The following is a 47,754-nucleotide window of genomic DNA, read 5'->3' as shown; positions in this document are numbered from 1 at the left end:
CGTCGCGCCCGCGGAAGGTAACCGGTTCTCGCCGGGGCGGCGGCGGGCCGGGTCGGGCCGGGGCGGCGGCGGGCCGGGTCTGGCCGGGGCTTCGCAGGCGCGTCGGTGCCGCCGAGTAGCGGCGCAGGGCCGCCGGGCGCGGGTGGCGTGTGGCGTCACGCCGGCGGAAGCGGACGGGATGCGAATGGCGGGCCGGTCAGGCCGGCGGGACGAGCAGGGTGTGGAGCGCCGCCGGGTCGGCGACCTCGGGCAGGTCGCGGGCGGCGAGCCAGGCGGCCGCGGCGGCGCCGTCGCCGGCGCTGTGCAGCGGGGCGTCCGGCCACCGGCGGGCGAGTTCCGCGCGGACCGCGGCGGCGAGCGGGGTGTCCCCGGTGAGCAGGCCGCCGCCGAGCACCACCGGGTCGGTCGCGCCGGCCGGCCGGATCCGGGAGACGCTCTCGGCCAGCAGTGCCGCCGCCTCCGCGACCAGGGCCACGCCGGTCGGCTCGCCGTCCCGGGCGGCCGTCACGACCAGCGGCGCGAGCCGGGCCAGTTCCACCGGCGGGCGGCGGGTCACCGCCTGCACGACGGCCTCCGCGGTGGCGCGGGGGCGGGCGGCCACCTCGATGGCGCCGGTCAGGTCGGCGAGCACCTGGCGGGCCAGGTCGCTCGGCGCGTCGCCCCGGTCGAGGTCGGCTAGCAGGCGGCGGACCGCCTCCCGGCCCAGCCAGAACCCGGAGCCGGCGTCGCCGAGCAGCCAGCCGTGGCCGTCGGCGGTGCGGTCGAGGCGCAGGTCGCGGACCTGGGCGGCGATCGCGCCGGTGCCGGCGATGAGCACGCTGCCGTCGGGGGCTGCCGTGCCGGAGGCGTAGGCGACCAGGGCGTCGCCGTGCACCGCGTAGGGGCAGCGCAGGCCGGCGTCGGCCCAGGCCCGGTCGAAGGCGTCCCGGCCCCGCGGGTCGGCGAGGAGCCGGCCGGCTCCGGCGAGCCCGATGACGCCGGCGCGGACCCGGGTGGGGTCGACGTCGGCGAGGGCGGCGCGCAGCGCGGCGAGGAGTTCGGCGGCGGCCCGTTCGGCGCCGTGGCTGGTCGGGTTGCCCCCGCCGGCACGGCCGGCGCCGAGGCGTACGCCGTCGAGGCTGAGGGCGACGGCGCGGGTGGACGTACCCCCGACGTCGAGGCCGACCACGGCGGTGTCCGACATCCCTTCATGCTGGTCGGCCACGCTCCGGGGCGCAAGATCCGGGCTGTGCGCCAGGTAACAGTTTGAAAACTTCGCCCACGGCCTTGACACGGAGGGGCCTTCAGTAAGAACTTTTACCACTAACAGTTAACAGTCTTTTCCGAAAGGCGTCCCATGGTTGATCACGAGGTGGACACCGCCGCGGGGACCGCGGTGGTCGACGCCGACGCGGTCGACCGGCGGGGTGCGGTGGCCGTCTCCTCCGACGGCGTGCTGGCCAGGGTCCGGGCCGGGGCGGGGGAGCTGACGGGGGCGTTGCGCCGGGTCGCCGAGCATGTGCTCAGCGATCCGGAGGCGGCGGCCCGGGCCACCATCGTCGAGTTGGCCGAGCGCAGCGGCACCTCGCCGGCGACCATCACCCGGTTCTGCCGGGCCATGGGCTTCGAGGGCTACGCCGACCTGCGGCTCGGCATCGCCGCGGAAACCGGCCGGGCCCGCTCGGCGGGCTGGACGGTCGACATCGGCCGGGAGATCCAGCCCAGCGACCCGCTGTCCCGGGTGCTCGACCAGATCATGGCCGCCGACACCCGGGCCATGCACGACACCGCCGCCCTGCTCGACCTGAGCGAGGTGGAGCGTGCCGCGGTGGCCATCGCCGGGGCCAGCCGGGTGAACATCTTCGGCGCCAGCGGCAGCGCCCTGGTCGGCGAGGAGATGCAGTTCAGCCTGCACCGCATCGGGGTGGCCGCCTGGGCCTGGAGCGACGTGCACGAGGGGCTGGCCAGCGCCGCGCTGCTCGGCATCGGCGACGTCGCGCTCGGCATCTCGCACACGGGGCAGACCCGGGAGACCATCGAGATGCTCGCCGAGGCGGGCAGCCGGGGGGCCACCACGGTCGCGCTGACCGGGTTCCCCCGCTCACCGCTGGCCGAGCTGGCCGACATCGTGCTGGTCACCGCCAGCCAGGCCACCACCTTCCGGCCCGACGCGCTCTCCGCCCGGCACCCCCAGCTCGTCGTGCTCGACCTGCTCTACATCGCGGTGGCGCAGCGCACCCACGACCGCGCCCACGCGGCCTTCCGGCGTACCGCCCAGGCCGTCGACGGGCACAAGGCCGAGAAGGGGGCCACCTCATGATCAGTGCCCAGCGGTACGCGGACGCGGTCCGCCCGGTGCTCGACCGGCTGGTCGACACCCAGGCGGAGGCGGTCGACCGGGCGGCCGACGTGATCGCCGGCGGGCTGCGTGCCGGCGGGGTGCTCCAGGCGTTCGGCGCCGGCCACTCCGAGGCGTTCGCCGCCGAGCTGGTGGCCCGGGCCGGCGGCCTCGTCCCGACCAACCGACTCTCCCTGCACGACCTCGTGCTGCACGGCGACGCGCCCCGCGACATGCTCGCCGACCCCAAGCTGGAACGCGACCCGGCCGTGGCGCACCAGCTCTACGCCCTGGCGGCGCCGCAGCCGGAGGACGTGTTCGTGGTCGCCTCCCAGTCCGGCATCAACGGCTCGGTGGTCGAGCTGGCGACGCTGGTCCGGGAGCACGGCCACCCGTTGATCGCGGTCACCTCGGCCGAGCACACCGCACGGGTCGCCCCGCGGCACCCGTCCGGCCACCGGCTCGCCGACCTCGCCGACGTCGTGCTGGACAACGGCGCGCCGTACGGTGACGCACTGCTGCCGCTCGAGGGCGGCGGCGCGGTCTGTGCGGTCTCGTCGGTCACCGCGGCGCTGCTGGCGCAGCTGCTGACCGCCGAGGTCGTACGACGGTTCCACCAGGCCGGGGAGGTACCCCCTATCTACCTCTCCGCCAACGTCCCCGGTGGGGACGAGCACAACCTCGCCCTCGAGTCGCGGTACGCCGGGCGCCTCCGGCGGACCGCCTGACCCGACACCACAAGGAGAGACAAAGATGTCGGTTACCCCCGAGAACCTCGGCGACCTCAGCCGCCGGACCCTGCTCCAGCGGGCCGCCGCGGCCGGCCTCCTCGCCACCCCGGCGATGGGCCTGCTCAGCGCCTGCGCCGGCAGCGAGCCGGAGAAGTCCGACAACGGCGGCGGGGCCAAGAGCAAGGACAACCCGTTCGGTGTCAAGGACGGCAGCGCCGTCAAGGTGGTCATCTTCAACGGCGGCCTGGGCGACCAGTGGGCCAAGGAAGACAAGGTCATCTTCAGCGCCAAGCACCCGAACGTCACGGTCAACATGTCTTCCACCCAGAAGATCAAGACCGAAGAGCAGCCGAAGATGGCGACGCAGCCGAGCGACCTGATCATGAACTCGGGCGCCGACATCATGGACCGCGCCACGCTGATCAACGAGGGCGCCATCGAGCCGCTCGACGACCTGCTCACCGCGCCCGCCTGGGACAGCGAGGGCACGGTCGCCGACTCGCTGCTGCCGGGCACCGTCTCCGACGGCACGCAGAACGGCAAGTTCTACGTGGTGAACGTCGCCTTCACCGTCTGGGGCAACTGGTACAACGCGGCCCTGTTCAAGAAGGAGGGTTGGCAGGCGCCGACCACCTGGGACGAGTTCTTCGCCCTGGCCCCGAAGATCAAGGCCAAGGGCATGGCGCCGTACGTGCACGACGCGGTGCACGGCTACTACCCCCGCTGGGCGCTCCTGGCCAGCATCTGGAAGGCCGCCGGCAAGCAGGCCGCCATCGACATCGACAACCTCAAGGAGAACGCCTGGAAGGCCGACGGCATCCTCAAGGCGCTCGAGCCGTGGGAGAAGCTGGTCAAGGACAAGCTGCTCCTGCCGGGCAAGCTCGACCACACCCAGTCGCAGCAGGCCTGGCTCGACGGCAAGGCGGCGTTCATCCAGGTCGGCACCTGGCTGAAGAACGAGATGGCCTCCACCATCCCGCCGGGCTTCGAGCTGACCCTGTCGGACTACTGGAGCCACGCCGACGACAAGGCGGCCAAGGACGTCTTCGCCTCCTCGGGTGAGGGCTTCGTGGTGCCGAGCAAGGCCCCGAACAAGGAGGCCGCGAAGGAGCTCCTGCGGGCGATCCTGTCCAAGGCGGGCTCGGCGAAGTTCGCCGAGCTGACCAAGTCCCTGGCCTCCACCAAGGGCTCCGGCGACAACGTGCAGGACTCCGCGCTCTCCAGCGCGAACGCCCTGATGAAGGGCGGGACCTCGGACCTCATCTCGTTCCGGTTCCCGGACTTCTACGCCGACCTGGCCAAGGAGAGCGAGAACCTGTCCGAGGAGCTGATGGCCGGACGGCTCACCGCGCAGCAGTTCATCGACAAGATGCAGGCGGCCGCGGACAAGGTCGCCAAGGACTCGTCGATCAAGAAGCAGACCCGCACCGCCTGATCCGACGGAGAGAGTGAGTCCAATGCGGCACGGAGTCGCGCGTTTCGTCACGGGCTTCCTGGCCCTGCCCGTCGCGCTGTACCTGTTCTACGTGGTGTGGCCGTTCGCGCAGGCGGCGGGATACTCGCTGACCGACTGGGGTGGGTATTCGGACACCCAGAACTTCGTCGGGCTGGACAACTACGTCCGGCTGCTCTCCGACGAGCTGATCCGGAAGGCGTTCTGGCACAACGTTTTCTTCCTGGTCACCGTGCCGCTGTTCACCATCGCGCTGGCCCTGTTCCTCGCGTTCCTGCTCAACGTGGGCGGACGCGAGGACAGGGCCGGCATCCGCGGGGTGTTCGGCTCCGCCCTCTACAAGGTCATCTTCTTCTTCCCGCAGGTGCTGTCGCTGGTGGTCATCGCCGTCATGTGGCAGCAGATCTACCGGACCGACCAGCAGGGCCTGATCAACGGCCTGCTCATCAAGATCGGGCTGGTCGACGCGGACAACCCGATTGCCTTCACCGCCGACCCGGAGCCGTTCCTCGGCATCCCCGCGGTGCTCTGGTGGCTGCTGCTCATCGCGGTGTGGAGCGGCGCCGGCTTCTACATGGTGCTGTTCTCCGCGGCCATGCAGTCGATCCCGAAGGACATCTACGAGGCGGCAATCCTCGACGGAGCGGGCCGGTTCCACACGTTCTTCCGGGTCACCCTGCCGCTGCTCCGGGACACCATCTCGGTCGCCTGGGTCTACCTCGGCTTCATCGCCCTGGACATGTACGCCCTGGTCTTCGTTATGACCCCGAGCCAGGGCGGCCCGAACCACGCCAGCGAGATCTTCGCCTCGGTGATCCAGTTCAACGCGTTCCAGAAGGGCCAGTTCGGCTACGCCTGCGCCATCGCCGTGGCGCTGGCCATCTTCACCATCCTGCTGGCCGCCGTCCAGCTGAGGATCACCCGTCGTGACCGGATCGAGTTCTGAGGAGGCCTGGACGATGAGCACGGTGACCCACACCTCCGACCAGAGACGACCCGATTCGGCGCCGGCCGGTCCCGCGGCGGGCCGACGGGCGGGAGCCGCCAACAGCATGGGCGGCCGGATCTTCAACGGCTTCTCACACCTGTTCCTCGCGGTCTGGGCGATCATGGTGGTCTACCCGCTGCTCTGGGTGGTGATGTCCGCACTCAAGACCGACTCCGAGGTGATCCGCGAGCCGCTCTCGCTGATCCCGAAGTCGCTGCAGTGGGACAACTTCGCCCGGGCCTGGACGGCCGGGATCGACAGCTTCTTCCTGAACACGCTGCTCGTGCTCGTCTTCAGCGTGACCCTGACGATGCTGCTGGGCTCGATGGCGGCGTACGCGCTGGCCCGCTACGAGTTCCGGGGCAACCGGCTCATCTACTGGATGTTCCTGTCGGGGCTGACTCTGCCCGTCTACCTCGCCGCGGTGCCACTGTTCAAGGGCGTCTACAACATGAACGTGGTGTTCCCGCTGCTCGGCCCGAACAAGCACGTCACGCTGATTCTGGTCTATGTGGCCTGGTCGCTGTCGTTCACCGTCTTCTTCATGCACTCGTTCTTCCGGACGCTGCCCGACACGATCGCCGAGGCGGCCCAGGTCGACGGGGCCTCGCACACCCGGACCTTCTTCAGCGTCATGCTGCCGATGGCCAAGCCCGGCCTGATCAGCATCGGCATCTTCAACGTGCTCGGCCAGTGGAACCAGTGGTACCTGCCGACCCTGCTCATGCAGTCGGTGGCCGGTGAGCCGAAGCACCAGGTGATCGCCCAGGGGCTGATCGAGCTGTCGGTCAACCAGGGCTACAAGTCCGACTGGTCCGGCCTCTTCGCCGGGGTCACCATGGCGATGCTGCCGGTGCTGATCGTGTACATCGTGTTCCAGCGGCAGGTGCAGTCCGGCCTCACGGCCGGCGTCGGCAAGTAACTCCCGCGACCCGCTGCCCGGTCCCTGCGACATGTGTCGGAGGGGCCGGGCAGAATCGCGTCCGTGCTGGTGGCGGTGGAGTCGGACGAGCGGGGCGGGGGAGTGCTGCAACCGCTCGACGACGGTGGGCGCCCGGCCGGCCCGGCCGAGCCGGTGGCCGACCTGGCCGCCGCGGTGGCCGCCCGGGAGGCCGCCGACCGGCCCCGCTGGGTCTGGGCCGGCGGCGCCACCCTCTACCCGGCGCTGCTGCGCGCCGGCGTCCGGCTCGACCGGTGCCACGACGTCGAGTTGACCGAGGCGCTGCTGCTCGGCCACGCCGGCCGCTGGGGCGAGCCGCGCTCGCTCGCCGCGGCCTGGGCCCGGCTCACCGGGTCGCCGGTTCCGCCGGACCCGGCGCCCCGCCAGCCGGAGCCGCCCGGCCACGGCCAGGGTGCGCTCTTCGACCCGCCGTCCGGCCCGCCCGGTCCGGGCATCAGGGCGTTGACCAGGGTGTACGCCGACCAGCTCGCCCGGATCGCGAGGACCGAACACCCCGGCCGGTTCCGGCTGCTGGTGGCCGCCGAGTCGGCCGGCGCGCTGATCGCCGCCGAGATGGGCGCGGCCGGCCTGCCCTGGCGCGCCGACGTGCACGACGCGATCCTGGCCGACCTGCTCGGCGAGGCGTCCCCGGTCGGCGGGCCGCCCCGCCGGCTGGCCGAGCTGGCCGCCCGGATCGCCGAGGCGTTCGGCGTCCGCCAGCTGCACGCGGACTCCCCGGCCGAGCTGCTCAAGGCGTTCGCCCGGGCCGGCGTGGAGCTGCCGAACACCCGGGCCTGGGTGCTGCGCGGGGTGGAGCACCCGGCCGTGCCGCTGGTGCTGGAATACAAGGAGCTCTACCGGATCTGGACGGCGCACGGCTGGGCCTGGCGGGACGCCTGGGTCTCCGGCGGCCGCTTCCACCCGGAGTACGTGCCCGGCGGCGTGGTCTCCGGCCGGTGGGCCACCCGGGGCGGCGGGGCGTTGCAGATCCCCAAGGTGATCCGGCGGGCCGTGGTGGCCGACCCGGGCTGGACCTTCGTGGTGGCCGACGCGGGCCAGCTCGAACCGCGGGTGCTCGCCGCGGTCTCCGGCGACGAGCGGCTGGCCGCCGCCGGTGGCGCCGGTGACCTCTACGCCGCGCTGGCCCGGGACGCCTTCGCCGGTGACCGGGCCCGGGCCAAGGTGGCCCTGCTCGGCGCCATGTACGGGCAGACCGGCGGCGCGGCGGTGCCGGCCCTGGCGGTGCTCAGGAAGAACTACCCGACCGCGTTCGGCCACGTCGAGGCGGCGGCCCGCACCGGCGAGGCGGGCGGGCTGGTCCGGTCCTGGCTGGGGCGCACCTGCCCGCCCGGGTCGGCCGGCTTCGGCGACGCCGACGAGGCGGTGGTCGACGCCGAAGCGGACCCGCAGAGCCCGCGCGCCCGGGCGGCCCGCTCGCGCGGGCGGTTCACCCGCAACTTCGTCATCCAGGCGACCGCCGCCGAGTGGGCCTCCACGCTGCTGGCCACGCTCCGCACCGAGCTGGCCGGCACCCGGTCCGAGCTGGTCTTCTTCCAGCACGACGAGGTGATCGTGCACTGCCCGGCCGAGGCGGCCGAGGCGGTCGCCGCGGCGGTCACCGGGGCCGGGGAGCGGGCCACCCGGCTGCTCTTCGGCGAGACGCCGGTCCGCTTCCCGCTCGACCTGTCCGTCGTGGACTGCTACGCCGACGCGGCATAGCCACGCAATTTTCCCTTTTGCCCCGCTACCCGCTCCCGGGCACGCTCGTTGGGCCCGGTGTGCGTACGACGGGACGGACCGGGCGCGGCTGCCTCCGGTCCGTCCCCCAGGTCGAGGGGGCACCGCTGAACCGGATCGCAGGAATGATCATCGCCGCCGGTGGGGGCCGCCGGATCGGCGGACCCGAGGCGCTGCTGCACCAGGGGAAGAAGGCCCTGGTGCGCCAGATGATCGACACGCTGGCCGAGGCGGGTTGCGTGGAGGTCGTGGTCGTGCTGGGCGCGGCGGCGGACCAGGTGCGGCAGACCACCGACCTGACCGCGGCCACCGTGGTGGTCAACCGGGCCTGGGGGACCGGGGTCGGCTCCTCGATCCGGGCCGGGCTGGCCGCGCTGACCGACGAGACCATCGAGGCCGTGGTCGTGGTGCCGGTGGACATGCCCGGGCTCACCGCCACGGCGGTCCGCCGGGTCGCCGCCCTGCCGTACCCGGACGTGCTGGTCTGCGCCACCTACGACGGGCTGCGCGGCTACCCGATGCTCTTCGGCCGCCGGCACTGGTCCGGCATCGCCACCCTGGCCAGCGCCGACGTCGGCGCCCGGCCCTACCTGCTGGCGCACAAGGACCAGATCGTCGACATCGCCTGCGACACGGTGGCCGACGGCAGCCGGATCGACAGCCCGGAACTGATGGCGCTCTACGGCCTGAGCATCCCGGAGCAGCGGGTCGGCGTCTGAGGTGGACTGAGTACCCGTACGGATGCGGCGGGCCGGTGGCGCGGCCAGACTCGCAGCCATGCGTCGACTCGCCCTCGCCCTGCTGTGCCTGGCCGCGCTCCTGAGCTGCGCCACACCCGGCCGCGTGCCCGCGCCGGGCGACGGACCCGCGCCGAGCGACGGACGCGCGCCGGGCGACTCCACCGAGGGCACCACCTGGGGCACCTACCAGGCCGACGTGACGGCGGTACGCCTCAGCGACGACCCGCGCTCGCTGGTGCTGACCGTGGCGCTGCTCGCCGACGCCGACGGATGCTCGCGGAATCCGCGGATCACCTACTTCGTCGAGGAGAACAACCGCATCTTCGCCAACGTGGTGCAGGACTCGCGCCTGTCGGGGGTGGTCGGGGCCTGCCCGACCCACACGCCGGGCGAGGTGAGGCTGACCGCGCCGGGGCCGATCGCCGGCCGCCTCGTCGTGCTCAACCAGGAGCCGTGGAAGCGCGAGGGCGCGGAGTACCACCGCTGCGATCCGACGTTCGGCTGTGACCCGATGCCCGCGGACCACTGCGACCCGGCCTGGATCAGCGTCACCGTCCGGGGCATGGACGTGTCCCGCCACTCCGTCGGCTCGCCCGAGGGCTGCGACGGCACCTGGCTGGTCATGACGGTGCCGTTCGATCCGGTGCCGTGCGGCGCCGAGGCGAGGCCGGGCTGCGAGCCGTCGGTCAACGTGCGCCGCTATTTCCTGCGCTGGGCCGGCGAGCGCGGCTGGGCCACGATCGCCAGTTCGACGGAGGCCGGCTGCGGACGGGTCCACACCGTGGAGCCGGCCTTCCCGAGGAAGCTGTGCGCCGACCTGCCCAAGCCGTGACCGTCGGCGAAGCCGCTCGTCGCCGCTGCTTCGCGCTGTCGTAGCGCCGGGTGCCAGGATGCGGGTATGGCGTATGACGAGGACCTCGCGGACCGGGTCCGGGAACTGGTCGGGCACGAGCTCGGCCTGCGCGCACGATGCCGATCTCGCCCGGTGGGTCGACCGCGGCGTCGGCTACGCCGGGCCCTGCCGGCGAAGTAGGGCGGTGCCCAGGGCCCGCCCGGCGGATCCCGCCGGACAGGCCCTGGTCCCGACGAGGGATCAGCGCTTGAGCGTGAAGGTGAAGTCGCCGGAGAGCCGGCCGGTCAGCCGGACCGCCGAAACGACCTTCCCCTCCGCGATCAGCCTCTCGACCTCCGCCCGCGAAAGCCCGCAACCTTCGGCGATCAGTCGCACCGGCCGGACGGGAATCCGCGCCGCGAAGCGGACCGCGACGTCGATCACCTCGGCGTCCAGGTGATCCCCTCCGCGGGTGTCGAGGCGCCAGGCGCCGTCCCAGTCGAGGGCGATGCGGTTACGGCGCTGCACGACCGGATCCTGGAGCAGTTCGGCTGTCAGGCCCGGGTCGTTGTCATGGAGCCGGTCCAGCAGCTCGGGGCGTATGGAGCGGACATTCGTGCGCTCCAGGAGCGTGAGCTTCGCCGTGTCCCCGCACCCGGTGCAGAGTGCGAGGAGCCAGGCGTCGAGGAGCTTGTGGTTGGCGTTGACGCGGAATTTGCCGCTCGCCCGGAAGCGGTCGGACGCGCACGCGTGGCAACGGCGGATGACGAGCGGCAGGCAGGTGGGTACGACCACCCAATTGATGAGCACAGAAATACACCGATTTCAGTGAGAAGTCCGCAGCAAAAGGAAGCGCGGCGCAACTGCGCGACGCGCGACGAATCAGCGCTCGGGAGGTCTCACAGGGTGTACAACGGCACATCCTTTGCCTGGACGATCTGGCTCGGCAGCACGGTAACGGCGCACAACGGCGCTGTTCCACCGGTTTTCCGGCGCCTCACCGCGAGGCTGCGTCCAGAAAGGACCTAGGGTCGGCCGCCGGGCGGCCGTTCGAGACCGAGCCGGTCGGCCAGCTCGCCCACCATCGCCGCCAGTGCCGGGGGAGCCGGCCGCCGGGTGACCAGGAAGAGGGTGAAGCGGCCCGGCACCGGCGCCGTCGAGACCTCCTCGTCCGGGCCGGCGTAGACGCGCGCGAGCCCGCCCGGCAGGACGACCGGGCAGCGCAGGAGCCGGCCCGTGCGTACCGCGGTCTCGGCGGTGGCCACCCGCTTCGGGCGGCCGCCGAGTTCGGAGAGCCGCCGGTGGAGGGCCTCGGCGGACACGTCGTAGGTGTGCGTGACGACGTCGAGGCCGGCGAAGGGTCGGCGTCCGCCACCGAGTCGTACCCCGGGCGGGGTGAGCACGGCCAGCTGGTCGCCGGCCACCGGCGCCGCGGTGACCGTGGCAGGCAGCCGCATCTGGTTGGCGATCGTGACGAAGGCGGCGTCCAACGAGCCCTCGCCCACCCACTCGACCAAGCGGTCGCCGTGGTCGAGGACCTGGTGCACGGTGGCGTCCCGGAGCAGCTCCGCGAGCGCGGGGAACAGCCACGCGGCCAGGCTCGGGAAGGTGCCCACGCTGAGGACCCGGCCGCGCGCGGCCGCGCGGGTCCGGTCGAAGATGCCCTCCAGGTGGTCCAGCACATGGGCCGCCTCGGCGGCCAGCGCCCGGCCGGCGGGGGTGGGGCGGGCGCCGGTGGTGTCGCGGTCGAACAGCCGCTCGCCGATCCGCCGCTCCAGCGCCGCCAGCCGGTTGCTGGCGGCGGGCTGGCTGATCCGCAGTTCCCGGCCGGCCGCGCCGAGGGAACCATGGCGCAGCAGCGCCTCGACGAGGCGCAGGTCCTCGACCGAGGGCAGGGAGCTCATAGGCACAGATTATGAGCTCCGATGGTGATCCGCCGGCTACCCGCGGCCCCGGCCGGCGCACATGATCGGTCCGTGACCATCCGCCGGGACCTCGCCGCCATGCTGACCACCACCTTCGTGAGCTGGCTCGGGCAGCGCACGACCGCCGTCGCGCTGCCCCTGGTCGCGCTCGCCGAGACCGGGTCCGCCTGGACCACCGGACTGGTCGGCGGCGCGGTCGGGCTGCCCATGCTCACCTCCGCCTGGTGGGCGCGCGGCCTGCGGCAGCGGCTGACCACCGGGCGGGCCCTCGCCGGCGTGCTCGCGATCCAGGTGCTCGGCCTGCTCGTCATCCCGGTCGGGGCGGCGGTCGGCACCGTCGGCCCCCTCCACCTCACCGCCACCGGGCTGGTCACCGGCGTCGCCACCACGCTCGGCGGACCGGGACAGCGGGCCCTGCTGGCCGACCTCTGCGACGGCGTCGCCACCGGTCTCGCCACCCGGATGCTGGCCTGGCAGGACTTCGCGCACCGCAGCACCATGGTCCTGGCGCCCCCGCTGGCCGGCTGGGCGGTCACCGCCGGTGGACCGTTCCGGCTGCTCTGGGCGGAGGCGGCCGGCGTCGCCCTCGGCGCCGCCCTGCTGCTGACCGTACGCGGCGCCGCCGCGCCCCGGGCCGGCGAACGTGCCGCCGGCGCCCCCGCGATCCGGCACGTGCTGGCCCGGCACCCCGAGGTACGCCGCGCGCTGGCCATGACCGGCGTCGGCGGCCTCACCTGGTTCGCCTTCACCCTCGGACTGGCCATCCTCGGCGCCGAGACGGGCCGGCCCGGGCTGCTCGTCTCGGCCGGCATGACCGGCTACGGCGCCGGCTCGCTCGGCGGTGCGCTGCTCGCCCCGGTGCTCGTACCCCGGCTGCCGCCGCTGGCCACCATGGCGACCGGCTGGATCCTCCTCGGCGCGACCTTCGCCGCGCTGCCCGCCGTCACCGCGTCGCTCCCGCTCATCGCGGTCCTGGCCGCGGTCGGTGGCTTCGCCATGCCGCTCGGAATCGGCGCGCTCAACCGGCTGATCACCACCTGCACCGAGGGCCCGGACCGGCGGGCCGCCTTCGCCGCGGAGAGCCTGGTGCACGACGGCGCCGTCTCGATCGGCCTGCTCGCCGGCGGTGCGGTCATCGGCCTCGCGGGCGCCGGTCCGACGCTGGTCGTCGCGGGCGCCGCCCAGGTCGCCGTCGGGTTCCTCGCCGGCCCCTGGCTGCTGCGACTTCCGGTGACGGCACCCGCCCAGCTCCACACCCGATCCCTCGATCCGGTCTGCAACACAAGGTAGGCCGGCGAAGCGGAACGTCATGGCAGCCGATTCCCTGGACCGCGCGGGGTCCGCCCGAGAGCGGCCCCGGCCGGTAGGCTGCGCGCGATGACCCGCCCTCCGCTCGACCTCGTCTCCGCCGACGTGCCGGCGGACGCGCTGACCCACAACCCGCTCAACGGGGTGACCGGCGGCATCTGGCGGACCCGCCGGGACGGACGGCCGGCGGTGCTCAAGCTGATCACGCCGCCCGGCGGCGACGCCGGCCCGGCGCACTGGGCGGCGAGCGCCGAACCGGGACACTGGAACTACTGGCGGCGCGAGGTCGAGGCGTACCGCAGCGGGCTGGCCACCACCGCCTGGGCGAGCGCCGGCCTGGCCGGGCCGGCCGTGCTCGCGGTCGAGGAACGGCCGGACGGCCCGGTCGCGCTGTGGCTGGCCGAAGCGGACGGACAGCCCGGGACCGACGGCACGGTGGGCGACTTCGCCGAGTTGGCCCGCCGGCTTGGCGTCGCGCACGCCGACTGGCTGGGCCGGACCGGCGAGCTGTCCCGCTACGACTGGCTGGCCCGGGACTGGCTGCGCGACTACACGTTGAGCCGGCCGGTGACCGAGCCGGTGGCCTGGGACCATCCCGCCGCCGTGGCGGCCTGGCCCACACCGCTCCGGGCCGCGCTGCGCCGGCTCTGGGAGCGGCGGCGGGAGCTGCTGGCGGCCACGGACCGGCTTCCCCGTACCCTCTGCCACCACGACGTCTGGCCGACGAACCTGGTGCTGAGCGACGGCGGTCCGGTCCTGCTGGACTGGTCCTTCGTCGGGCCGGGGCCGATCGGTGAGGACGCCGCGAACCTCGTACTGGAACCTTCTTCGACGGTCTGGTCGACGTCGCGCTCCTGCCCGAGGTCGCCGACGCGGTGCTCGCCGGCTACGTCGAGGGGCTGCGCGGCGCGGTCGATCCGGTGCTGGTGGCCCGTGCGGTCCGGCTCACCGGCGCGGCCAAGTACTTCTGGCTCGCGCCCATGATGCTCAACCGGGCCGGCGGCGCCACCGGCCAGACCTACGACCGGCGCGACGAGGCGGCCATGTTCGCCGGCCGTCGCCCGGTCCTGGAACTCCTCGCCCGGTGGGCGGCCACCCCGGTCGACTGACCGGTCGCTCAGGTCAGGTCGAACAGCGCGGCGGCGTTGCCCCAGCAGACCGCCCGCAGCCAGTCGTCGCCCAGGTCGAGCCGGGCCAGCCCGTCGAGCTGCTCGGCGTACGGGTAGGGGATGTTCGGGAAGTCGCTGCCGAGCAGCACCTTGCCGGCCAGTCCCAGCTCCCGCAGCCGCGGCAGCTCCGCCGTGGGGAACGGCATGAACCGGTCGAAGAACGAGGTGAACGCCATCGTCGTGTCCAGCCGCACGTGCCGGTGGCGCTCGGCCAGGTCGAGGAAGGCCGCGTAGTCGGGCGCACCCAGGTGCGCCACCACCGCGGTCAGCCCGGGGTGCCGGGCGAGCAGCGCGGCGAACGACTCCGGTCCGGTGTGCGCGGTGCCGACCGGCGCGTGCCCGGCGTGCACCACCACCGGCACGCCGGCCTCGGCCAGCAGCCCCCACACGGCGTCCAGCGCCGGGTCGGTCGGCGCGAAGCCGCCCACCTGGACGTGCACCTTGAACACCCGGGCGCCGGCCGCGAGGGCGTCCGCCACGTAGCGCACGGCCGCCGGCTCGGGGAAGAAGGTCGCCGAGGGCAGGCAACCGGGGGTACGCGCGGCGAAGTCCAGCGTCCACCCGTTCAGCGACTCGGCCATGCCGGGCCGGTGCGGGTACGCCAGCGCGGTGAACGCCCGCACGCCGAGCCGGCGCAGGTGCGCCACCCGGGCCTCGTCGTCCCACCGGTACCGGATCGGCCACTCGGTGCCGACCAGCGGCCCGGCCGCGTCGAAGTACGCCCACACCTTGCGCAGCATGCGGGGCGGCAGGAAGTGGGTGTGCACGTCGGCGAGCCCGGGCAACCCCAGCCGTCGCCAGAACTCCGGCACCGCCGCGTCCTCGGCCGGCGGCCGGGTGTGGTCCGCCGGCCCCTCGCCGCCCTCGATCAGGTCCGTCACACCTCAATGTTGAAGCGGTGCAGCACCGAGGGCGCGACCAGCCCCACGGCGGCGAGCACGGCGAGCACGGTGAGCGCCGCGCGCAGCACGATCGTCTCGGCCTTGCTCCCGGTGCGCAGCGCGATGCCGTTGGGCAGCCCGACCATCGTCCACATCCGCCGCCTGATCGGGATGGGCCAGAGGATCGGCACCCCAGCCTTGGTGATCATGTCGCCCAGGATGTGCACGAAGCAGCCCACCCCGACGGCCAGGCCGATCATCGGGTAACCACGGTCGCCGGGCAGGTTGGCGAAGGTGAACCAGGCCGCCGCCGCCGACAACAGGGTGACGACCACCCAGCCGGCCCGCTCGGCCCACTCGTCGAAGAGCCCGCGCAGCGCCAGACCGATCATGAAGAAGAGGATGCTGACCACCGCCCACTTGCCGTACGCGGCGCAGAGCGCGGTGGTGCCCCAGCCGACCAGCAGGGTGAACGGGAGGGTGTGGGTCAGCGTCCGGTGCCCGTTGTTGCGGCGCGGGTCCTTGCTGAGCTTGGTCGCGTAGTAGACGCCCAGCGAGATCTTCTCCATCACCTCGGCGATGAAGAGGCTGAACACGCCGAAGGTCCGGGCCACGGTGGCGCCGCCCTGGTTGCGGGTCACCTTGCCGGAGAGGTCGAGGTCGGGGAAGAGGGCCCCGCCCGCGCAGACCGCGGTGCCGACCGCCAGCGCCAGCGGCGTCTGGTGGTAGTCGGCGAACTGGTCCAGCGCCCAGGAGCCGGTCAGCCACACCGCCGCGCCGGACAGCGCGTGGGACGGTCCCATCATCTCGGCTCGCCCTCCCCAGAGATCTTGATCGACAAAACTACGCCACTGTAGTTAGCCATCGGGTCGCGGGGCATCACCCGGACGGTCCACTGGGGAAGGGGCATGTCGGTCCGGCCGCCCGGCCGACATCTGTTGCGCGTCAGCGCGGCTCAGCTCGCGGCGCCGGCCAGTAGATTTCCGTCCGGGATGGCGATGGCGGATCGGCCGCCGGCCAGCAGCCCGGTCGACCGGCGGGCCTGGAACGCGCCGTGCTCGCGGCGGGCCGTGGCGTAGCTGCCGGCGGTGCGGGCGGCGATGGCCGACCAGGCGTAGCGCTCGGCGACCATGCTGCGGGCCCGGCGTGCCACCCGGCGGGCGAAGACCTCGTCGCCGAGCAGCCGGTCGACCGCGCCGGCCAGCGCGTCCGGGTCGCCGTGCGGGAAGGTCACCCCGGTCACCCCCGCCTCGACGATCTCGGCCAGGCCGCCGGTCCGCGCCACCGCGAGGGGCGCCCCGGCCGCGGCCGCCTCCAGGGCGATCATGCCGAACGGCTCGTAGAGGCTGGGGATCACCGTCGCGTCGGTGGCGGCGAGGACGGCCGGGAGCTGGGTGGCGTCCAGGAAGCCGGCGAACCGGACGGTGTCGCCGAGGTGCAACCGGTGCACCTGGTCGACCAGCTCGTCCCGGTACGGGCCGTCGCCGGCGATCACCACACGCAGGCCCGGGTGCCGGTCCCGCAGGTACGGCACGGCGTGCACCAGGTGCTGCACGCCCTTCTCGTAGACCAGGCGGCCGGCGTACCCGACCAGCGGGCCGGCCCCGGCGAAGCGGGCCCGGGCGGCGGAGACCGCGCGGGGGCGGGCGTGCCAGGCCCGGTCGTCCACCCCGTTGGGCACCACGTCGATCCGCGCGGCCGGCACGTCGAACAGCCGCGCCACCTGGTCGCGCATGTATCCCGAGCAGGCGATCACCCGGGCCGAGGCGTTGCTCAACCAGTGCTCGACGCCGTGGATGGTGCGGTTCATCTCCGCCGGCAGCCAGCCCTGGTGCCGGCCCGCCTCGGTGGCGTGGATGGTGGTGACCAGGGGCAGGTCCAGGTGCTCGGCCAGGGTGACCGCCGTGTGCGCGACCAGCCAGTCGTGCGCGTGGACGACGTCGTACGCGCCGGACTCGGCGGCGCGCAGCGCGGTCCGGGTGAGGGTGTGGTTGAAGGCCATGGTCCAGGCCAGCAGCGAGTCGGTGGCGAGCGGGAACCGGACCGGGTCCTCGGCGGCCCGCAGGATGCGCACGCCCTCGGCGTACTCCTCCAGGGGAGCGCCCTCGGCGTGCCGGGTGACGACGGTGACCTCGTGGCCGGCGGCGGCCAGCGCGACGGAGAGCGCGTGCACGTGGCGGCCGAGGCCACCGACGAGCACGGGTGGGTACTCCCAGGACAGGATGAGCACCCGCTGGTGCCGGGCGGGCTGGATGTCGATCACTTCGGCGTCAGCGGACATGCGGCCCCCTTTGAGTTGTGGTTCCCGCACCGCCCGACGGCACCGCGGCGGGCGCGTCGTGGGGTCGCACCCCATCCTGCCCAGCGGTCGATAACCAGCGGAGACGCGCCGGTTGCCGGTCTGTAACGGGTTACCCGCGCGGCCGCCGGACGCGCAGCAGCTCGGCCACCGACCACGCCTGGAACGGGCAGCCGGTGGCGGCGTGCGGGGCGAGCCCGTCGGCCGTCTCGCTCACCGAGCCCAGGCCGTACTCGCTCAGGTGCCCCTCCAGCCCCACCAGCAGGTCGTCGGTGGGCAGGCCGGCCCGGCGGTACGCGTCGACGAACGGCCCGATCAGCCACGGCCAGACCGTGCCCTGGTGGTAGCCGGAGTCCCGCTCGGCCGGGCCGCCCCGGTGCCGGCCGACGAAGCCGGGGGAGTCGGGGGAGAGGCTGCGCGGCCCCAACGGGGTGAACAGCCCCTCGGTGACCCGGCGCAGGGTGGCCTCGTCCGGTTCGAGCGGCGCGTACGGCAGCGACCAGGCGAGCAGCTGGTTGGGGCGGAGCAGGTCGTCGTCGTGGTGCGGCGCCCCGCCGAGCGGGTACGCGGGCGCCGGCCCGTCCACCACGTCGTGCAGCCAGCCGGCCGGCGTGGGGAAGCGCTCCCGGAACGCGGCGGCGGCCCCCGCGTGCCGGCCCCGGAGCTCGGTGGCGTCCTGCCCGGCCAGCTCGGTCAGCTCGGCGAGCCCGGCCAGCCCGTTCACCCAGAGCGCGTTGACCTCGACCGGCTTGCCGGTGCGCGGGGTGACCGGCACCCCGTAGACCCGGGCGTCCATCCAGGTGAGCGCGACGTCCGGCGGGCCGCCCTGGGTGAGCAGCCCGTCCGCCGGGTCGACGCCGATGCCGTAGCGGGTGCCCGCGACGTGCGCCGCCACCACGCCGTGCAGCGCGGGCAGCAGCTCCGCGCCGAGGTCGGTGTCGCCGGTGACGGTGACGTGCCGGCTCACCGCGTGCAGGAACCACAGCGTCGCGTCGACCGTGTTGTGCTCCACCCGCCCGGTGTCGGCGGTGTTGGCGAGCATCCCCTCGGACAGCGTGGCCGCGTACGCCCGCAGCAGCTCCCGCCCCTCCTCGCCCCGGCCGGTGCGGAGGAAGAGCCCCTCGTAGGAGGTCATGGTGTCCCGCGACCAGGCCCCGAACCAGGGGTAGCCGGCCACCACGTCCGGGCCGGTGGCGGTGCGCACCACGAACGCGTCGGCGGCCAGCGCGAGGGTCCCGTCGACGTCGTCGTCCGGCTTCGCCGCGGCCACCACCGCCCGGTGGCGCCGGCGGGCCGCCTCGACCAGCGCGGTCGCCGGCGGCGGCTCCTCGGCCAGGTCGTCCGCCCAGGCCAGCACGGACACCTCGGCGCCCGGCTCGTCGAGGGCGCCGGAGAACCGGCCCGCGTACCAGAGGTCCTCGTCGGGGTGCAGCCCGCGTGCGGCCTCCTCCCGGTGGTGCGCGCCGAGCCACCACCGCCCCTCCGGGGTCCAGTCCGGCCCGGCCAGCCGGAACGCGCCCTCCACCACCGCGCCGCCGGCCACCTGCTCCAGCCGCGGGGTCGGGCCGTCCGCCCGCCGCTCGCCGTGCGCGTCCCGCCACGTGCAGGCCGCGGCCAGGTCCAGCCGGACCGGGCCACCGGAGATCAACCGGTGCACCACCGCCACGCAGGACCGGCCGTACGCCATGGCGATCTCCCGCTCGATCACCACGTCGCCGACCCGCCAGCGCCAGCGGGGCACCCCGTCGGTGAGGTCGAAGCGCTCCAGCAGCTCGAAGCCGCGCGGGTCGACCACTCCCGAGGACCACTCGTGGGCGCCGAGCCGGGCCTGCTGCCCGGACGGCAGGGTCACCGCGGGGTCGAGGCTGACCAGCCCCACCTTGCGGACGGCGGGCCGCTCGCCGGCCACCACGAGCAGCCCGTGGTAGCGCCGGGTGCGCAGCCCGGCGACCGTGCCCATGGCGTAGCCGCCGCGCCCGTCGGTGACCAGCCACTCCCGGGTCGACGAGGCGGAGAGGTCCCCGCAGACCTGCGGACCGAAGCGAATGTCGATCAACTTTCCTCCACCACCGGCGAGATGACGAATGCCACGACGACAATGGCCCCTGTGGTGGAGTACCCCGGGGGCGTCGAAGATGTGCAGGTGATCACCGACCGCCCGATTTCCGCGACCCCCGACCCCGAGCGGCACCGGCTCGCCCAGGCCGACGCCGGGGAGCAGGACTGGCGCGCATGGGGTCCCTATCTGTCCGAGCGGGCGTGGGGGACGGTACGGGAGGACTACAGCGAACACGGCACGGCGTGGGACTACTTCCCCCACGATCACGCGCGGTCCCGAGCCTACCGGTGGAACGAGGACGGCATGGCGGGCGTCTGCGACGACCGGCAGACGTTCTGCTTCGCCCTCGCCCTGTGGAACGGGCGGGACCCGATCCTCAAGGAGCGGATGTTCGGCCTCGGCGGCGACGGCGGCAACCACGGGGAGGACGTGAAGGAGTACTGGTGGTACGAGGACTCCACGCCCACCCACTCGTGGATGCGCTGGCGCTACCACTACCCGCAGGCCGCCTTCCCCTACGACGAGCTGGTCGCGGTGAACGCGCTGCGCGGCCGGGACGACACGGAATACGAGCTGGTCGACACGGGGATCTTCGACGACGACCGCTACTGGGCGGTCACGGTCGACTACGCCAAGGCGTCCCCGACCGACCTGTGCGTCCTGATCACGGTGGCCAACCGGGGGGACACCGACGAGACCCTGCACGTGCTGCCCACCCTCTGGTTCCGCAACACCTGGGCGTGGGGGCTGCCCGGCGGCGACCGGGTGCCCCGGCTCGTGGGCGACGGCGCCCGGCTGGTCGGCGAGCACCGGGTGCTCGGCCAGCTCCTGCTGGAGGGCGACGGCGCGCCCACGCCGCTGCTCTGCGACAACGACACCAACGCCGAGCGGCTCTGGGGGCTGCCGGGGCGGTCGGCGTATCCGAAGGACGGGATCAACGACCACGTGGTGGCCGGGGCGGACACCGTCAACCCGGACCGGGAGGGGACCAAGGGCGCGCTGCACTACGTGCTCGACGTGCCGGCCGGCGGGCAGCGGCAGATCCGGCTGCGGCTGACCCGCACCGCCCCGCCCCCGGCCAGCATCCCGCCGCCCCCGGCCGACCTCGGCGACGGGTTCGACACGGTGCTCTGGGCCCGGCGCGCCGAGGCGAACCGGTTCTTCGACAGCGTCATCCCGGCCGCCGCCACCACGGACGAGGCGCTGGTGGCCCGGCAGGCCATCGCCGGGCTGATGTGGGGCAAGCAGTTCTACCACTTCGACGTCCAGCGCTGGCTGGACGGCGATCCCGGCTCCACGCCGCCGCCGGCCGGCCGCCGGCACGGGCGCAACAGCGCCTGGTGGCACATGAACAGCTTCGACGTCATCTCCATGCCGGACCCCTGGGAGTACCCCTGGTACGCGGCCTGGGACCTGGCCTTCCACTGCGTCACCATCGCCCGGGTCGACCCCGGCTTCGCCAAGGAGCAGCTGCTGCTCCTGCTCCGCGAGTGGTACCTGCACCCGAACGGGCAGATCCCGGCGTACGAGTGGGCGTTCGGCGACGTAAACCCGCCGGTGCACGCCTGGGCGGCGCTCAAGGTGTTCGAGATCGACGGCTCCCGGGACCACGAGTTCCTCGCCCGGGTGATGCACAAGCTGCTGCTCAACTTCACCTGGTGGGTCAACCGGAAGGACACCGGCGGCAACAACGTGTTCGAGGGCGGTTTCCTCGGGCTGGACAACGTCGGCCCGTTCGACCGCTCGGCCGCGCTGCCGGTGGCCGGGGTGCTGGAGCAGTCCGACGGCACCGGCTGGATGGCCATGTATGCGCTCAACCTGCTCGACATGGCCATCGTGCTGGCCGAGCACGACCGGGCGTACGTGGACACCGCGACGAAGTTCTTCGAGCACTTCGCGTACATCGCCGCGGCCGCGTACGACCAGGGGCTCTGGGACGACGAGGACGCGTTCTTCTACGACGTGCTGCGGCAGGCCGACGGCACGAAGGTGCCGCTGAAGGTCCGCTCGGTGGTCGGGCTGCTGCCGCTCGCGGCGGTCACCCGGCTCACCGCGCGCACGCTGCACCGGCTGCCCGAGCTGGGCGCCCGGCTGCGCTGGTTCCTCACCAACCGCCCCGAGTACGCCGAGGTGATCGGCGCCCGCCGGCTCGGCCCGGACGGCCGGCAGCAGCGGCTGCTCTCCATGGTCGGCCCGGACCAGGTGGTGCGCCTGCTCGCCCGGATGCTCGACACCGACGAGTTCCTCTCCGAGTACGGGCTGCGCACGCTCTCCCGCGCCCACCTGGACAAGCCGTTCACGGTCACCCTCGGCGGCCAGGAGTTCAGCGTCGGCTACGAGCCGGCCGAGTCGACCAGCGGCCTGTTCGGCGGCAACTCCAACTGGCGCGGCCCGATCTGGATGCCGACCAACTTCCTGCTGATCAGCGCGCTGCGCGACTACGCCGCCTTCTTCGGCGACGACCTCCAGGTGGAATATCCGACCCGGTCCGGGGTGAAGCGCACCCTCGACGAGATCGCCGACGACCTGTCGGCCCGGCTGATCTCGCTGTTCACCCGGGACGGCTGGGGCCGCCGGCCGATCTACGGTGCGGCCCAGCTCTTCCAGACCCACCCGGACTGGCGGGACCTGATCTGCTTCCCCGAGTACTTCCACGGCGACAACGGCGCCGGCCTCGGCGCCTGGCACCAGACCGGCTGGACGGCCCTGGTCGCCGACCTGATCCTCACGCTGCGCCGCTGACGGTGGGGCGCGACGGTACCGCCGCGCCCCACCGCACTCAGGGTGCCGTTGTTCGCGACTGCGGGGCTCGCAAACCCGGCTCGCTCCTCGCGCTCACGGCAGCGGGAGGAACGCCACCCGGGCGTGGTACTCGCCGGCCACCGTGACGGTGTCGCTGCCGACCCAGAGACCCCGGTCGGTGGCGTACAGCTCGGCGGTGCCGACGCCCCGGTCCTTGGTCGGGTTCCAGGCCAGCGCCTTGCCGGTGGTCGGGTGGATCGCCCCGATCCCCGGCCGGGACACCGCGCCCGCCCCGGCCGAGTTGCGCCCGTACGGGTTGTCCAGCCAGCGCTGGTGGCCGCCGACGTAGACCGCCGTCCCCGTGATCGCCACCGAGAGCAGGGTGTCGCCGCCGGTGTAGTTCGCCCAGGTCGGCTGCTTGCCGGCGGTCTCCGTGCCGAACTCGAAGCGGGAGGCCGTGTCGCAGAGCGTGCCCGGGAACGCGGCGCCGGTGGTGACCGCCACGAACCAGGTGCCGTCCGGGGAGATGTCCACCCCGCGCAGGTAGGTGGGCATGGACGCGGCGCACTGCGGCTGGTAGCGCAGCGTCGACCAGCCGGAGAGCGCCGCACCGGCGTCGCTCAGGTTCGCCACCGCGAGCTGGTGGCGCGCCACGCCGGCGACCGAGCTGAAGTTGCCCACGAAGACCAGCCGCCGGCCGTCGGCGGAGACGTCCAGCGCCTCGATCTTCACCGGGGCGGTGGCGCCGCTGCTGGTCTTCCGGGGCCCCTCGATCCGCAGGTTCACCGAGGCGTCGGCAGCGCCGGTGGTGGCGTTCAACGCGGCCAGGGCGCGACGGGTCACCCCGCCGACGGTCTGGAACGCCCCGCCGACGATCAGCCGGTTGCCGACCAGCCGCATGTCGTTGACCTGGTTGTTGAGCGCGGGCGGGGCGAACCCGGCGACCCGGGCGCCGGTGGCCGCGTCGACCCGGGCCACCCGCGGCGCGGCCACGCCGTTGACCGTGGTGAACGCGCCGCCGATATAGAGCGAGCGGCCGTCCGGCGCGGCGGCGAGCGCCTTCACCGTGCCGTTGACCACCGGCCGGAAGGTGGTGTCGATCCGGCCGGTGGTGGCGTCGAGGGCCACCAGCCGCGGCATCGCCAGCTGGGCGGTCTGCCCGGCGTTGCGGACCTTGGTGAACGAGCCGGCCAGGTACACCCGGTTGCCGATCTGGAGGATCCGGTACACGGTGCCGTCGAGCGCGTGCGGCGTCCAGTCCACCGGGTTGGTGCCGACCACCGTGGTGTGCGTGGCGTTGACCGCGAGGGCCGGCGAGGGGGGAAGCGCGCCGCCGGCGGCGGCGAGCGCGGCCACCACTGCGGTGGCCGCCCTCCGGCGACGCCGGCGCCGGGCCGGTGTCGCGCGTGGATGATCGCGTGAGGTCGTCATCGCCGAAGCATCCCGCCCGACCCGGGTACGCGCAGTCGGGTTCCCGCCGCCCGTCGCACGGCGTTCGGCCAGTCCGGACGGTCCGTCCGTCCGCCTCCGATGATCTTGTCGGCCGGTCCTGGCCGGCGTGCCCGAAACCGGGCTGCCGGGAGCGGCCGCGGGCAGTACCGTGTCCCGGTCCGGCACACGGGAGGAGTTTGCGATGCCACAGCGCCGGGAGGCCGCGGTGCTGGTCTTCGACGCCGACGACACGCTCTGGGAGAACAACGTCCTCTTCGAGCGGGTGATCGACGACTTCCTCACCTGGCTGGATCATCCGACGCTTGACCGGGTCGAGATTCGGGCGGTGCTCGACGACATCGAGCGGGCCAACGCGGTCGCGCACGGCTACGGCAGCAAGGTCTTCCTGCGCAGCCTGGGGGAGTGCCTGGAGAAGCTGCGGGCGCGCCCGGCCACCGACCGGGAGCGCGCCGAGATCGACGACCTGGCGGCGGCGCTGGTCGGCCACCAGGTCGAGCTGATGCCCGGCGTGGCGGAGACCCTCGACGACCTGGCCACCCGGCACGAGCTCCTGCTGCTCACCAAGGGGGAGCGCGAGGAGCAGCAGCGCAAGCTCGACGCCTGCGGGCTGCTGCACCACTTCCGCGCCGCGCACATCGTGCCGGAGAAGGACGTCGACACCTACCGCTGGCTGGCCCGGGAGCACGCCTTCGACCCGACCACCGCCTGGATGGTCGGCAACTCCCCGCGCTCGGACATCCTGCCGGCCCGGGCCGCCGGCCTGAACGCGGTCTTCATCCCGAACGAGAACACCTGGGTGCTGGAGCACGACGAGCTGGACCCGTCCGACCCGGGGGTGATCCGGCTGGCCGCCTTTCCCGACCTGGTCCGGCACTTCTGATCCGACCGGTAACGTCCCAGGCGTGCCGCTGACCTTCCCGTCGCACCTGGCGCCGGTGCTGCCACTGAAGCTCTGGCGGCCGCACTGGTTCGACGGCGTGGCGCTGGCCACCGGCGCGGTCGCGCCGGACGTGGGCTACCTGTTCACCGGCACCGGGCTCGCCCCGGGGCTGCGCACGCACACCCTCGGCGGGCTGCTCTGGTGGTGCCTGCCGGTCGCCCTCGGCTACGCCTGGATCGTCCGCCGGGTGATCGCCGGGATCGCCGTGCACCTGCCGGGCCAGCGGCTGTTCGGCTGGCCCGACCACGCCGCCCTGGCCGGGGTCCGCCACCCCTGGCAGGTCACCGTCTGTTCGGCGCTGATCGGCGCGTTCAGTCATGTGGCCTGGGACCGGATCACCCACAGCGACCGGTGGCCGCGCCTGCTCGGCATCGCCGACTTCCACGCCCTGACCGGGCTCTACTGGTGGCAGGTGGCCGACGTGACGGGCACCCTGGGCGGCGGGTTGCTGGTGGCCATGCTGGCGGTGCGCGCCGCCCACCGGCGTGAGATCTTCGACGGTGTCCGGCCGCCGGCGCCGCCGGCCCGTCCGGGCGTGTTCTGGGCGGTGGCCCTGGCGGTCACCGGGCTCGGGGCGCTGCTCCTGCCGGGCCTGCCGGCGGCCACCGTCCCGGCGCCGGCCGGGGTGCGCCTGCTGCACCTCGCGGCGGTCGCGCTGATCGCCGGGGCGACCGCCGCCGGGGCCCTGACCCCGCCCCTGCGGGAGGCCGGGCGCAGTCGTCGCCTCGAACACAAACAGCGCTGGTCCGCCTGACCCTGTTACGCCGACATGCCGTATTTCAACGTTGGTATCAATCACATTCTCCCGGGGCCGCCGAACCTTGTCCGACCTGCGAGAAGCTGCCTAACCTGAGCCCGCGCCCACGACTCTTCGGGGTGAGTCGGGGGCGCGCCGAAGTCCGGTAGTTGGGCACCGTGGAGCTGAGTGCAGGCGGGCCGGCTCGCCGTGTTGAGCCCGGCGTTGGCGGCGTGCCACGCCTGCCGCGCTCGCGACGGCGGAGACCGCTACCACGCCGGACGGCTGGGGGTCAGGACCGGGGAGTTGCGGACCCGGTCCTGACCCGTCCGGCCACCTCCCGTCAGGCGCCCGCCCCGTGCGAGGATCCTCCGCGTGAAGCCGACGAGGGCCGCCCGGTTGACCACCCTGCCCGCGCCTACGGCGCAGGTCGTCGTCGTCACCGGGGAGGGCTGGCGCACCACCCACGCCACCCTCGAGACGTACGAGCGCGTCGGCGACGACTGGCGGTCGGCCCTGCCCCCGCTGCCGGCCCGGATCGGCGCCGACGGCTTCAGCGACCGGCACGTCGAGGGCGTCCCCACCACCCCGACCGGCGTCTACGCCATCGGCCCCACCGTCTACGGCATCGCCGCGGACCCGGGCGTGCGCCACCCCTACCACCGGTTGGCCGTCGACGACTGGTGGAACGCCGAGCCGGAGTCCCCGCGCTACAACAGCTTCCAGCGCTCCGCCGAGCCGCTGGGCGGCCAGAGCGAGGCGCTGTGGCGGGAGGATCCGGCGTACACCCACTTCGCGGTGATCACCTACAACATGCCGCCGACCGTCCCGGCCCCGGTGCCGCACGCCGGCAGCGGCATCTTCCTGCACGAGTTCAGCCGTGCCGGGGGCAACCCCACGGCCGGCTGCGTGAGCCTGTCCCACGAGCACCTGGTCGCCGTGCTCACCTGGCTCGACCCCGAGGCGGCGCCGCACATCGTGCTCAGCCCCGCCGAGCGGCTCGACCGCTACTGACCCCCCTGCCCCCACGAGCCAGCCAGGACCGCATCCCCATGGACACGATCAGCACCGGCCAGCCGCCCGCCGACAACGCCGCCAGCACCTGCTACCGGCACCCCAAGCGGGAGACGCTGCTGCGCTGCACCCGCTGCGACCGCCACATCTGCCCCGACTGCATGCGCGAGGCGCCGGTCGGCCACCGCTGCCCGGAGTGCGTCCGGTCGGACAACCGGACCATCCGTCAGGCCCGCACGGTCTTCGGCGGCCGGCTGGTGGCCCGCCCGCTGGTGACGTACGCGCTGGTCGCCCTCATCGTGCTGGCCTACCTGGTCGAGCTGGTCCACCCGGCCGTCCTCGACCAGTTCGACAGCCTCGGCACCGGGCTGGTCGACGACGCCGGCCAGCGCTACGTCGACGACGGTGTCGCCCGCCCCGGGTACGAGCCGATCGGGGTCGCGCACGGCGAGTGGTACCGCCTGATCACCTCGTCGTTCCTGCACCTGCTGCCCACCCAGGGCGCCCTCGGCTTCCTGCACATCGCGTTCAACCTGTGGTGGCTCTGGGAGCTCGGCCGGGTGATCGAGGAGCGGCTGGGGCACGCCCGGTACCTCGCCGTCTACCTGCTCTCCGCGCTGGGCGGCGGGGTCCTGGGCTTCCTGATCTCCCCGCACCAGGCGGCGGTCGGCGCCTCCGGCGCGGTCTACGGCCTGGCCGGCTGCTACGTCGTGCTCACCCGGCGACTGCACCACCACCCGATCGACCCGCAGCGGGTGCTCATCCCGTTCGTGATCTGGATGGTGCTCTCCGCCGGCTGGACCTCGTGGGAGGGGCACCTGGGCGGCCTGCTGGTCGGCGGCCTGGTCGGGGTCGGGCTCGCGTACGCCCCGGCCCGGCGGCGGACCGCCGTGCAGGTGGCGGTCACCGTGGCCGTCGCCGTGCTGCTCGTCGCGCTGGTCGTGGTGAAGTCGCTCGCCCTCGCCGGCTGAACCGCCGCGCAGCGGCGCCAGGGCGGACGAACGGCTCTGGTGGAGGGCGACCGGCCGGCGCGACACTGGGCCATGACACCTCAGCGCGTACCACTGCTCGCCAGCCTGGTCGTGCTGCTCGCGGCGGCCTGCACGACGACCGACCACGACGGCGCGGCCGCCCCGACCGCGACGGCGCCGGCACCCGTCGCGACCGCCGCCGCGACCACGCCCGCCGCCACCCCGACCGCACCCAGCAGCGGGACGCCCGCCGAGGGCGCCTGGCGGGTGACCTACGGCTGGGCGGTGCCCGCCACGCCGGCCCGGGTGACCCACCAGGTCCGGGTGCCGGTCATCCCGGCGCCGGGGGAGCCGCTGCCCGTCCTCGTCGAAGTGCGGGTCGGGGACCACCCGGCCGAGGGGTTCAGCCGGATCACCTTCGCCTTCCGCGGCCCGACCCCGTCCTATCAGGTCGGCTACGTTCCGCAGGTGTGGACCGAGGGTCGCGGCGCGCCCGTCGAGCTGCCCGGCACGGCCTACCTGTCGGTCCGGTTCGATCCGGCACAGGCGCACGACGCGCGCGGGGCCGGCACGGCCGACGTGCCGCCGTCGCGGATCGGCTACCCCACCCTGCGCGGCTGGGCGGCGGCCGGCGACTTCGAGGGGCACCTCAGCTTCGGCCTCGGGCTCCGGCCGCCGGCCGGGGGGACGCTGCCGGTGCGGCTGGGCGAGGCCATCCGCCCCGACGGCACCCACGTCGTCGCGGTCGACGTGCGACGCGGCTGACCGGCACGCGCCTCGACCGCGCCGACCGGACGGCCGGCGCGGTCGGGCGCGGGTGCGTCAGGAGACCTCGCCGCGGACGATGGCCACCGCGACGCGGCAGAACTCGTCCATGTCCGGGTTGAAGCCGGCGGCGATGTCCGGGTGCAACCCGGCGCGGGTCTCGTCGAGCAGCCGACGGCAGACCTCCTCCACGGGCTCACCCGCGTAGCTGGCGCGGACCCGGTCGGCGGCCGCCTGCAGGGCCGAGGTCAGCTGATCCTCCAGCGGGCCGCGCAGCTTCTGCTGCACAGGGTCGAGCCCGCTCGGATCGAGCGTGACATGTGGCTCCGACATCGGCGCTCCCTTCGTCGGCGACCGCGGTACCCCACCGCGGTCGTCGGTCAAACCATCCTCGGTACGGCCGCCACCCGGACCTGGTACGAGAAGTCCTCCGCGGGCTCCTCGACGTAGGACAACCGGCGGATCTGCCGGTCGTCGGACCAGAGGGCGACGTCGACCAGCACCCCGAGGTGGGCCAGGCCGATGTTCGCCACCCGCTTCTTGTCCTGGAGCACCGCGCAGACCCCGCCCACCAGCGTGCTGGCGTCGGAGGTGCGGTGCCCCGGCGGGCAGCGCAAGGTCACGTCCACCTCGATCGGACCGGTGAGCGGAGTCCACCCCGTGCGCTGGGCCGCCGTGCAGGCGGCCTGGAGCAGGGCGCGGACCCTCGTCGCCTGCCGGTGCCCGGCGGCGAAGATGGACAGGGCCTCGGTCTTGACCGGGGGCAGGCCGCTCACCTCGAACGTCAGGGCGAGAGCGCGGGTGTCCTGCACGACGGCACCTCCTCGTGGGAATCCTGCCCAACCGGTGGGACCGCAGAAGGAGGTTCGCGCGAGAACCAACCGATCGGACGGGCTGGGGTCGGCCGGAGGCGTATCGACTTCGACGGCGACGCGCTGGCTGCGGAGCTAGGCAAACGCTAGTCGACCGGGCGCACGCTGGGTAGTCTCGCCGTTCACTGAGTGGGACGGGGGCCGGCCGGTCCCGGCACTCGCGTCGAGCGCCGGCGCGTCCCGCTCCCGCGCCGGGGCGCGGCCCGGTGATCCGCCGCACGGCGGCTGTCGTATCCGTCTCGTGACCGTCAGGTTTCGCAGCGTCGCAGCCAGGGCACTGTCTGCCGCACGAAACGTCCCGGGGCCGCGGGCGACCGGCCGGCGTCCCGACCGTCTCGCCGTGCGCCGGGGCACGGGTGATCTCCCCGGCTCTTCGCCGAAGAGAGGGGGAGGGCGATGACGACAGACCCCGAGACGGCCGCGCGGCGGCGGCCAGCCCGGCGTGCGGCGGCGGCAGCCGCCGCACTCGCGTTGGTGGCCCCGCTGGCCGCCTGCGGATCCGGCGGCGAGGGCGGGCCGCCCACCATCAACCTGTACTACCCGCCCGAGCAGAACCTGCAGAAGGTGGTCGACGACTGCAACGCGCAGGCCCAGGGGCGTTACCGGATCGTCTACCGGGTGCTGCCGCGGCAGGCCGACGACCAGCGGGTGCAGTTGGTGCGGCGGCTCGCGGCGCAGGACAGCGGGATGGACGTGCTCGGCCTCGACGTCACCTGGACGCAGGAGTTCGCCAGCGCCGAGTGGATCCGGGAGTGGACCGGCCAGGACAAGGCCGAGGCGGAGCAGGGCACGCTCGCCGGCCCGCTGGACACCGCCCGCTACGAGGACAGGCTCTACGCGGCGCCGAAGAACACCAACGTGCAGCTTCTGTGGTACCGCAGCGACCTGGTCCAGGAGCCGCCGAAGAGCTGGGACGAGATGATCTCCGCCGCCCAGCAGCTCAAGCAGCAGGGGAAGCCGTACCAGGTGCTCACCATGGGCGCCCAGTACGAGGGCCTGGTCGTCCTGTACAACACCCTGGCCGAGAGCGCCGGCGGAAAGATCCTCAGCGACGACGGCAAGCAGGCCGTGATGGACGCCGGCACCGTGCGGGCGCTCGACCAGCTCAAGAAGTTCGCCACCTCGGGCGTGACCTCGCCGTCGTTCAGCAACGCCACCGAGGACCCGGTCCGGCTGGAGTTCCAGTCCGGCGGCGGCGCCTTCGAGGTCAACTGGCCCTTCGTCTACCCGGCGATGCAGGAGGCGGCCCCGGACCTGGCGAAGAAGGTCAAGTGGGCGCGGATGCCGGGCATCGACGCGAACACCCCGAGCAAGGTCACCATCGGCGGGGTCAACATGGCGGTCAGCACGTACTCGAAGCACCCGACGGAGTCCTTCGAGGCGGCGAAGTGCATCCGCAGCGTCGAGCACCAGAAGTTCTCGGCGGTCAACGACGGGGTGCCGCCCACCATCGAGTCGGTCTACGCCGACCCGGAGATGGACAAGGCGTACCCGATGAAGGAGGCCATCCTGGAGGAGCTGAAGGCGCCGGCGGTCCGGCCGCTCACCCCGGCGTACCAGAGCATCTCCACGGTCATGTCGGCGATCCTGTCGCCGCCGTCGGCCATCCGGCCCGAGCAGACCGCGAACGAGCTGCGCGACGCCATCGCCGACGCCCTGGAGTCGAAGGGGGTCCTGCCGTGAGCGCGAGGAGTGAGCCGATCCTGCGAGCCCCGCAGTCGCGAAAGAAGGTGGCACCGTGAGTGTGAACGCCACTCCCGCCGGCGCGGACGTCGCCGCCGACGAGACCGCCGCCCGGGGAGGCCGGCACGCGGCCGTCCCGACCCAGCGGGCCAACCGCCGGTCCCGCGCCCCGCTGAGTGAGAACAAGCGCGCCGAGCGGCGCCTCGGCTGGCTGCTGTGCGCACCGGCCGCGCTGGTCATGGTGCTGGTCACCGCCTACCCGATCCTCTACTCGGTCTGGCTGTCGCTGCAGCGCTTCGACCTGCGCTTCCCCGACCAGCGCGAGTTCATCGGGCTGGAGAACTACGCGACCGTGCTGACCAACCAGTTCTGGTGGACGGCGTTCGGGGTGACCGCGCTGATCACCGTGGTCACCGTCGCGGTCGAGCTGGTGCTCGGCATGGGCCTGGCGCTGATCATGCACCGGACGCTGGTCGGCCGGGGCATCGTCCGCACCGCGGCACTGATCCCGTACGGCATCGTCACGGTGGTCGCCGCCTTCTCCTGGCGGTACGCCTGGACGCCCGGCACCGGCTACCTGGCCAATCTGTTCGACGGCAGCGCCCCGTTGACCGAGCGCGCCAGCTCCCTGGCGATCATCATGCTGGCCGAGATCTGGAAGACCACCCCGTTCATGGCGCTGCTGCTGATGGCCGGGCTGGCACTGGTGCCGGAGGACCTGCTCAAGGCCGCCTCCACCGACGGCGCGACGGCCTGGCAGCGGTTCACCAAGGTGATGCTGCCGGTGATGAAGCCGGCCATCCTGGTCGCCCTGCTGTTCCGCACCCTGGACGCGTTCCGGGTGTTCGACAACATCTTCGTGCTCACGGCCGGCGGCAACGAGACATCGTCGGTGTCGATGCTCGCCTACAACAACCTCATCCGGGGGTTGAACCTCGGCATCGGCTCCACCATGTCGGTGCTGATCTTCCTCGCCGTGGCGATCATCGCGTTCGTGTTCGTGAAGCTGTTCGGCACCGCTGCCCCCGGCAGCGACGACGGGGAGAGGCGCTGAGATGGCCACCGAAACCACCCCGCGAGCGAAGCTGCGCTGGGGCCTGCTGGACGTCATCGTCGTGGTCTTCGCGCTGGTCCCGGTGCTCTGGATCGCCTCGCTGTCGTTCAAGACCCCGGCCACCCTCACCGACGGCAAGTTCTGGCCCCGGGAGTGGACGCTGGACAACTACCGGACGATCTTCGACACCGACCAGTTCGTCCGGGCCCTGGTCAACTCGATCGGCATCGCGTTGATCGCCACCCTGATCGCCGTGGTGCTGGGCGCGATGGCCGCGTACGCGATCTCCCGGCTGGACTTCCCCGGCAAGAAGCTGCTGGTCGGGGTGTCCCTGCTGATCGCCATGTTCCCGCAGGTGTCGCTGGTGTCGCCGCTGTTCGAGATCGAGCGGCAGCTCGGCCTCTTCGACACCTGGCCGGGGCTGATCCTGCCGTACATCACCTTCGCCCTGCCGCTGGCGATCTACACGCTCTCGGCGTTCTTCAAGCAGATCCCCTGGGACCTGGAGAAGGCGGCGAAGATGGACGGCGCCACCCAGGGCCAGGCGTTCCGGCGGGTGATCGCCCCGCTGGCCGCGCCGGGGCTGTTCACCACGGCGATCCTGGTCTTCATCTTCTGCTGGAACGACTTCCTCTTCGCCATCACGCTCACCTCGACCGAGCGGGCCCGCACGGTCCCGGTGGCGCTGTCGTTCTTCACCGGCGAGTCGCAGTTCGAGGACCCCACCGGGGCGATCTGCGCCGCCGCCGTGGTGATCACCATTCCGATCATCCTGTTCGTGCTCTTCTTCCAGCGCCGCATCGTCTCCGGCCTGACCTCCGGCGCAGTCAAGGGATAGGTGGTGTTGTCATGGCTGACATCGTGCTGGACAAGGTGAGCAAGCGGTTCCCGGACGGGACCACCGCGGTGCGGGACGTCGACCTGGAGATCGCCGACGGCGAGTTCGTGATCCTGGTCGGCCCCTCCGGCTGCGGGAAGTCCACCACCCTGAACATGATCGCCGGGCTGGAGGACATCAGCTCCGGGGAACTGCGCATCGCCGGGGAGCGGGTCAACGACCGGGCGCCCCGGGACCGCGACATCGCCATGGTGTTCCAGTCCTACGCGCTCTACCCGAACATGACCGTGCGGGAGAACATGGCCTTCCCGCTCCGCCTGGCGAAGCTGGACAAGGAGACCATCCACCAGAAGGTGGAGGAGGCGGCGAAGGTCCTGGAGCTGACCCCGCTGCTGGACCGCAAGCCGGCCAACCTCTCCGGCGGGCAGCGGCAGCGGGTGGCCATGGGGCGGGCGATCGTCCGCCAGCCCAAGGCGTTCCTCATGGACGAGCCGCTGTCCAACCTGGACGCGAAGCTGCGGGTGCAGATGCGCACGGTGGTGTCCCGGCTGCAGAAGCAACTCGGCACCACCACGGTCTACGTGACCCACGACCAGACCGAGGCGATGACCCTCGGCGACCGCGTGGTGATCATGCGGGGCGGCGCGGTGCAGCAGGTCGGCCCGCCCCAGGAGCTCTACGACCACCCGCGCAACCTCTTCGTGGCCGGCTTCATCGGCTCACCGTCGATGAACTTCCTGCACGCCGCCGTCGAGGACGGTCACCTGCGCACCGCGCTGGGGGACGTGCCGATCGGGGACCGGGTACGCCGGCAGCTCGACGGCGCCGACGCCCCGCGCGAGCTGATCCTCGGCATCCGCCCCGAGCACTTCGAGGACGCCGCGCTGATCGACGACGACACCCGCCGCCGGGGCCTGGAGTTCGACGCGCCGGTCGACATCGTCGAGTCGATGGGCTCGGACAAGTACGTCTACTTCACCGTCGAGGGAGAGCGGGCCAGCGCCGCCGAGCTGGAGGAACTGGCCGCCGACGCGGGCGCCGCCGACTTCACCGGGGGCGGGTCGAGCCTGGTCACCCGGCTGTCGGCGGAGTCGCCGGTCCGCGAGGGCGAGCCGCGGCGGGTCTGGTTCAACCTCGAGAAGATCCACCTCTTCGACCCGTCCACCGGGCGCAACCTCACCCTGCACGAGGGGCGGGCGTCGGGCGCGCTGGCCGACTGAGCCCGGTGGGCGTTGCGGGGCCGGCGGCGGAAGTCGCCTCCGGCCCCGCGCATCGGCGGATCGGCCGCGTTCGCCGCACCTTTCGCCGGCATGCATATCGCGTCATGGTCCATACACTGTGGAAAGAGGTACCTGGGCCGATCGATGGGAATCTGCGATGGCATCGGCAGGGCAGAGGGACGGCGTCGCGAGGCGCATCATTATTTCGACCTTCAAGATCCTCTTTCCGTCGGCGGCTGAGCGGATTCAGGCCTTCGACGACATCGTGGCCGCAATCAACGGTCTGGACGCCGACAGCCTCGAAGGTCGCGCTCTGCCGCGTCGCCTCGAGGACGCCTCGGACCGGATCGCGGCCCGGCTCAATCGCATCGAGGAAATCGAATTCATCGGGCTCGCCGAATCGGAACGATCGCTGGCGATAACGGGCGTCGAGCAGGCGCTGACGGAGATGCGGCTCTCCGCCGAGGACGTCATCCAGGACGCCATCACGACCGAACAGTTGCGGGTCGCGCTCGAGCCCATTGCCGTGCGCCGCTGGCGATCCGACCAGTTGAGTGAGGACGCCCAGGCGTACGGCCGGGTCTATCTCACCGAGGCCGCCGCGTACATCTGCGCGCTCGTGCACGACCTCCCGGGCTTCGAGAGCAGGGTGGCCTGGGAAACGTATGTGAACACGAAAAAGCTGGAAGCGATACTCGAACGCGGCATCACGGGTGTCGTCCTGCCCAAGTTCCGGCCGGGGCTGCCTCGGGAGGTCAGTCGCTTCGAGGCCGGATACCGCTCCGACATCACCAACACCTACAAATACACCGACCTGTTCGGGCTCAACCTGCCCGTCGAACTCAGGCGTCACCCGGTCGACGTGACGTACATCCGGCTCCGGGCGCTCCCCGACGACCCGGCGGCCGATCTGGCCGGCGCCGCGACCGTCGGTCCCCTGGAGGTGGACCCGAAGGTCGACTCGGCCATCGGTGAGCTGGCGGACATTCGCAAGGGCCAAGGGAAGAGCACGCGGATCCTGCTCACCGGTTCGGCCGGGTCGGGTAAGACCACCATCAGCCAGTGGCTGGCCATCTCCATGGCCCAGCGCAAACTGCCCGAGGCCATGGCTGCCTGGACCGACTGCGTACCTCTGGTCACGCAGCTCAGGTACGCCTTCAAGGCGAATGTCGAACCCGAGTACCAGGACATGATCCGTGCCGCGATGTACCGCGGGTCGACGGTGCCGGGCTCGTGGGTGGTGGACTGCCTGGACCGGGGCGACGCCGTGGCGATCTTCGACGGATTCGACGAGCTGTCCGAACACGACCGGAACCGCGCGCTGGCGTGGATCGACAAACTGATGTCGGAGCATCCGAACGCCCACATCTTCGTCACGTCCCGCCCCGACGTCCTGGACAACCGGTGGTTCCAGCGCCGCGACTTCGTCACCCTCCAGCTCCTCCCGATGAACGACGAGGAGGCCGAGGAGTGCATCGACCGCTGGTTCGACGCGTTGATCAGCGGCACGTCGGACGCCGAGAAGACCGTCGAGTTCCGCCGGCAGCACGCGAAGCTCGTGTACGACTTCCAGAACCGCCCGAACGTCCGCGACCTCAGCGAGACACCGCTGCTGTGCGCGATGCTGTGCGCCTTCTACGCGCACAAACTGTCGGATGCCGCGCCCGAGAGCAGGGCGGAGTTGTACGAGCGGGTGGTGGCCGCTCTCATCTATTTCCGTGATCACGGGAAGGAGGTGGCCGAGACCTCGGCGGTGGGCCTCACCTACAAGCAGAAGCTCCTTCTGCTCCAAGCCATCGCGAAGAGGATGACGGCCAACTCGACCACGACCATCCGGATCGAGCCGTTGCGGGAGCTGCGGAAGCACCACCTGTCCCGGCCGGGCAGCAACGCCCGGCGGGATGTGCTGGCCCCCACGGCGCAGGAGATCGTGGCGGCCCAACTTCGCGGGATGGTCAACACCCACATCGAGCCCCGGGACGCGCTGGTCCATCTCCTCGACCGGAGCGTCGTCTTCTACAAGATCGCGCACAACCAGGCGCAGTTCACCCACCGGTCCATTCAGGAGTTCCTCGCCGGCTGGGCGTACGCGTACGACGAGATCGAATCCCTCGTGGAGCGGGTGACGCGGCCGGACTGGCGTCGCATCATCGTCTTCGCCGCCGGCGCGCCGGTGCAGGAACGTGCCGCTTCGCTGCTGGTCTCCGGGATACTCGACAAGGCGGAGTCGGCCGGGCCCGAGCGGCGCGACGTCCTCCTGCTGGCCGCGGAGTGCATCACCGCGGCCGGGCACGTCGAACCGGCCGTGGCCGCGCGGGCCGAGCGGCTGATCGGGGAGGTTCTTCCGCCGCGGACGCCGGAGGAGGCCCGGTCCCTGTCGGGCATCGGTGAGGAGCTCTTGACCTGGCTCGACGGCCATTCTCAACGGTCACCCGAGGTCATCAGCGCGTGCGTCGCCGCGGCGGCCCGGATCGGTGGCCCGGCAGCGATCAACACCATCTCGCAGTACAGTCACCCGGCCGCCGACCCGGTGGTGGTCGACGCGTTGCTCCGGGCCTGGCACGAGTTCGAGGACGCCGAGACCTACGCGCGGCAGGTCCTTGCCGATCTGGGGCTCCGCGACCACCTGGTGACGGCACGGACGGCAGCGGAGTTGGCCGCGGTCCGGCACGTCCGCGGGGTGCAGGCCCTGTGCATCCGGGTGACCGACGACGTGGCCGACCTGGCGAGCATCAGCGGACTGCCGGACCTGACCGATCTCGACTGCAGCGGGCTGCCCCGGCTGCAGAGCACACGAGGCCTCGGCGACCTGCGTCACCTGCGCCGGATCAACCTCAACGACAAGCCGCATCTCCTGGACATCGAAGACCTGGCCCGACTGCCGCAGCTTGAGGAGCTTCACCTGCGTGGTGCCGTCGCGCTGCCGCCGGAGGAGATCGCCCGCCTCCGCGACGTCGCCTCGCTCCGGATCCTGACTCTCGACGGTTGCCGGCAGCTGTACGACTTCGGGTGGCTGTCGTCGTTGACCGGTCTGCGCACGCTCTCCCTCGACGGGTGCTACGTCTCCGATCTCGACTTCTGCTCCTCGCTGACGCAGCTACGGACGATCCGGATCCGCTCTGAGCCGGGCCTGGACGACGCGCGTCAACTCGCGGCGTGCGGGAACCTGCGCCGCATGATGGTCGGGCTCTCCGCGGGGCGGAGGCCCGCCCTGCCCACCATGGGCCCCAGCCTCCGGGACGTGGAACTGACCGGCTCCGTGTCGGTCGCGGACGTGGCGGCCCTGGCGCCCGCCACCGAGCTGCGCAGGCTCCGGGCCGACGGGGTGCGGGACCTGGTCGACCTGCGGTCGGTTCCTGTGTTCGGCCACCTCACGCACCTGCTGCTGCCGCACTGCCGCAACCTTGTCCGGTCCGGGGCGGCCCTCGACGGCTTCAAAGCGCTGGAGGTCCTCGACCTCAGCGGCTCGACGATCACGGACGTGGACTTCCTGGCCGGTTGCACCAGCCTTCGTCGCCTCTACCTCAACAGCTGTCAGCGGCTCAGCGACGTGAGCGCCCTGGCAGACCTGCCCAGGCTCGAGTATCTCAGCATGGAGGGCGGCGTTCCCGGTGTCACCGAGGACATGGTGGAGGCACTCAAGACCCGGTCGGGCAGGCGGCTCACCGTGAACCACGACCCCTTCCCGGACCCCTTCGAGATCCGGGAGTACATCGGGGCCTGAGGCGGGGCGGTGCTACCAGTCGAGCCGCAACGGCAGCCCGAGGAAGTGGGCGTAGCCGGCGAGGGCCGACTCGACGCCGGCCCGCAGCGTGGCGTCGAACGGCACCAACTGCTGCACGGTCACGGTGACCGCCCGCCTGCCTACGCTCCGCTTCCAGATGCCGACCACCCGGCCGCCGCGCACCACCGTGGCCTGGAAGATCCCGTTGTTGCCGGGGACGACGGCGTTCGCGTGCGCCGGATCGAGCATCAGCGAGCGGTCCTTGTAGCCCAGCAGGTATTCGTCGAAGCCGGGCAGCGTGTGCACGTCGTCGACCGGCGCCCGGGGCGCGTCGAGCAGGGCGGCGTCGACCACGGCCGGCGCCCCGTCCACCTCGACCGGGGCGAGCGCGTCGCCGGCCGCCGCGATGCCGCGGGTGGCGTCGGTGACGGTGAGGCCGGTCCACCGCGCCAGCTCGTGCCGGGTCACCGGGCCGTGGCCGCGGACGAAGCGGAGGGCCAGCAGTCCCAGCGCCTCCTCCCGCTCGGGGCGGTGCGGATCGGGCGCCCACTCGTCCAGCAGCGCGAACGTCTGCTCGGTGCCCACGTGCGGGGCGATGCAGGTGACGCCCTGCTGGCTCGCGTACCAGAGCAGGTGGTAGCCGCGCTGGCCGCCGGTGTCCAGCCCGGCGGCGCGCAGCGTGGCCAGGCACTCCGCGCGGGTGAGCCGGCCCCCGCCCGCGAGGGCCTCGCCCAGCACGTCGGCGGCGCGGTCGGCGTCGGCGTCGGTCAGCCCGAGCTGGACCCGGCGGTTGGCGACGCCGGCCAGCGCCCGGACGCCGGTCACCGCCAGCATCCACCGGGCGTCCCGCGGCGGCACCAGGTGCACGGTGCCCCGCATCGGCCAGGTGCGCAGCGCCTCCCGCCGCTCCAGCGCCGCGCGCACGTCGTCCTGGGTCCGGCCGGGCAGGCGTGCGCCCAGCGACCAGAGACCGCTCGCCGCGTCCTGCGCCTGCATGGCGCCGAACCACTCGACCACCGCGGCCACGCTCTGCGGGCGCGCGGTCGGGTGCGGGCGCAGCAGCAGGCTGGTCATCCGCAGCGCCAGCGCCTCGGCGCCGGTGAGGCGTACGGTCACGTGCCGGCTCCCGTCGTCGGTGGACGGCCAGCATAGGTCGCCGGTACGACGTTCCCGGCGGACGGACGACCGGACGGGCGGGCCGGGGCCCACCCGCCCGGGATGCCGTCGCGTCAGCGGTTGCGGCGTGCCCGCTCCGGCACGTCGGCGTCCACCAGCTCCCGGCGGACCTGCGCGTTGACCGGCTGCTCCTCGACGACCTCGTCCTTGTCCAGCCGGACCCGCTCGACCGGGACCTGCTCCTTGGCGACCACCGGGTGCTCGGCGCGCAGCTCCATCTCGCGCTGCTCCTCGCCGATGCCGGCCCGGACAGCGCCCCGGTCGGCCTCGCTGACCGGCTCGTGGACGACGGTCACCTCGTCGTGCTCGACCGGCACGCTCGTCTGCACGTTCTCGGTGACCACGCGCTTGCTCAGCCGGGCGGTCCCGGCCGGCTCGCTCTCGGTGCCGACCCGCAGGCGCTCCTCGGACCGGACCACTTCCGGCGCGCCCGGCATCCGCTGCGGCGCCGGCCCGGCCTGCTCCCCGAGCTGGTAGTGCAGGAAGAGCTGGGTGAGCTGGTCGGCGCCGAGCGGCTGGTCGGTGCCGGTCTCCACGCTGGGAGCGCTGCGCACCGTCGCCTTGTCGTAGGGCACCTGGAGGCGGCCGTCGGGCTGCATCCGCGCCGCCTGGAGCGGCGCCATCGACTCGTGGTGGCCCATCGCCCCGGTCTTGACGCTGACCCAGGTCGCCTCACCGGCGGGGTCGGCCCAGACCTGGCCCACGCTGCCGATCTTCGCGCCCGCGCGGTCCTGGACGTCCTGCCCGTACAGCGAGCGGACCTGCTGCTCCGTGAGTCGCATGGTTCGTCCTTCCTCTCGTGGGTCACGGCCTGGATCCCCGGCAGAGCCGCAGGCATGCCCACGAATCGGGACGAATAGGAGGAGGAGTAGCAGCGGTGCCGGAAAGGCCCGGCCTCGACGCATAAGCGCGGCAGGAGTGGGGATGCGCCGCCGGCAACCAGTGCGAGGAATGTGAGGTGTGGCTGATGACCGCGTCCAGTGAACCCATGCGGGGCGGCGCCCGAGCCGGCACCGCCCGGCCGGCGGGACCGGCGGGCGGGGCGAAGACCAGTGCCGCAGCCACCTTCTCGCTGGTCTTCGGCGTGGCGGCCCTGCTCAGCGTGCTGACCGCGATCCTGGCCTCGGTGGGGTTGCTGCTGGGGATCATCGGGGTCATCCTGGCCATCTTCGGGCTGCGGATGAGCCGGCGCCCCGGCGTCACCGGGCGCGGGGTGGCCATCGGTGGTCTGGTGCTCAGCGCCCTGGCGGTGCTGCTCGGCCTGGCCCTGGCCGCCGGCATCAGCACGTTCGTCAACAACGAGCAGGCGGTGAACCGGCTGGAGAAGCGGGTGACCGACCTGCGGGACAAGCTCAACGACTGAGCCGGACCGGCACCCCTGATCGCGCTACGCCAGCCACGTTGCCGGCGGAGCGCGATCCCCCGTTCAGGTTCCCGGTGCGGGGCGGCGGCGGTACGCCGGCACCGGTGCGACCAGGATCCCCGGGCGCCCGCACTCGGGGAAGCGGTTTCCATCGGAACTTGCGCAAATCTTGAGCGACGACAAGGTATCGACTCAGCTCAGTCTGCCGTGCATCACGAGCACGTGCATGGCCCGGTAGCCCTCCTCGCCCGACGTTTGACGTGGCAAGCAAGGGGTAGTCGCCGGAGCTGATCCGACACCGAGGAGGAAACGTCTGATGGATGGCCAGGTAAAGGTCGCGGTGATCTACTACAGCGCGACCGGCATCACCTACCAGATGGCGCAGGCGGCGTACGAGGCCGCCGGGGAGGCCGGAGCCGAGGTGCGCCTGCGCAAGGTACGTGAGCTGGCGCCGGACGAGGCGATCCGCTCGAACTCGGGCTGGCAGGCGCACCGGCTGGAGACCCAGGACGTGATGGAGGCGCAGCCGGACGACCTGGCCTGGGCCGACGTCGTGATCATGGGCTCGCCCACCCGCTACGGCATGATCGCCGCCCAGCTCAAGCAGTTCATCGACACCACCGGCCCGCTCTGGGCCAACGGCGCGCTGGCCAACAAGGTCTACAGCGGCTTCACCTCGACGGCCACCTCGCACGGCGGCCAGGAGGCCACGCTGCTCTCGCTGTACACGATCTTCTACCACTGGGGCGGCATCGTGGTGGCTCCCGGCTACACCGACCCCAGCCAGTTCGTCGCCGGCAATCCGTACGGCGCCTCGCACACCAGCAACAACGGCGAGGTCCCCCCGGACCACGTGGCCCTCGGCGCCACCGCGCTGACCGCCAAGCGGGCCGTGCAGATGAGCGCCGCGCTCAAGAAGGGCATGGCCGGCTGACCCTCGACCCGAGGTGACCGGTGGTCGGACGAGGGCTCTCGGCTCGTCCGCACCACCGGTCGCCCTTCGCCCTACCCCCGATCGGCCGGTCCATGCCCGGTCAGCGCCGGATGGGCCAGCAGGTGCCCGAGCAGGTCCGCCAGGACCGCCATGCCGTCCCGGCTGAGCACCGACTCCGGGTGGAACTGCACCCCGGCGAAGCCCGGCCCGCGCAGCGCGTGCACGGCCCCGTCCGCCGGGTCCCGGGACAGCTCGACGGGGCCGTGGCCGGTGGCCACCCGGTCCGCGTCGGCGCGGGCCGTGAAGCTGGAGTAGAAGCCGACCCGGCGGGTCGCGCCGAACACCGGCACGTCCCGCGGCAGCCCCTGGTAGGGCGCGTCGCGGCGGTGCAGGGGCAGGCCCAGCAGCCCGGCCAGGAGCTGGTGGCCGAGGCAGACGGCCAGGGTCGGCCGGCCCGCCGCGAGCAGCCCGGCCAGCAGCGTGCGCATGCCGGCCATCTTCGGCTCGGTGAGGTCGTTCGGGTCACCCGGTCCGGGGCCGACCACCACCAGGTCGTACCCGTCGACCGGGCCGGCGCGGTGCCAGTCCCGCCGGGTCACCGCCAGGCCGAGCGCGCCGAGCTGGTGGGCGAGCATCCCGGTGAAGGTGTCCTCGCCGTCCACGATCAGGGCGCGGCGACCGGCCAGCCCGGGCAGCGCGGTCGCCCCCGGGACGCGCTGGTCCAGCCAGAACCGGGCCAGCGGGGTGTTCCGGGCGGCCAGCGCGGCGCGCACCTCGGGGTCGTCGGCGTACCGGCGCGCGGGCTCGGCGCCACGGGCCGGGGCGTCCGGGCCGAGGCCGAGCGCGGCCAGCACCCCGGCCGCCTTGGCGTGCGTCTCGGCCACCTCGCCCGCGGCCGTGGAGTGCCGGACCAGGGTGGCGCCGACCGGCACCCGCAGCTCACCGGCGGGGGAGAGCTCGGCGGTGCGGATCAGGATCGGCGCGTCCAGGGTCTGCCGGCCCTGCTGGTCGCGGCCGAGCAGGGCGAGCACCCCGGCGTAGTAACGCCGACCGGTCCGCTCGTGCCGGGCGATCACGCGGCAGGCGTTCTCCATGGGGCTGCCGGTGACCGTGGGCGCGAACATGGTCTCCCGCAGCACCTCCCGGACGTCCAGCGAGCCCCGCCCGGCCAGCAGGTACTCGGTGTGCGCCAGGTGCGCCATCTCCTTCAGGTACGGCCCGACCACCTGGCCGCCGTGCTCGGCCACGGTGGCCATCATCTTGAGCTCCTCGTCGAGCACCATGTACAGCTCCTCGACCTCCTTTGGGTCGTGGAGGAAGCGCAGCAGGGCGTCCCGGTCGGCCGCCGCGCCGGTGTGCCGGAAGGTGCCGCTGATCGGGTTCATCATGACCAGGCCGTCGTCCACGCTGACGTGCCGTTCCGGGCTCGCCCCGACCAGGATCCGGGTGCCGGTGTGCACCACGAACGTCCAGTACGCGCCCCGCTCGCGCAGCAGCAGCCGGCGCAGCGCGGCCAGGGCGGCCACCAGCGGCGCGCCCTGCACGGTGGCCCGCAGGGTGCGGTGGATGACGAAGTTGGCGCCCTCGCCCCGGCCGATCTCGTCGCTGAGCACCCGGTCGACGGTGTCCGCGTACTCGGCATCGGAGATGTCGAAGGCGGCGTCCCGGGTCACCACCGGCGCGTCGGGCAGCGCGGCCAGCACCTCGTCGAGCGGTAGCCGCCGGTGCTCGGCGACCGACAGGTATTCCAGCGGCAGGCCGTCGTCCACGCAGGCGAAGCCGCGCTCGGCGATCTGCCGGTAGGGGACCAGGGCCAGCGTGCGCGGCCCGGACGTGCCGTCGGGCAGCGGGATGTCGGCGAGCCGGTCGGCCGTGCGTACCGGACCGGTGAACAGGTCGACGTGGTCGGCGCCCTCGCGGCGGACGAGCGCGAACGGGCCGGGTTCGTGGCCGGCCGCGACGGCGGCGAGCGGGTCGTGCGGGCGGGTCATCGGGTCTCCTCGGTGCGCCGGAGGCCGCCGCTGGGGCGGCCCGGGGTGCCGGGAAGAGACCGGCGGCCGCCTCGTCGGGCGGCCGCGTGGGGAAGCTACGCGCGGGGGTGGGCCGCCGGGTCGGCGGGCCACCAGCAGGACAGGTGCGCGGGCATGGCGATCACTGTACGCGACCGGGCCGGGCCGGGGAACCCGTTCGCCGGGCCGGCGGGCGGATCTTGGCTTCGCCGCCGCCCCCGGCGGGTAGGTTGACCCGCGATGGACATTCTCGCTCTGGACCTGGGCACCTCCTCGGTGCGCGGGCTCGTGCTGGACGCGAACGCCGTCCCGCGCCCCGGCGCGCTGGCCCGCCGGAAGGTGCACCTGGCGACCGGCGACGACGGCAGCGGCACCCTGGACGGCCCCCGCTACCTCGCCTGCCTGGCCGAGTGCCTGGACGAGCTGGCCGCCGGCGGGCATCTGCGCGACGTCGAGCTGGTGGCCACCTCCGCGCAGTGGCACTCGGTGGTACCGCTGGGCGCCGACGGCGCGCCGCTCGGGCCGGTGCTCACCTGGATGGACACCCGGCCGGCGGCCCTCGCCGGCGCCGCCGGCCCGGCCGATCCGGACGCCTTCCACGAGCGCACCGGCGCCTGGTGGCACCGCTGCTACTGGAGCATGCGGCTGCCCTGGCTGCGGGCGCACTGCGGCAGCCCGGTCGCCCGCTTCGGCGGGCTGGTGGAATACGTCCTCGGCGTGCTGCTCGACGAGGCGCCGATGTCCGTGTCGATGGCCTCCGGCACCGGGCTGCTCGACCTGCGCCGGCTGGAGTGGGACCCCGAGGCGTGCGAGCTGGCCGGCGTACGCCCCGAGGACCTGCCGGCGCTGGCCCCGCAGCGGTGGCGGGGCCAGCTCCGCGTCGAGCACGCCCAGCGCTGGCCGCAGCTCGCCGACGCCCGCTGGGCCGCCCCGATCGGCGACGGCGCGGCGTCCAACGTGGGCTCCGGCTGCGTCGACCCGTCCCGCGCGGCGATCACCGTCGGCACCTCCGCCGCGGTACGCCTCGTCCAGCCCGTGCCGGCCGGAGCGGAGCTGCCGCCCCTGCCCGAGCAGCTCTGGCGCTACCGGGTCGACCACGAGCACGTGGTGACCGGGGCGGCGTACTCCAGCGGTGGGAACCTGTTCGCCTGGGCGGCCCGCGAGCTGCGGCTGCCGCCCGGAGCCGAGCTGGAGGCCGCGCTGACCCGGGCCGGCGCGAAGCTGACCCTGCGGGCCAATCCGCGGCTCGGCGGGGACCGGCCGCCCGGCGTCGCCCCGGCCGGCTCCGGCCAGCTGCGCGGCCTGAGCTTCAGCACCACGGCGGTCGACATCCTCGCCGGGCTGATGACCGAGCTGTGCCAGCTGGTGGCCGACGACCTGGCGCTGGTGGAGGCCGGCGCGGGCGAGCCCACCGAGGTGGTGCTCGGCGGCGGCGCGATGGCCGCCTCGGTCTGGTGGCGCGGTGCGTTCGCCGAGGTGCTGGCCCCACGTGCGGTGCGCTACCAGCGCAACCCGGAGATCGGGGCGACCGGGGCCGCGCTGGTGGCGCTCGGCCGGATCGCCGAGGCGGCGCACGTGGGCGGCATCGGCCGGACGGACGACCGGGACGCGCCGAACACCGTAGCCGCCGGCCCGCCGCGCTGACCTTCCTGCTCCCGTGGCTGGCCGGTGCGTTTGACACCGCCCGCCGGCCTGGTTGGATGGACTTCCGCTCCCCGTCCCGGTGGAGCCGAGGGGGACCGAGGAGGAAAGTGTGGGCGCAGGTCCCGACCCGGCTCGTGTAGCGGCGCCGCGCCGGAGTCCGTCCGACGACCGGGTAACGCCGCACCGGCGGCGGCGCTCGCGCTTCCGGTTGCGGGACTGGCGGATGGGCACGAAGCTCGCCACGGTGCTCGTACTGCCCTCGGTGGCGTTCCTCGTGCTCGCCGGGGTGCAGACCCGGGGGCTCGTCGGGCAGACCACCGCGCTGAGCGAGTTCGCGCAGCAGGTCGGCATCGGCCGGCAGATCAGCACCGCGGTGGACCGGCTCCAGCAGGAGCGGGACCGCTCCGCCGGCGAGCTGGCCGGGCTGCGCAAGGCCGGCGGCAGCGCCGACCGGGACGCGGCGGTCGCCGCGCTCAAGCCGCTCCAGGACGCCTCCGACCGGGCGATGGGCGAACTGCGCACCGCGGCCGAGCCCCTCGCCGACGCCGACGCCGCCTGGCGGGTGGCCTACTCGGAGGTGCTGGAGGCGTACGACCAGGTCGTCTACATCCGCGCCGCCGTGGCGCCGGCGGTGCTCTCCAGCGACACCGTGCTGAGCAACTACCACCGGGCCATCGCCGCGCTGCTCAACCTGCTGGCCGAGCCGTCGCCCGGCGAAGACCAGCGGGCCCTGACCAACGCGGTGCTGCGCTACGTGCAGCTCTCGCGGGTCAAGGAGCTGTCGTCGCGGATCCGGGCCGAGCTCTACGCCGCCGCCCGGGCCGGCCGCTACGAGGTGGACGACCAGGTCTCCCTGACCGACCTGCGGGCCCAGCAGCTCACCGCGCTGGGCGCGTTCCGGGTGGCCGCGACCACCGACCAGGTCCGCCGCTACGACCAGACCTCGGTGGACCCGGCGTTCGTCTCGGCCGCCCGGCTGGAGGAGCAGACCCTGCCCAGCGGGGCCGCCGAGCCGGCGCTGCTGCCGGCGACGCAGTGGTGGGCGGCCAGCGAGCAGCGGCAGGAGCTGCTCCGCCAGCTCGAGCGCGAGGTCCTCGACGACGCCGTACGCCAGGCCGACGACGCCAGCGCCCGGCAGTTGCGGGACACCCTGCTGGTGGTCGGCGGCATCGTCGGCGTGCTTCTGGTGGCCGTGCTGATCTCGCTGCTGGTCGGCCGGTCGGTGGCCCGGTCGATGCGGCAGCTGCGCGGCCAGGCGCTGCGGATCGCGCAGGTGGAGCTTCCGCACACCCTCGACCGGCTGCGCGCGGTGGACCGCCCGGTGAGCGCGATCGACGTGCCGCCGGCGGTGGTCGACTCGCAGGACGAGATCGGTGAGCTGGCCGAGGCGTTCGTGGCGGTGCACCGCAGCGCCGTCGACGTCGCGGTCGAGCAGGCGATGATGCGGCGCAACGTCAACGCCATGTTCGTCAACCTGGCCCGGCGCAGCCAGGTGCTGGTCGAGCGGCAGCTCGAACTCCTCGACGAGCTGGAACGCGAGGAGAGCGACCCGGAGCAGCTGGAGAACCTGTTCAAGCTCGACCACCTCGCCGCCCGCATGCGCCGCAACGACGAGAGCCTGCTGGTGCTCGCCGGCACCGAGTCCAGCCGGCGGTGGAACCGGCCGGTCGGCCTCGGCGCGGTGCTGCTGGCGGCCAGCGCCGAGATCGAGCAGTACCAGCGGGTACGCCACGACTCCCGGTCCGACCTGCACGTGGTCGGGCACGCGGTGGGCGACCTGGTGCACCTCTTCGCCGAGCTGCTGGAGAACGCCACCGCCTTCTCCCGGCCGGACACCGTGGTGCGGGTCATCGCCGGGGCCGACGGCACGGGCGCGTACGTGGAGATCGTCGACCAGGGGCTCGGGATGAGCCCCGCCGCGCTGGCCGAGGCGAACGCGGTGCTGGCCGAGCCGCCGGCGGCCGACGTGGCCGCCTCCGAGCGGATGGGCCTGTTCGTGGTGAGCCACCTGGGCGCCCGGCACGGCGTGCAGGTGCGGTTGCGGGGCGGCCACGAGGGCCTGGTGTCCCGGGTCCGGATCCCGGCCGAGCTGCTGGCCGCCGCGCCCCCGCCCGGGCTGGAGGAGCCCGCCGCGCCGCGGATGCTGACCAGCCAGGTGGCCGCCGCGTCCCGCCTGACGCCCGGCGCCGGCCCGCTCCGGGCGGCGACCACCGAGCTGCCGGTGGCCGGACGACGCCCGCTGGCGCCGCCGGCGGCGCTGCCGGTGTCGCCGTTGACGGGGCTCCCGCTCGGCGCGGCGCCGCCCGCGGCGGAGGCATCGCCGCCCGGGCTGGGCGGGGCGGCCGTGCCGAGGCCGCGTCCGGTGCCCGGCCGGGCCGAGGACGTTCTCGCCCCGGCGGCCGGGTCGCCGGCCGGCGGTGGCTGGTTCAGCCGCCAGGGCCCGTCGTCGGCGGTGCTCGGCGTGACACCGCCGCCCGCCGCAACGCCGGTCACCGGAGGCACCAACGAGCGGGGCCTGCCGGTACGCGTACCGATGGCCCAGCTCACCGCGGTCACCCAGCCCGCCGGCCCGAACCGCTCAGCCCGTCAGGAGCCGGACCCGGAGTCGGTCGGCGGCATGCTGTCCCGCTACTACAGCGGGGTGCGGCGGGCGGAGGCCGAGGAGACCACCGAGATCTACCTGCCGGGCGATGAAGGAGGACGACGACAGTGACGACGTTGAGCCAGGAGGCACGGGACCTGAGCTGGCTGGTGAACGCGTTCGCGGAGCGGGTGCCGGGGGTGGCGCACGCCGTGGTGGTCTCCTCCGACGGGCTACTCGTGGCGATCTCCGCGCACCTGCCCCGCGACCACGCGGACAAGCTCGCCGCGGTGACCTCGGGGCTGATGAGCATCACGGCCGGCGCGGCCCAGATGTTCGACGGCGACGTCGTGAAGCAGACCGTGGTCGAGATGGGCCGGGGCTACTTCCTGGTCATGCAGATCCGGGACGGCTCGATCCTGGCCACGCTGGCCGGGGCGGACGCCGACATCGGTGTGGTCGGCTACGAGATGGCCCGGTTGGCCAAGCAGGCCGGCGAGATGCTCACCCCGGCGCTGCGGGCGGAACTCCAGCAGGCGCTGCCCCGCTGAGCCGGGGCGAGGCCCGGGCCGCGCGAGGCGCGCCCGGACCGCCCTGTCACGGGCGGGTTCCGGGGGAAACGGGGCGGGTAAGGAGCGCGGGGCGGAATAGACCACG

Annotated in this window: 40 protein-coding genes; 27 read left to right on the top strand and 13 right to left on the bottom strand. The window is 73.3% G+C overall.

The annotated features are described in order from the left end of the window. Window positions 1–196 precede the first annotated feature (196 nt). Complete coding sequence (locus ABZV78_RS17295; RefSeq protein ID WP_355639612.1) at window positions 197–1,183, bottom strand: BadF/BadG/BcrA/BcrD ATPase family protein; 987 nt, start codon at window positions 1,181–1,183, stop codon at window positions 197–199. A 153-nt stretch (window positions 1,184–1,336) separates the two neighbouring features. Between ABZV78_RS17295 and ABZV78_RS17290 the strand changes: the two genes are divergently transcribed. The 8 genes from ABZV78_RS17290 to ABZV78_RS17255 all read left to right on the top strand — a co-directional run bounded on the left by ABZV78_RS17290 (window position 1,337) and on the right by ABZV78_RS17255 (window position 9,738). Continuing rightward, window positions 1,337–2,299: a MurR/RpiR family transcriptional regulator gene (locus ABZV78_RS17290; protein ID WP_355639610.1), complete on the top strand. Its 963-nt coding sequence runs from the start codon at window positions 1,337–1,339 to the stop codon at window positions 2,297–2,299. Beyond that, window positions 2,296–3,045 carry an SIS domain-containing protein gene (locus ABZV78_RS17285; RefSeq protein ID WP_355639608.1) on the top strand — a complete coding sequence of 250 codons (750 nt, stop codon included), beginning with the start codon at window positions 2,296–2,298 and terminating at the stop codon, window positions 3,043–3,045. The genes ABZV78_RS17290 and ABZV78_RS17285 overlap by 4 nt, the downstream gene beginning before the upstream one ends. Before the next feature lie 25 nt (window positions 3,046–3,070). After that, window positions 3,071–4,483 (top strand): N-acetylglucosamine/diacetylchitobiose ABC transporter substrate-binding protein, encoded by a 1,413-nt coding sequence (gene ngcE / locus ABZV78_RS17280; protein WP_355639606.1) that lies wholly within the window; start codon window positions 3,071–3,073, stop codon window positions 4,481–4,483. Between the two features lie 22 nt (window positions 4,484–4,505). Next, window positions 4,506–5,447 (top strand): sugar ABC transporter permease, encoded by a 942-nt coding sequence (locus tag ABZV78_RS17275; RefSeq protein WP_355639605.1) that lies wholly within the window; start codon window positions 4,506–4,508, stop codon window positions 5,445–5,447. 106 nt (window positions 5,448–5,553) lie between these two features. Beyond that, on the top strand, window positions 5,554–6,411 hold the full coding sequence (locus ABZV78_RS17270; protein ID WP_355639618.1) for a carbohydrate ABC transporter permease: 858 nt from the start codon (window positions 5,554–5,556) through the stop codon (window positions 6,409–6,411). A 33-nt stretch (window positions 6,412–6,444) separates the two neighbouring features. Beyond that, window positions 6,445–8,148, top strand: a complete 1,704-nt coding sequence (locus ABZV78_RS17265; RefSeq protein ID WP_355639603.1) for a bifunctional 3'-5' exonuclease/DNA polymerase — start codon at window positions 6,445–6,447, stop codon at window positions 8,146–8,148. Window positions 8,149–8,291: 143 nt separating this feature from the next. Further along, a complete protein-coding gene (locus ABZV78_RS17260) occupies window positions 8,292–8,885 on the top strand; it encodes an NTP transferase domain-containing protein (RefSeq protein WP_355639601.1) in 594 nt (197 codons plus the stop codon). A 58-nt stretch (window positions 8,886–8,943) separates the two neighbouring features. Beyond that, on the top strand, window positions 8,944–9,738 hold the full coding sequence (locus ABZV78_RS17255; protein ID WP_355639599.1) for a hypothetical protein: 795 nt from the start codon (window positions 8,944–8,946) through the stop codon (window positions 9,736–9,738). A gap of 261 nt (window positions 9,739–9,999) precedes the next feature. Here ABZV78_RS17255 and ABZV78_RS17250 read toward each other — a convergent pair whose 3' ends face one another. Further along, window positions 10,000–10,533, bottom strand: coding sequence for a DUF1062 domain-containing protein (locus ABZV78_RS17250; protein ID WP_355639597.1), 534 nt, complete (start codon window positions 10,531–10,533; stop codon window positions 10,000–10,002). A 230-nt stretch (window positions 10,534–10,763) separates the two neighbouring features. Further along, a complete protein-coding gene (locus tag ABZV78_RS17245) occupies window positions 10,764–11,642 on the bottom strand; it encodes a LysR family transcriptional regulator (RefSeq protein ID WP_355639595.1) in 879 nt (292 codons plus the stop codon). Window positions 11,643–11,714: 72 nt separating this feature from the next. On the opposite strand from ABZV78_RS17245, the gene ABZV78_RS17240 reads away from it, so the two are divergent. From ABZV78_RS17240 to ABZV78_RS17230, 3 genes are all read left to right on the top strand, one after another. Continuing rightward, complete coding sequence (locus ABZV78_RS17240; RefSeq protein WP_355639593.1) at window positions 11,715–12,953, top strand: MFS transporter; 1,239 nt, start codon at window positions 11,715–11,717, stop codon at window positions 12,951–12,953. Between the two features lie 87 nt (window positions 12,954–13,040). Continuing rightward, window positions 13,041–13,955, top strand: a complete 915-nt coding sequence (locus ABZV78_RS17235) for a phosphotransferase (RefSeq protein ID WP_355639591.1) — start codon at window positions 13,041–13,043, stop codon at window positions 13,953–13,955. After that, window positions 13,952–14,080, top strand: a complete 129-nt coding sequence (locus ABZV78_RS17230; RefSeq protein WP_355639589.1) for a hypothetical protein — start codon at window positions 13,952–13,954, stop codon at window positions 14,078–14,080. The genes ABZV78_RS17235 and ABZV78_RS17230 overlap by 4 nt, the downstream gene beginning before the upstream one ends. An 8-nt stretch (window positions 14,081–14,088) precedes the next feature. On the opposite strand, the gene ABZV78_RS17225 is transcribed toward ABZV78_RS17230, so the two are convergent. The 4 genes from ABZV78_RS17225 to ABZV78_RS17210 all read right to left on the bottom strand — a co-directional run bounded on the left by ABZV78_RS17225 (window position 14,089) and on the right by ABZV78_RS17210 (window position 19,376). Continuing rightward, the gene (locus ABZV78_RS17225) at window positions 14,089–15,012 is read right to left on the bottom strand and encodes an amidohydrolase family protein (RefSeq protein WP_355639616.1); all 924 of its coding nucleotides are present in this window, start codon (window positions 15,010–15,012) and stop codon (window positions 14,089–14,091) included. A 5-nt stretch (window positions 15,013–15,017) separates the two neighbouring features. After that, a complete protein-coding gene (locus ABZV78_RS17220; RefSeq protein ID WP_355639587.1) occupies window positions 15,018–15,827 on the bottom strand; it encodes a metal-dependent hydrolase in 810 nt (269 codons plus the stop codon). A 149-nt stretch (window positions 15,828–15,976) separates the two neighbouring features. Next, entirely contained in the window at window positions 15,977–17,302 is a 1,326-nt protein-coding gene (locus ABZV78_RS17215; protein ID WP_355639585.1) for a glycosyltransferase family 4 protein, read from the bottom strand. A 130-nt stretch (window positions 17,303–17,432) separates the two neighbouring features. Beyond that, window positions 17,433–19,376 (bottom strand): amylo-alpha-1,6-glucosidase, encoded by a 1,944-nt coding sequence (locus ABZV78_RS17210; RefSeq protein WP_355639583.1) that lies wholly within the window; start codon window positions 19,374–19,376, stop codon window positions 17,433–17,435. Between the two features lie 42 nt (window positions 19,377–19,418). Between ABZV78_RS17210 and ABZV78_RS17205 the strand changes: the two genes are divergently transcribed. Then, window positions 19,419–22,121 (top strand): glucosidase, encoded by a 2,703-nt coding sequence (locus ABZV78_RS17205; protein ID WP_355639614.1) that lies wholly within the window; start codon window positions 19,419–19,421, stop codon window positions 22,119–22,121. A 93-nt stretch (window positions 22,122–22,214) separates the two neighbouring features. Here the strand turns inward: ABZV78_RS17205 and ABZV78_RS17200 are convergent, their stop codons facing one another. Then, entirely contained in the window at window positions 22,215–23,552 is a 1,338-nt protein-coding gene (locus tag ABZV78_RS17200; protein ID WP_355639582.1) for a hypothetical protein, read from the bottom strand. A gap of 202 nt (window positions 23,553–23,754) precedes the next feature. On the opposite strand from ABZV78_RS17200, the gene ABZV78_RS17195 reads away from it, so the two are divergent. The 5 genes from ABZV78_RS17195 to ABZV78_RS17175 all read left to right on the top strand — a co-directional run bounded on the left by ABZV78_RS17195 (window position 23,755) and on the right by ABZV78_RS17175 (window position 27,999). Beyond that, window positions 23,755–24,453, top strand: a complete 699-nt coding sequence (locus tag ABZV78_RS17195; RefSeq protein ID WP_355639580.1) for an HAD family hydrolase — start codon at window positions 23,755–23,757, stop codon at window positions 24,451–24,453. A gap of 22 nt (window positions 24,454–24,475) precedes the next feature. Beyond that, on the top strand, window positions 24,476–25,267 hold the full coding sequence (locus tag ABZV78_RS17190) for a DUF4184 family protein (RefSeq protein ID WP_355639578.1): 792 nt from the start codon (window positions 24,476–24,478) through the stop codon (window positions 25,265–25,267). A gap of 357 nt (window positions 25,268–25,624) precedes the next feature. Further along, a complete protein-coding gene (locus ABZV78_RS17185) occupies window positions 25,625–26,263 on the top strand; it encodes a L,D-transpeptidase family protein (protein ID WP_355639576.1) in 639 nt (212 codons plus the stop codon). 38 nt (window positions 26,264–26,301) lie between these two features. Beyond that, window positions 26,302–27,234 carry a rhomboid family intramembrane serine protease gene (locus tag ABZV78_RS17180; protein WP_355639574.1) on the top strand — a complete coding sequence of 311 codons (933 nt, stop codon included), beginning with the start codon at window positions 26,302–26,304 and terminating at the stop codon, window positions 27,232–27,234. Between the two features lie 72 nt (window positions 27,235–27,306). Continuing rightward, a complete protein-coding gene (locus ABZV78_RS17175; protein ID WP_355639572.1) occupies window positions 27,307–27,999 on the top strand; it encodes a hypothetical protein in 693 nt (230 codons plus the stop codon). A gap of 57 nt (window positions 28,000–28,056) precedes the next feature. Here the strand turns inward: ABZV78_RS17175 and ABZV78_RS17170 are convergent, their stop codons facing one another. Together ABZV78_RS17170 and ABZV78_RS17165 are read right to left on the bottom strand one after the other, a co-directional pair. Further along, window positions 28,057–28,332 carry a hypothetical protein gene (locus ABZV78_RS17170; RefSeq protein ID WP_355639570.1) on the bottom strand — a complete coding sequence of 92 codons (276 nt, stop codon included), beginning with the start codon at window positions 28,330–28,332 and terminating at the stop codon, window positions 28,057–28,059. A 47-nt stretch (window positions 28,333–28,379) separates the two neighbouring features. Next, on the bottom strand, window positions 28,380–28,811 hold the full coding sequence (locus ABZV78_RS17165) for a hypothetical protein (protein WP_355639569.1): 432 nt from the start codon (window positions 28,809–28,811) through the stop codon (window positions 28,380–28,382). 456 nt (window positions 28,812–29,267) lie between these two features. On the opposite strand from ABZV78_RS17165, the gene ABZV78_RS17160 reads away from it, so the two are divergent. The 5 genes from ABZV78_RS17160 (at window position 29,268) to ABZV78_RS17140 (ending at window position 37,390) form a co-directional block, all read left to right on the top strand. After that, the gene (locus tag ABZV78_RS17160; protein WP_355639567.1) at window positions 29,268–30,554 is read left to right on the top strand and encodes an ABC transporter substrate-binding protein; all 1,287 of its coding nucleotides are present in this window, start codon (window positions 29,268–29,270) and stop codon (window positions 30,552–30,554) included. Window positions 30,555–30,609: 55 nt separating this feature from the next. Continuing rightward, window positions 30,610–31,608, top strand: coding sequence for a sugar ABC transporter permease (locus ABZV78_RS17155; protein WP_355639565.1), 999 nt, complete (start codon window positions 30,610–30,612; stop codon window positions 31,606–31,608). Window position 31,609: 1 nt separating this feature from the next. Continuing rightward, complete coding sequence (locus ABZV78_RS17150; protein WP_355639563.1) at window positions 31,610–32,446, top strand: carbohydrate ABC transporter permease; 837 nt, start codon at window positions 31,610–31,612, stop codon at window positions 32,444–32,446. An 11-nt stretch (window positions 32,447–32,457) separates the two neighbouring features. Beyond that, window positions 32,458–33,666: a sn-glycerol-3-phosphate ABC transporter ATP-binding protein UgpC gene (ugpC, locus tag ABZV78_RS17145; RefSeq protein WP_355639561.1), complete on the top strand. Its 1,209-nt coding sequence runs from the start codon at window positions 32,458–32,460 to the stop codon at window positions 33,664–33,666. A 265-nt stretch (window positions 33,667–33,931) separates the two neighbouring features. Next, window positions 33,932–37,390 (top strand): leucine-rich repeat domain-containing protein, encoded by a 3,459-nt coding sequence (locus ABZV78_RS17140; protein WP_355639560.1) that lies wholly within the window; start codon window positions 33,932–33,934, stop codon window positions 37,388–37,390. Between the two features lie 12 nt (window positions 37,391–37,402). On the opposite strand, the gene ABZV78_RS17135 is transcribed toward ABZV78_RS17140, so the two are convergent. Both ABZV78_RS17135 and ABZV78_RS17130 read right to left on the bottom strand, forming a co-directional pair. Continuing rightward, window positions 37,403–38,506 carry a winged helix DNA-binding domain-containing protein gene (locus tag ABZV78_RS17135; protein WP_355639558.1) on the bottom strand — a complete coding sequence of 368 codons (1,104 nt, stop codon included), beginning with the start codon at window positions 38,504–38,506 and terminating at the stop codon, window positions 37,403–37,405. 113 nt (window positions 38,507–38,619) lie between these two features. Beyond that, a complete protein-coding gene (locus ABZV78_RS17130; protein ID WP_355639556.1) occupies window positions 38,620–39,348 on the bottom strand; it encodes a YsnF/AvaK domain-containing protein in 729 nt (242 codons plus the stop codon). Window positions 39,349–39,533: 185 nt separating this feature from the next. Here ABZV78_RS17130 and ABZV78_RS17125 point away from each other — a divergent pair, with 185 nt between their 5' ends. After that, entirely contained in the window at window positions 39,534–39,929 is a 396-nt protein-coding gene (locus ABZV78_RS17125) for a hypothetical protein (RefSeq protein ID WP_355639554.1), read from the top strand. Between the two features lie 316 nt (window positions 39,930–40,245). Beyond that, window positions 40,246–40,863, top strand: coding sequence for an NAD(P)H:quinone oxidoreductase (gene wrbA, locus ABZV78_RS17120; RefSeq protein WP_355639552.1), 618 nt, complete (start codon window positions 40,246–40,248; stop codon window positions 40,861–40,863). Window positions 40,864–40,934: 71 nt separating this feature from the next. On the opposite strand, the gene ABZV78_RS17115 is transcribed toward wrbA, so the two are convergent. Beyond that, the gene (locus tag ABZV78_RS17115; protein ID WP_355639551.1) at window positions 40,935–42,854 is read right to left on the bottom strand and encodes a chorismate-binding protein; all 1,920 of its coding nucleotides are present in this window, start codon (window positions 42,852–42,854) and stop codon (window positions 40,935–40,937) included. A 258-nt stretch (window positions 42,855–43,112) separates the two neighbouring features. Between ABZV78_RS17115 and ABZV78_RS17110 the strand changes: the two genes are divergently transcribed. From ABZV78_RS17110 to ABZV78_RS17100, 3 genes are all read left to right on the top strand, one after another. After that, window positions 43,113–44,516 carry an FGGY family carbohydrate kinase gene (locus ABZV78_RS17110; RefSeq protein WP_355639549.1) on the top strand — a complete coding sequence of 468 codons (1,404 nt, stop codon included), beginning with the start codon at window positions 43,113–43,115 and terminating at the stop codon, window positions 44,514–44,516. Window positions 44,517–44,739: 223 nt separating this feature from the next. Continuing rightward, on the top strand, window positions 44,740–47,229 hold the full coding sequence (locus tag ABZV78_RS17105) for a nitrate- and nitrite sensing domain-containing protein (protein WP_355639548.1): 2,490 nt from the start codon (window positions 44,740–44,742) through the stop codon (window positions 47,227–47,229). Between the two features lie 5 nt (window positions 47,230–47,234). Then, window positions 47,235–47,648 carry a roadblock/LC7 domain-containing protein gene (locus tag ABZV78_RS17100; RefSeq protein ID WP_196806755.1) on the top strand — a complete coding sequence of 138 codons (414 nt, stop codon included), beginning with the start codon at window positions 47,235–47,237 and terminating at the stop codon, window positions 47,646–47,648. The last annotated feature ends 106 nt before the right edge of the window (window positions 47,649–47,754 follow it).

The sequence above is a fragment of the Micromonospora sp. NPDC004540 genome, assembly GCF_040610095.1.
In the GTDB taxonomy this organism is placed as follows: domain Bacteria; phylum Actinomycetota; class Actinomycetes; order Mycobacteriales; family Micromonosporaceae; genus Micromonospora.
Note: the sequence above shows the minus strand (reverse complement) of the source record. Positions and strands in the feature narration are given on the sequence as shown.

Coding starts and splice junctions, on each gene's coding strand:
- ABZV78_RS17295 (WP_355639612.1), bottom strand. CDS start 1,183: ATGTCGGACACCGCCGTGGTCGGCCTCGACGTCGGGGGTACGTCCACC.
- ABZV78_RS17290 (WP_355639610.1), top strand. CDS start 1,337: ATGGTTGATCACGAGGTGGACACCGCCGCGGGGACCGCGGTGGTCGAC.
- ABZV78_RS17285 (WP_355639608.1), top strand. CDS start 2,296: ATGATCAGTGCCCAGCGGTACGCGGACGCGGTCCGCCCGGTGCTCGAC.
- ngcE (WP_355639606.1), top strand. CDS start 3,071: ATGTCGGTTACCCCCGAGAACCTCGGCGACCTCAGCCGCCGGACCCTG.
- ABZV78_RS17275 (WP_355639605.1), top strand. CDS start 4,506: ATGCGGCACGGAGTCGCGCGTTTCGTCACGGGCTTCCTGGCCCTGCCC.
- ABZV78_RS17270 (WP_355639618.1), top strand. CDS start 5,554: ATGGGCGGCCGGATCTTCAACGGCTTCTCACACCTGTTCCTCGCGGTC.
- ABZV78_RS17260 (WP_355639601.1), top strand. CDS start 8,292: ATGATCATCGCCGCCGGTGGGGGCCGCCGGATCGGCGGACCCGAGGCG.
- ABZV78_RS17255 (WP_355639599.1), top strand. CDS start 8,944: ATGCGTCGACTCGCCCTCGCCCTGCTGTGCCTGGCCGCGCTCCTGAGC.
- ABZV78_RS17245 (WP_355639595.1), bottom strand. CDS start 11,642: ATGAGCTCCCTGCCCTCGGTCGAGGACCTGCGCCTCGTCGAGGCGCTG.
- ABZV78_RS17235 (WP_355639591.1), top strand. CDS start 13,041: ATGACCCGCCCTCCGCTCGACCTCGTCTCCGCCGACGTGCCGGCGGAC.
- ABZV78_RS17230 (WP_355639589.1), top strand. CDS start 13,952: ATGATGCTCAACCGGGCCGGCGGCGCCACCGGCCAGACCTACGACCGG.
- ABZV78_RS17220 (WP_355639587.1), bottom strand. CDS start 15,827: ATGATGGGACCGTCCCACGCGCTGTCCGGCGCGGCGGTGTGGCTGACC.
- ABZV78_RS17215 (WP_355639585.1), bottom strand. CDS start 17,302: ATGTCCGCTGACGCCGAAGTGATCGACATCCAGCCCGCCCGGCACCAG.
- ABZV78_RS17205 (WP_355639614.1), top strand. CDS start 19,419: ATGGCCCCTGTGGTGGAGTACCCCGGGGGCGTCGAAGATGTGCAGGTG.
- ABZV78_RS17200 (WP_355639582.1), bottom strand. CDS start 23,552: ATGACGACCTCACGCGATCATCCACGCGCGACACCGGCCCGGCGCCGG.
- ABZV78_RS17195 (WP_355639580.1), top strand. CDS start 23,755: ATGCCACAGCGCCGGGAGGCCGCGGTGCTGGTCTTCGACGCCGACGAC.
- ABZV78_RS17180 (WP_355639574.1), top strand. CDS start 26,302: ATGGACACGATCAGCACCGGCCAGCCGCCCGCCGACAACGCCGCCAGC.
- ABZV78_RS17175 (WP_355639572.1), top strand. CDS start 27,307: ATGACACCTCAGCGCGTACCACTGCTCGCCAGCCTGGTCGTGCTGCTC.
- ABZV78_RS17170 (WP_355639570.1), bottom strand. CDS start 28,332: ATGTCGGAGCCACATGTCACGCTCGATCCGAGCGGGCTCGACCCTGTG.
- ABZV78_RS17160 (WP_355639567.1), top strand. CDS start 29,268: ATGACGACAGACCCCGAGACGGCCGCGCGGCGGCGGCCAGCCCGGCGT.
- ABZV78_RS17150 (WP_355639563.1), top strand. CDS start 31,610: ATGGCCACCGAAACCACCCCGCGAGCGAAGCTGCGCTGGGGCCTGCTG.
- ugpC (WP_355639561.1), top strand. CDS start 32,458: ATGGCTGACATCGTGCTGGACAAGGTGAGCAAGCGGTTCCCGGACGGG.
- ABZV78_RS17130 (WP_355639556.1), bottom strand. CDS start 39,348: ATGCGACTCACGGAGCAGCAGGTCCGCTCGCTGTACGGGCAGGACGTC.
- ABZV78_RS17125 (WP_355639554.1), top strand. CDS start 39,534: ATGACCGCGTCCAGTGAACCCATGCGGGGCGGCGCCCGAGCCGGCACC.
- wrbA (WP_355639552.1), top strand. CDS start 40,246: ATGGATGGCCAGGTAAAGGTCGCGGTGATCTACTACAGCGCGACCGGC.
- ABZV78_RS17115 (WP_355639551.1), bottom strand. CDS start 42,854: ATGACCCGCCCGCACGACCCGCTCGCCGCCGTCGCGGCCGGCCACGAA.
- ABZV78_RS17110 (WP_355639549.1), top strand. CDS start 43,113: ATGGACATTCTCGCTCTGGACCTGGGCACCTCCTCGGTGCGCGGGCTC.
- ABZV78_RS17105 (WP_355639548.1), top strand. CDS start 44,740: ATGGGCACGAAGCTCGCCACGGTGCTCGTACTGCCCTCGGTGGCGTTC.